40 protein-coding genes, 1 rRNA gene and 10 pseudogenes are annotated in these 54,035 nt (G+C 48.4%); 21 read left to right on the forward strand and 30 right to left on the reverse strand.

The features are described from left to right. Window positions 1–79: ribosomal RNA gene (rrf, locus tag AAZT04_RS25025) — 5S ribosomal RNA — on the forward strand; the annotation flags it as partial. A gap of 199 nt (window positions 80–278) precedes the next feature. Here rrf and actP read toward each other — a convergent pair. The 3 genes from actP to acs all read right to left on the reverse strand — a co-directional run bounded on the left by actP (window position 279) and on the right by acs (window position 4,290). After that, the gene (actP, locus tag AAZT04_RS25030; protein WP_434682200.1) at window positions 279–1,931 is read right to left on the reverse strand and encodes a cation/acetate symporter ActP; all 1,653 of its coding nucleotides are present in this window, start codon (window positions 1,929–1,931) and stop codon (window positions 279–281) included. Next, complete coding sequence (locus tag AAZT04_RS25035; protein WP_020824859.1) at window positions 1,928–2,239, reverse strand: DUF485 domain-containing protein; 312 nt, start codon at window positions 2,237–2,239, stop codon at window positions 1,928–1,930. Before AAZT04_RS25035 ends, actP begins: the two co-directional genes overlap by 4 nt. 92 nt (window positions 2,240–2,331) lie before the next feature. Next, the gene (gene acs, locus AAZT04_RS25040; RefSeq protein ID WP_020824860.1) at window positions 2,332–4,290 is read right to left on the reverse strand and encodes an acetate--CoA ligase; all 1,959 of its coding nucleotides are present in this window, start codon (window positions 4,288–4,290) and stop codon (window positions 2,332–2,334) included. A gap of 833 nt (window positions 4,291–5,123) precedes the next feature. Between acs and gltP the strand changes: the two genes are divergently transcribed. Beyond that, window positions 5,124–6,440: a glutamate/aspartate:proton symporter GltP gene (gene gltP, locus AAZT04_RS25045; RefSeq protein WP_041414125.1), complete on the forward strand. Its 1,317-nt coding sequence runs from the start codon at window positions 5,124–5,126 to the stop codon at window positions 6,438–6,440. A 70-nt stretch (window positions 6,441–6,510) separates the two neighbouring features. Here gltP and actS read toward each other — a convergent pair whose 3' ends face one another. Further along, entirely contained in the window at window positions 6,511–7,260 is a 750-nt protein-coding gene (gene actS / locus AAZT04_RS25050) for an amidase activator ActS (protein ID WP_041414127.1), read from the reverse strand. A gap of 219 nt (window positions 7,261–7,479) precedes the next feature. Between actS and AAZT04_RS25055 the strand changes: the two are divergent. The 6 genes and pseudogenes from AAZT04_RS25055 to AAZT04_RS25080 all read left to right on the forward strand — a co-directional run bounded on the left by AAZT04_RS25055 (window position 7,480) and on the right by AAZT04_RS25080 (window position 12,437). Next, window positions 7,480–8,090 (forward strand): annotated as a pseudogene (locus AAZT04_RS25055) (DUF2238 domain-containing protein). 79 nt (window positions 8,091–8,169) lie between these two features. Next, complete coding sequence (locus AAZT04_RS25060) at window positions 8,170–8,916, forward strand: sulfite exporter TauE/SafE family protein (RefSeq protein ID WP_129941259.1); 747 nt, start codon at window positions 8,170–8,172, stop codon at window positions 8,914–8,916. Window positions 8,917–9,449: 533 nt separating this feature from the next. Beyond that, window positions 9,450–10,019, forward strand: a complete 570-nt coding sequence (locus AAZT04_RS25065) for a fimbrial protein (RefSeq protein WP_261104404.1) — start codon at window positions 9,450–9,452, stop codon at window positions 10,017–10,019. Between the two features lie 11 nt (window positions 10,020–10,030). Then, window positions 10,031–10,558, forward strand: a complete 528-nt coding sequence (locus tag AAZT04_RS25070) for a fimbrial protein (RefSeq protein ID WP_165366454.1) — start codon at window positions 10,031–10,033, stop codon at window positions 10,556–10,558. Between the two features lie 69 nt (window positions 10,559–10,627). Beyond that, window positions 10,628–11,644, forward strand: a complete 1,017-nt coding sequence (locus AAZT04_RS25075; protein WP_261104403.1) for a fimbrial protein — start codon at window positions 10,628–10,630, stop codon at window positions 11,642–11,644. A gap of 238 nt (window positions 11,645–11,882) precedes the next feature. Next, entirely contained in the window at window positions 11,883–12,437 is a 555-nt protein-coding gene (locus AAZT04_RS25080) for a fimbrial protein (RefSeq protein ID WP_434682240.1), read from the forward strand. Window positions 12,438–12,567: 130 nt separating this feature from the next. Here AAZT04_RS25080 and torD read toward each other — a convergent pair whose 3' ends face one another. Genes torD through torC form a run of 3 tightly spaced genes read right to left on the reverse strand, consistent with a single transcriptional unit; the run spans window position 12,568 to window position 16,932 of the window. Then, on the reverse strand, window positions 12,568–13,209 hold the full coding sequence (gene torD, locus AAZT04_RS25085) for a molecular chaperone TorD (protein WP_434682210.1): 642 nt from the start codon (window positions 13,207–13,209) through the stop codon (window positions 12,568–12,570). Window positions 13,210–13,221: 12 nt separating this feature from the next. Next, window positions 13,222–15,756 (reverse strand): trimethylamine-N-oxide reductase TorA, encoded by a 2,535-nt coding sequence (gene torA, locus AAZT04_RS25090; RefSeq protein WP_434682212.1) that lies wholly within the window; start codon window positions 15,754–15,756, stop codon window positions 13,222–13,224. A gap of 12 nt (window positions 15,757–15,768) precedes the next feature. Then, window positions 15,769–16,932, reverse strand: coding sequence for a pentaheme c-type cytochrome TorC (torC, locus tag AAZT04_RS25095; RefSeq protein ID WP_020824872.1), 1,164 nt, complete (start codon window positions 16,930–16,932; stop codon window positions 15,769–15,771). A 134-nt stretch (window positions 16,933–17,066) separates the two neighbouring features. Here torC and torR point away from each other — a divergent pair, with 134 nt between their 5' ends. Beyond that, window positions 17,067–17,762 carry a two-component system response regulator TorR gene (gene torR / locus AAZT04_RS25100; protein WP_041414129.1) on the forward strand — a complete coding sequence of 232 codons (696 nt, stop codon included), beginning with the start codon at window positions 17,067–17,069 and terminating at the stop codon, window positions 17,760–17,762. Here the strand turns inward: torR and torT are convergent. Next, window positions 17,673–18,791, reverse strand: a complete 1,119-nt coding sequence (gene torT / locus AAZT04_RS25105) for a TMAO reductase system periplasmic protein TorT (RefSeq protein ID WP_434682214.1) — start codon at window positions 18,789–18,791, stop codon at window positions 17,673–17,675. The two genes, torR and torT, sit on opposite strands and share 90 nt — an antisense overlap. An 81-nt stretch (window positions 18,792–18,872) precedes the next feature. Here torT and torS point away from each other — a divergent pair, with 81 nt between their 5' ends. Further along, entirely contained in the window at window positions 18,873–21,614 is a 2,742-nt protein-coding gene (torS, locus tag AAZT04_RS25110; RefSeq protein WP_434682216.1) for a TMAO reductase system sensor histidine kinase/response regulator TorS, read from the forward strand. Between the two features lie 683 nt (window positions 21,615–22,297). Here torS and AAZT04_RS25115 read toward each other — a convergent pair. From AAZT04_RS25115 to AAZT04_RS25130, 4 genes and pseudogenes are all read right to left on the reverse strand, one after another. Further along, window positions 22,298–23,009: pseudogene (locus AAZT04_RS25115) on the reverse strand (DUF4942 domain-containing protein). An 89-nt stretch (window positions 23,010–23,098) separates the two neighbouring features. Further along, window positions 23,099–23,305 (reverse strand): DUF5983 family protein, encoded by a 207-nt coding sequence (locus AAZT04_RS25120; protein WP_242498865.1) that lies wholly within the window; start codon window positions 23,303–23,305, stop codon window positions 23,099–23,101. A gap of 3 nt (window positions 23,306–23,308) precedes the next feature. Beyond that, window positions 23,309–23,648: pseudogene (locus tag AAZT04_RS25125) on the reverse strand (JAB domain-containing protein); the annotation flags it as partial. Between the two features lie 31 nt (window positions 23,649–23,679). Beyond that, the gene (locus AAZT04_RS25130; RefSeq protein WP_129983740.1) at window positions 23,680–24,153 is read right to left on the reverse strand and encodes an antirestriction protein; all 474 of its coding nucleotides are present in this window, start codon (window positions 24,151–24,153) and stop codon (window positions 23,680–23,682) included. A 69-nt stretch (window positions 24,154–24,222) separates the two neighbouring features. Here AAZT04_RS25130 and AAZT04_RS25135 point away from each other — a divergent pair. Continuing rightward, window positions 24,223–24,828: pseudogene (locus AAZT04_RS25135) on the forward strand (transposase); the annotation flags it as partial. A 43-nt stretch (window positions 24,829–24,871) separates the two neighbouring features. Here AAZT04_RS25135 and AAZT04_RS25140 read toward each other — a convergent pair. From AAZT04_RS25140 to AAZT04_RS25155, 4 genes are all read right to left on the reverse strand, one after another. Next, window positions 24,872–30,238, reverse strand: a complete 5,367-nt coding sequence (locus AAZT04_RS25140; protein ID WP_434682219.1) for a putative adhesin — start codon at window positions 30,236–30,238, stop codon at window positions 24,872–24,874. 1,153 nt (window positions 30,239–31,391) lie between these two features. After that, the gene (gene radC / locus AAZT04_RS25145; RefSeq protein WP_129983743.1) at window positions 31,392–31,874 is read right to left on the reverse strand and encodes a RadC family protein; all 483 of its coding nucleotides are present in this window, start codon (window positions 31,872–31,874) and stop codon (window positions 31,392–31,394) included. 1,067 nt (window positions 31,875–32,941) lie between these two features. Then, the gene (locus AAZT04_RS25150; protein ID WP_129983745.1) at window positions 32,942–33,166 is read right to left on the reverse strand and encodes a lipopolysaccharide core heptose(II) kinase RfaY; all 225 of its coding nucleotides are present in this window, start codon (window positions 33,164–33,166) and stop codon (window positions 32,942–32,944) included. A gap of 99 nt (window positions 33,167–33,265) precedes the next feature. Beyond that, window positions 33,266–33,868: an AarF/UbiB family protein gene (locus tag AAZT04_RS25155; RefSeq protein ID WP_129983746.1), complete on the reverse strand. Its 603-nt coding sequence runs from the start codon at window positions 33,866–33,868 to the stop codon at window positions 33,266–33,268. A 505-nt stretch (window positions 33,869–34,373) separates the two neighbouring features. Between AAZT04_RS25155 and AAZT04_RS25160 the strand changes: the two are divergent. Together AAZT04_RS25160 and AAZT04_RS25165 are read left to right on the forward strand one after the other, a co-directional pair. Further along, window positions 34,374–35,215 (forward strand): annotated as a pseudogene (locus AAZT04_RS25160) (IS3 family transposase). Between the two features lie 130 nt (window positions 35,216–35,345). Further along, window positions 35,346–35,693 carry a PH domain-containing protein gene (locus tag AAZT04_RS25165; RefSeq protein ID WP_242498856.1) on the forward strand — a complete coding sequence of 116 codons (348 nt, stop codon included), beginning with the start codon at window positions 35,346–35,348 and terminating at the stop codon, window positions 35,691–35,693. Between the two features lie 381 nt (window positions 35,694–36,074). Here AAZT04_RS25165 and AAZT04_RS25170 read toward each other — a convergent pair whose 3' ends face one another. From AAZT04_RS25170 to AAZT04_RS25180, 3 genes are all read right to left on the reverse strand, one after another. Beyond that, window positions 36,075–36,695, reverse strand: a complete 621-nt coding sequence (locus AAZT04_RS25170; RefSeq protein WP_129983750.1) for a hypothetical protein — start codon at window positions 36,693–36,695, stop codon at window positions 36,075–36,077. Between the two features lie 27 nt (window positions 36,696–36,722). Next, a complete protein-coding gene (locus tag AAZT04_RS25175) occupies window positions 36,723–37,277 on the reverse strand; it encodes a hypothetical protein (RefSeq protein WP_434682222.1) in 555 nt (184 codons plus the stop codon). A 244-nt stretch (window positions 37,278–37,521) separates the two neighbouring features. Then, window positions 37,522–38,445 (reverse strand): GTPase family protein, encoded by a 924-nt coding sequence (locus AAZT04_RS25180; protein ID WP_434682224.1) that lies wholly within the window; start codon window positions 38,443–38,445, stop codon window positions 37,522–37,524. A 452-nt stretch (window positions 38,446–38,897) separates the two neighbouring features. Here AAZT04_RS25180 and AAZT04_RS25185 point away from each other — a divergent pair, with 452 nt between their 5' ends. Together AAZT04_RS25185 and AAZT04_RS25190 are read left to right on the forward strand one after the other, a co-directional pair. Beyond that, a complete protein-coding gene (locus AAZT04_RS25185) occupies window positions 38,898–39,530 on the forward strand; it encodes an inovirus Gp2 family protein (protein ID WP_434682226.1) in 633 nt (210 codons plus the stop codon). A gap of 115 nt (window positions 39,531–39,645) precedes the next feature. Continuing rightward, window positions 39,646–39,861, forward strand: a complete 216-nt coding sequence (locus AAZT04_RS25190; protein WP_434682228.1) for a helix-turn-helix transcriptional regulator — start codon at window positions 39,646–39,648, stop codon at window positions 39,859–39,861. Window positions 39,862–40,445: 584 nt separating this feature from the next. Here the strand turns inward: AAZT04_RS25190 and AAZT04_RS25195 are convergent. Beyond that, window positions 40,446–42,071, reverse strand: a complete 1,626-nt coding sequence (locus AAZT04_RS25195) for a YfjI family protein (RefSeq protein WP_165367043.1) — start codon at window positions 42,069–42,071, stop codon at window positions 40,446–40,448. Window positions 42,072–42,791: 720 nt separating this feature from the next. Between AAZT04_RS25195 and AAZT04_RS25200 the strand changes: the two are divergent. The 3 genes and pseudogenes from AAZT04_RS25200 to AAZT04_RS25210 form a co-directional block, all read left to right on the forward strand. Next, window positions 42,792–43,259: pseudogene (locus AAZT04_RS25200) on the forward strand (Rpn family recombination-promoting nuclease/putative transposase); the annotation flags it as partial. 27 nt (window positions 43,260–43,286) lie between these two features. Next, window positions 43,287–43,580 carry a hypothetical protein gene (locus tag AAZT04_RS25205; RefSeq protein ID WP_434682231.1) on the forward strand — a complete coding sequence of 98 codons (294 nt, stop codon included), beginning with the start codon at window positions 43,287–43,289 and terminating at the stop codon, window positions 43,578–43,580. After that, a complete protein-coding gene (locus AAZT04_RS25210) occupies window positions 43,546–44,250 on the forward strand; it encodes an IS6 family transposase (protein ID WP_434682233.1) in 705 nt (234 codons plus the stop codon). Before AAZT04_RS25205 ends, AAZT04_RS25210 begins: the two co-directional genes overlap by 35 nt. Before the next feature lie 85 nt (window positions 44,251–44,335). Here the strand turns inward: AAZT04_RS25210 and vapC are convergent, their stop codons facing one another. From vapC to AAZT04_RS25230, 4 genes and pseudogenes are all read right to left on the reverse strand, one after another. Continuing rightward, complete coding sequence (vapC, locus tag AAZT04_RS25215) at window positions 44,336–44,734, reverse strand: type II toxin-antitoxin system tRNA(fMet)-specific endonuclease VapC (protein WP_129983758.1); 399 nt, start codon at window positions 44,732–44,734, stop codon at window positions 44,336–44,338. Further along, window positions 44,734–44,961: a type II toxin-antitoxin system VapB family antitoxin gene (gene vapB, locus AAZT04_RS25220; RefSeq protein ID WP_165367044.1), complete on the reverse strand. Its 228-nt coding sequence runs from the start codon at window positions 44,959–44,961 to the stop codon at window positions 44,734–44,736. The genes vapC and vapB overlap by 1 nt, the downstream gene beginning before the upstream one ends. Window positions 44,962–45,220: 259 nt before the next feature. Next, entirely contained in the window at window positions 45,221–45,571 is a 351-nt protein-coding gene (locus AAZT04_RS25225) for a hypothetical protein (protein WP_129983762.1), read from the reverse strand. A 108-nt stretch (window positions 45,572–45,679) separates the two neighbouring features. Continuing rightward, window positions 45,680–45,793, reverse strand: a pseudogene (locus AAZT04_RS25230) (IS200/IS605 family transposase); the annotation flags it as partial. A 220-nt stretch (window positions 45,794–46,013) separates the two neighbouring features. On the opposite strand from AAZT04_RS25230, the pseudogene AAZT04_RS25235 reads away from it, so the two are divergent. After that, window positions 46,014–46,151 (forward strand): annotated as a pseudogene (locus AAZT04_RS25235) (DDE-type integrase/transposase/recombinase); the annotation flags it as partial. A gap of 61 nt (window positions 46,152–46,212) precedes the next feature. Here the strand turns inward: AAZT04_RS25235 and AAZT04_RS25240 are convergent. Beyond that, on the reverse strand, window positions 46,213–46,611 hold the full coding sequence (locus AAZT04_RS25240; protein WP_129983764.1) for a hypothetical protein: 399 nt from the start codon (window positions 46,609–46,611) through the stop codon (window positions 46,213–46,215). A 450-nt stretch (window positions 46,612–47,061) separates the two neighbouring features. On the opposite strand from AAZT04_RS25240, the pseudogene AAZT04_RS25245 reads away from it, so the two are divergent. Further along, window positions 47,062–47,626 (forward strand): annotated as a pseudogene (locus AAZT04_RS25245) (IS6 family transposase); the annotation flags it as partial. 195 nt (window positions 47,627–47,821) lie between these two features. Here AAZT04_RS25245 and AAZT04_RS25250 read toward each other — a convergent pair. The 3 genes from AAZT04_RS25250 to AAZT04_RS25260 form a co-directional block, all read right to left on the reverse strand. After that, window positions 47,822–49,852: a glycosyl hydrolase family 18 protein gene (locus tag AAZT04_RS25250; RefSeq protein ID WP_129983766.1), complete on the reverse strand. Its 2,031-nt coding sequence runs from the start codon at window positions 49,850–49,852 to the stop codon at window positions 47,822–47,824. A gap of 463 nt (window positions 49,853–50,315) precedes the next feature. Next, a complete protein-coding gene (locus tag AAZT04_RS25255) occupies window positions 50,316–50,609 on the reverse strand; it encodes a hypothetical protein (protein WP_129983768.1) in 294 nt (97 codons plus the stop codon). 106 nt (window positions 50,610–50,715) lie between these two features. Beyond that, window positions 50,716–51,108 (reverse strand): DDE-type integrase/transposase/recombinase, encoded by a 393-nt coding sequence (locus AAZT04_RS25260; RefSeq protein ID WP_129983770.1) that lies wholly within the window; start codon window positions 51,106–51,108, stop codon window positions 50,716–50,718. A 163-nt stretch (window positions 51,109–51,271) separates the two neighbouring features. Between AAZT04_RS25260 and AAZT04_RS25265 the strand changes: the two genes are divergently transcribed. Next, window positions 51,272–52,392, forward strand: a protein-coding gene (locus AAZT04_RS25265; RefSeq protein ID WP_425313996.1) for an IS3 family transposase whose coding sequence is annotated in 2 segments (ribosomal slippage) — window positions 51,272–51,521 and window positions 51,521–52,392 — 1,122 coding nt in all. Because the reading frame shifts where the segments join, the coding sequence is not laid out codon by codon here. A gap of 27 nt (window positions 52,393–52,419) precedes the next feature. Here the strand turns inward: AAZT04_RS25265 and AAZT04_RS25270 are convergent. After that, window positions 52,420–52,878 (reverse strand): annotated as a pseudogene (locus AAZT04_RS25270) (IS3 family transposase); the annotation flags it as partial. 80 nt (window positions 52,879–52,958) lie between these two features. Continuing rightward, a partial coding sequence (locus AAZT04_RS25275; RefSeq protein ID WP_434682238.1) for a reverse transcriptase domain-containing protein occupies window positions 52,959–54,035 on the reverse strand: 1,077 nt, incomplete at its 5' end.

The raw sequence follows: 54,035 nt of genomic DNA on the forward strand, positions 1-54,035 counted from the left end.
TGCCGAACTCAGAAGTGAAACGCCGTAGCGCCGATGGTAGTGTGGGGTCTCCCCATGCGAGAGTAGGACACTGCCAGGCATCAATTAAGCCAAGAGGCCATCCGCAAGGATGGCCTTTTTGCTATGTGCGAAAGAAAAAAGGCGCAGCCAGGCTGGGTCTTGTATTCCTCGTCGTCAAATCCCTTTTCCAGCAACACCGTTAATCATCTTTATCCAAGAGAAAAGGCCCCGAAGGGCCTTTGATTAGGGTGTGTTTGCTTTTTTCACTTATTATTCGTTTAGTGCGAACTGCCCTGGGAGATCCCCAGCCCAGTTTGTGAACGTACAAATTGAGAACGGAAGCGCTCACGCTCTTGTTGCCCTGCCAAAGAGCTGTCGGTAATCGAGAATAGCCAGGTGCCAACGAACGCGACAATCATCGAGAACAGCGCCGGATATTCATACGGATAGATAGGTTTCTCGTGCCCCAAAATCTGCACCCAAATCGTCGGGCCGAGGATCATCAGGATCACCGCAGTGAGCAGACCTAACCATCCGCCGATCATGGCACCACGGGTTGTCAGACGTGACCAATACATCGAAAGAATAATAATCGGGAAGTTACAGCTGGCAGCGATAGAGAAAGCCAAGCCGACCATAAAGGCGATATTCTGTTTCTCAAACAAAATCCCCAGAGCTATCGCCACGATACCCAGGATCACCACGGTAATCTTGGAGACCCGCAGTTCGTCACGCTCAGTCGCTTTGCCGTTTTTAATCACGCTGGCGTACAAATCGTGAGATACCGCTGAAGCACCCGCCAACGTCAGGCCTGCGACTACGGCCAAAATGGTGGCAAAGGCGACAGCAGAGATAAAGCCGAGGAAGAAGTTGCCGCCCACGGCGTTGGCTAAATGCACCGCTGCCATATTGGTACCGCCCAGCAGCGCCCCGGTGGCATCTTTGAACGCCGGGTTAGGGCTGACCAACAAGATGGCCCCGAAGCCGATAATAAAGGTCAGGATATAGAAGTAACCGATAAAACCGGTGGCGTAGAACACGCTCTTGCGGGCCTCTTTAGCGTCGCTCACGGTAAAGAAACGCATCAGAATATGTGGCAGACCAGCGGTACCGAACATCAGTGCCAACCCCAGGGAGAGCGCAGAAATAGGGTCGGAGACCAAACCGCCTGGGCTCATGATGGCGAGGCCTTTTGGATGCACCTTCACGGCTTCGGCAAACAGGGTGTTGAAGTCGAAATTGACCGATTTCATCACCATCAACGCCATAAAGCTGGCGCCGGCCAGTAACAGCACCGCCTTGATAATCTGCACCCAGGTGGTGGCCAACATCCCGCCGAACAAGACGTACAGCACCATCAGAATACCGACCAGAATGACCGCCACGTGGTAATTGAGGCCGAACAGCAGCTGAATCAGCTTGCCGGCACCGACCATTTGGGCTATCAGATACAGTGCGACCACCACCAGAGAGCCACAGGCGGAGAGCGTACGGATTGGCTTTTGTTTTAACCGGTAGGAAGCCACGTCGGCAAAGGTGTAACGGCCCAGGTTACGCAGGCGTTCTGCAATCAGGAACAAAATGATCGGCCAACCGATCAGGAAACCGATGGAGTAAATCAGTCCGTCATAGCCGGAGGTATACACCAGGGCAGAAATACCCAGGAAAGAGGCCGCTGACATAAAATCGCCGGCAATCGCCAGACCGTTCTGCAGACCGGTAATTTTCCCGCCGGCGGTGTAATAGTCCTGACGTGAGCGAGTGCGTTTTGAGGCCCAATAGGTGATATACAGCGTGGCGCCGACAAACAGGATGAACATGACGATGGCCTGAATGTTCAACGGTTGGCGCTTCACTTCACCGCCAATGGCATCGGCAAAGGCCAGGCCCGGTAGCATCATCAGAGCGGCGGCGGACAGTAAACGCTTCATTTCTTCACCTCACGCAGGATTTCTGCAGTCAGGCGATCGAATTCGCCGTTGGCGCGGAATACGTAGATCCCGGTGAGCACAAAAGAGATCACGATCAGGCCAACGCCTACCGGGATCCCGCGGGTAATAGTAGATCCTGCGGCGATCGGGGTGCCCAACCACTGAGGATCGAAGGCGATCAATAAAATAAAGCCAACGTAGAGCGCCAGTGTAATCAGCGACAGCAGCCAGGCAAATCGGCTGCGTTTTCGCACCAGCTCGATAAAGCGCGGGTTTTCCTCAATCCCTTGATAAATGGTGTCATTCATCAGAGTGTCTCCAGTAGGTATTGAACGAATACGCCGCGCTTGAAGCCGATCATTGGGTTATCTTCCCGCCTATCGGCCAGAGGCGGCGTAAATTATGACGGCACTTTCATTGATTGTTTTTCTTCCAACAGCTTGTCGACTACGGCCGGATCCGCCAGCGTTGAGGTATCCCCCAGGTTGCTGGTATCGCCGGCGGCAATTTTGCGCAAGATACGACGCATGATCTTGCCGGAGCGCGTTTTGGGCAGGGAATCTGTCCAGTGCAGCACGTCCGGGGTAGCGATCGGCCCTATTTCTTTACGTACCCAGTTGCGGACTTCGGTATAAAGCTCAGGCGAAGGTTCCTCGCCGTGATTGAGCGTGATATAGGCGTAAATTGCCTGGCCTTTAATGTTATGCGGAATGCCGACTACCGCCGCTTCGGCGATTTTCGGGTGAGAGACCAGGGCGGATTCGATTTCGGCGGTGCCCAGACGGTGGCCGGACACGTTCAGTACGTCGTCGACGCGGCCAGTGATCCAGTAGTATCCGTCTTCGTCACGGCGAGCGCCGTCACCGCTGAAATACATGCCTTTAAAGGTGGAGAAGTAGGTTTGCTCGAAGCGATCGTGATCGCCGAACAGGGTTCGCGCCTGGCCAGGCCAGGAGTCGGTGATCACCAGATTGCCTTCGCAGGCACCTTCTTGCGGCGTGCCGACATTATCGACCAGCGCCGGCTGTACGCCGAAGAACGGACGCGTTGCCGAGCCAGCTTTCAGCTCGGTGGCGCCTGGTAGTGGGGTGATCATAAAGCCGCCGGTTTCGGTCTGCCACCAGGTGTCTACGATGGGGCATTTGCCGTTGCCGATTTTATTGTAATACCACTCCCAGGCTTCAGGATTGATTGGCTCACCCACCGATCCCATGATACGCAGCGAGTCGCGTTTGGTGCCTTCGATCGCTTTGTCGCCTTCAGCCATCAGGGCACGAATGGCGGTGGGCGCGGTGTACAGAATATTGACCTGATGCTTGTCGATCACCTGTGACAGACGGTTAACGCCAGGGTAGTTAGGCACACCTTCAAACATCAGGGTAATGGCGCCACAGGCCAGTGGGCCGTACAGCAGATAGCTGTGGCCGGTGACCCAGCCGACGTCCGCGGTACACCAGTACACGTCGCCATCGTGGTAATCGAACACGTACTTAAAGGTCAGGGCGGCATAAACCAGGTAGCCGCCAGTGGTGTGCAGCACACCCTTGGGTTTACCGGTTGACCCTGAGGTATAAAGGATAAACAGCGGATCTTCCGCATTCATCTCTTCCGGCGGGCAGTCGGCTGAGACGCCTTCGGTCAGCTCATGCCACCACAGATCGCGGCCTTCCTGCCAATAGCCCGGTTTGCCGGTGCGCTGGAACACCACAACGTTGGCGACGCTTTTCACACCAGGATTCTTCAGCGCATCATCGACGTTTTTCTTCAAGGGTACGGCACGTCCGGCACGCAGGCCTTCGTCAGCGGTAATAACCAGTTTTGAGTTGGAATCGATAATGCGTCCGGCGACCGCTTCCGGTGAGAAACCGCCAAAGATGACCGAATGCACGGCCCCGATGCGGGCGCAGGCCAGCATGGCCACCGCGGCTTCCGGTACCATCGGCATATAGATAGCCACGACGTCGCCTTTTTTAACGCCCAGCTTTTTCAGCACGTTGGCGAACTGGCAGACATCGTGGTGCAGTTGTTTGTAGGTCACTTTTTTTGACTGGGTGGGATCGTCACCTTCCCAGATGATGGCGGTTTGGTCACCACGTTCGGCCAGGTGGCGATCGAGGCAGTTGGCCGCCAGGTTCAGGGTACCGTCTTCAAACCAGCGAATGCTGATATGGCCTGGATCAAACGAGGTGTTTTTTACCCGGCTATAAGGCTTTATCCAGTCGAGAATTTTCCCCTGCTCGCCCCAGAACGTTTCTGGGTCTTGCACAGATTGTTGATAATATTGTTGATATTGTGTCGGACTGATCAGGGCGTGTTCTGCAATTGCAGAAGGAATAGCGTGTTTATGCACTTGGCTCATAGCTTTTCTCCTTGAAGTTGTTAATGATATGTCAACTGAAGGTTAAGTATAGTTTGCTCCGATTCTTTGTTTCTTTTTTGCGCGGCAGATCACGCAACGAAGATATTGATTTGTAATAGTTCTGCCCTATTTGTGTGAGGCATCTATCTGCTTGGCAGGAAAAAACGGTCAAATACCAAGTTTTCACCAGAAAACGCTATCTAAAGAACCAAAAAGAATAACCAATCCGCACATATGTCCGCCTTTTATCACTATTAGATAATGTAAAACACGGTGGTTAAAAATCTCATTTAAATCTTTTCGGAACATCGCTGGCCTTTAATATTCTATGTCGATATTAATAGCGGAGCTGTCAGTCGACCTTACTAATAAGAGAAATACATAGGAAATATCCCAATAAATAGATGGGTTAATGCATTCATCGATGCCTTTTTATTTTCATTTCTAAAACTTTATTTTAACAAAATAAAAACATCGACATCGGACTAAATATGCAAGATTAACGAAAATAAACGCACTTTTACGCGGTTTGAAAAGCAAAGTCTCTGGCTCTTAAGTCGTGCTCAGCGCATAAAATTATGCTTTTAATAACAATAAATTATGCGTGATTAAATTAAATATTGAATTCATTGCTGATTATATTTTACACAAAGCGTAGGTAAAACAAGGCTTGCAGAGCATGCCGTTCAGATGGTACAGATTTAAATAGCGTCGCACTAAGGGCAGGTGAACGCTGCTTTGTCATCAACATAAGCCTGTATTAAATGATTAAGTATTCTTTTCGGTGTATGGCCTTAAATATGCAGAAAAGAGTCTTTGAGGACTTTTTGGGTATGAAAAGTGTAAAAATCAGTCTTGCGTGGCAGATTCTTATTGCGTTAGCGCTGGGTATTATCGTTGGAGCGGTGCTTCATAATCAGACAGAATCAAGAGAGTGGTTAGTCAGTAATATTCTTAGTCCGGCGGGAGATATATTCATTCGCCTGATTAAGATGATTGTCGTGCCGATCGTTATATCTACACTGGTTGTCGGTATCGCCGGGGTAGGGGATGCGAAGAAGTTGGGTCAGCTCGGATTGAAAACCATTATTTACTTCGAAGTGATCACCACTATCGCCATCGTGGTGGGGCTGACGCTAGCTAATGTTTTTCAACCCGGTCACGGCATCGACATGTCGACGCTGACCGCGGTAGATATCTCGCAGTATGAAAAAACCACGGAGCAAGTACAAACGGGCTCGCATAGCCTGGTTGCCACTATCCTGTCGCTGATCCCGTCGAACATCTTCGCTTCGATGGCGAAGGGCGACATGCTGCCGATTATCTTCTTCTCGGTACTCTTTGGTCTTGGCCTGTCGTCATTGCCGAAAGAAACCAAAGAGCCTTTGTTGAAGGTGTTTAAAGCCGTTTCCGAAAGCATGTTCAAAGTCACTCATATGATCATGCGCTATGCACCGATCGGGGTATTTGGTCTGATTTCAGTGACGGTCGCCAACTTCGGCTTCGCCTCGTTGTTGCCTTTGGCCAAATTGGTGGCGCTGGTTTACTTCGCGATCGCCTTTTTCGCTTTGGTGGTGCTGGGTGCCGTTGCCCGCATCTGCAATCTGCGTATCTGGACGTTGATTCGTATTTTGAAGGATGAACTGATCCTGGCCTTCTCCACAGCCAGTTCAGAAACGGTACTGCCGCGCATCATTGAAAAAATGGAAGCCTACGGCGCACCGAAGGCGATCACCAGTTTTGTGGTGCCGACGGGTTATTCTTTTAATCTGGACGGCTCGACGCTGTATCAGAGCATCGCCGCCATCTTTATTGCGCAGCTGTACGGTATTGAGCTGTCCCTGGGGCAGGAGATTGTCCTGGTGGTGACGCTGATGCTGACCTCTAAGGGCATTGCCGGCGTGCCGGGCGTTTCCTTTGTGGTGCTGTTGGCGACGCTGGGCAGCGTCGGGATCCCGTTGGAAGGTCTGGCGTTTATCGCCGGGGTTGACCGTATTCTGGATATGGCGCGTACCGCGCTGAACGTGGTGGGTAATGCGTTAGCGGTACTGGTGGTTGCGAAATGGGAGCACCAGTTCGACAGCAAAAAGGCGCGGGCTTACGAACAAGCGTTCTTGTCCGGCAAGGTAAAGCAGGTCAACGAGTCTTAACGGCTATTGCGCTTGCTTATGAAAAAACCCGCCTTGTGCGGGTTTTTTTCGTTCATTTTCCACAGAGGAATTAACAGGAAGGTGCGGAACCTTGCGGTGGCAAGAAACGCAGCGGATCCAGAGCGGTAGCGCGATAGCGTATTTGGAAGTGCAGCATGACCTTATCGGTACCTGTGCTGCCCATGGTGGCGATTTTCTGCCCGGCTTTCACTTCTTGCGCGTTGCGCACCAGCAGGGTGTTGTTATGAGCGTAGGCGCTGATGTACTCGTCATTGTGTTTGATCATAATCAGGTTGCCGTAGCCCCGCAGCTGGTTCCCCACGTACACCACTCGCCCTTTGGCTGCGGCAAATACCGGCTGCCCGCGGTTACCGGCGATATCAATGCCTTTATTGCCACCGTCGGCGGTAGAGTACTTGCTGACGATATTGCCCTGCGTTGGCCAACGCCAGCATTTGATGCTGCTGCGGATCGGTGGCGCAACGGCTGCAAGTTGGCCTGTCGATTTCGTTTTACGCGTTTTACCTTTCTGCGCCGTCGTATTATTCAACGCCAGCTTTTGGCCAATCTCGAGATTGTAAGGTTTGGGGATCTTGTTGCGTCGCGCCAGCTCGCTGACTTCGCTATTAGTGATCCAGGCAATATAGAACAAAGTATCACCGCGTTTAACGGTATAGGTGCTGCCGCTATAGCTGCCTCTGGCCAGGCTATCGTAATCGCGGTCATAGGTGTTGGACTTTTTCCCTGAACCACAGCCCATCAACCCAAGACAGACTATGCACACGGCAATCAGCCGCCATACAGCGAATGTGCTTCCCATACTCAAATGTCGTCCTTAAACGTCGTCGCTCTTATTAGTTATGCAGCCAGGCCGAGCCTGTGCGGCGGCATAGTGATCTTCATATAGTAACATCAACGGCTATGTGGTCAAAAACGCTGCTTGGCAACACCAAGGCGCGTCGCAGAACAGTGTCTGCCTTTCAGCTTTTTTTATGAGATATAATAAACCAATAATTTTCACAGCCTTGGTAACTTCGCCATGCTCATCTTCTCCGCCCGATATTTATTACCAACAGCCGCGTTATTGCTGATTTACAGCGGTGTTAACCCTTATGATCGAGTGACCTGGCTGATGGAAGTCATGCCGGTTGTGGTAGCGCTGATAGTATTGTGGCTGACCCGGCGTCGTTATCCGCTCACTCCATTGTTGTATCAGCTGATTTTTCTCCACGCGTTAATTTTGATTTTTGGTGGCATGTATAGCTATGCGCGCGTGCCTGCCGGGTTTTATGTGCAGGAATGGCTGGGGTTGGGGCGTAACCCGTACGACAAGCTCGGGCACTTTTTCCAGGGGCTGGTTCCAGCGCTGGTGGCGCGGGAAATTCTGCTGCGTGGGGGCTATGTCCAGGCCGGAAAATGTTGGGTTTCGTAGTGTGCTGCATTGCGCTGGCCATCAGTGCTGTTTATGAACTGATCGAATGGTGGGCCGCATTGGCGTTGGGACAAGGCGCCGATGAGTTTCTGGGAACACAGGGCGACCCATGGGATACCCAGTCTGACATGTTCTGTGCCCTGTTGGGGGCGGCATGTGGACTGTTGCTGTTCGGCCGTCGACAGGATCGGCAACTTGCTGGTTTAAGCGCGAAATAGCGTTCCTCCGTTTATCAACTAAAGTATTAGGTTTTAGCCTGCAGCTCGCTTCAGGGTAATGGAGTAGGCGGAAATAGATATGCAAGAAACCTTAACGCTCTCAAGCTATCTGGTACTGGCCGCCACCTTGCTGGTGGCCTATGTCATTTTCGGCATTGCCGGTTTTGGCTCGGCGTTGGTCGCCAGTCCGGTGATGGCGCTTTATATTCCGGTAGCGAAAATTGTTCCTTTGCTGGCGCTGCTGGACATGTGCGCGGCCATTGTTAACGTCAGCCGTGATGGTCGCAATGCACAATGGGCAGAATTAAAACGGCTGATCCCGTTGATGATTATCGGCAGCCTTGTGGGCGCGGCGATCCTGCTGAAAACCCGGCCGGATATTCTCTTGTTGGCGTTGGGTATTTTTGTGGTGCTCTATGCTCTCTATTCGCTCAGCGGTTTAAAACCCGATCGGCAATTTTCGCCCAAGGCTTCGGTGCCTTTTGGCCTGGTGGGCGGGATTTTCAGCGCATTATTCGGCAGCGGCGGCTTTATCTATGCCATCTATCTCAGCGGTCGTATTGAGAAGAAAGAGGCTTTCCGGATGACTCAAACCACACTTATCGGCATGAGTACGCTGACGCGGGTGGTTATTTTCACCTTTGCCGGTGTTTATCTGGACATTGATTTATTGCTACTGGCATTGGTGCTGCTGCCGGGGATGTTGGTGGGGATTACCCTGGGGCGTCATTTCACTTTGAAAATGTCACGTGAGCAATTCATGAAGCTAATCAATGTGATTTTGTTAGCCTCGGGTACCGTGCTGATGGTTAAGTACTTCAGTTGACATGCTGCCGGGGCGAGTGGCGACCGATCCCGCCTGCCATGTGGGCATTTTGCTCTGATTTTAGAGGATTAATTCAAATTTATAGGCTTTGTGTTCCAGGTTAGCGCTATCCTCGCTTAACTTAGCGTTTTCCTCTTGTTTAGGTTAACTCTGCGATGCAAGGCGTCGCAATATTAATTTATTTCTTTTATTGCAGGTTTATTCGTGTGAATTGACGCCATTATGAATAATTTTCTTTTTTCGCGGTTATCTGTGATGTAATATTTTCTGGTGATTTTGAGTAGGGGTAGGGTTTTTATTTAAGTGAATGGGTGTGTGCGACTTTTTATTTTTTTTTCGATAAATCACCTTTCTAATGATTCTTTAACAGGTGTGTTCTTTCTTTTTTCATGATTTCTCACCCTGTCTTTCGTTAAATACCTATTTAAAATATACGAAACAATTCAATTATTGAATTTATGAGGGCGATTATTTTTTTGCCCTTTATCGGGTTGCGAGCGCGATGGTTCACTGATGACTAAGGATGGAGCTTCATGAATAAACAGGCAATGTGGGAGAGGGTATGGTCGGCTGAATGCCTGTCCAAATGTACCCGAGCCTTGCACCTGACCTTGGGGGGAGCGCTGCTGGTAGCCGGCGGTCTGTTTTTCTCCCCGCCGACGTTGGCCAAAATGGATGCGACCGACGTCAAAATCAATATCACCGGAACCGTGGTCGCCAATGGCCGCTGTAATTTCGCGGGTGGCAGCCCGATAACTGTGGAATACGGCGATGTATTTATCAGCGAAATTGTCGGCGACAAATATCGCCAACCATTGAATTACAACATCTCTTGTTCCGGAGATGCCGGTGGTAAAACTATCCAATTGCAACTGGACGGCTCCGGTGCGGATTTTGACGGCACCTTGTTAAGTACCAATGCGAAAGGCTTGGGTATCAAACTGCTACGGGACAACAACCCTATGGTGCCGGGACGTTGGTATGACCTTAACCCCTCTTCACCACCAAAGCTGGAAGGGGTTCTGGTGAAGCAAAGTGGTGCCGAATTTAATAACGGCCAGGAGTTCAGTGCCTCTGCCACCCTCAAGGTAGCTTACAACTAAGGATGCCTGGGATGACAACCAAACGATTACCGATTAGCGGCAAAATGTCCGCACTTTCTATGGCGGTGGTACTCCTCTTGAACAGCGCGATTATGACCGCGGCGAAGGCGGCCCAAACAGGCGACAGTAAACGAGTGAACTTTCACGGCACATTAAAGAAGAAGCCTTGCCATATCGCCAACGATCAGAACATTGACGTGTACTTCGAAAAAGTAGGGGTCAAGCGGGTGGATGGCCAACGCTATATGCAGCCGGTGCCCTATACCCTGAGCTGCGATGAGGTTGACCCATCCTGGATGTTAATGCTGTCAGTGCGGGGGATACCCACGGGGTTTGAGGACACCGCGCTGCAGACCAATGCGAATGGGCTGGGGATCCGTATCTTACAGGACGGCAAACCGATGCAGATTAATAAACCGATTGCCATTAGCTACGGCAGCCCGCCGATGCTGCAGGCAGTACCGGTACAGCAGAGTGGGGTGAAGTTGTCGGAGCAGAATTTCAGCGCTACGGCCACCCTGATGGCGGAGTACCAGTGAAAGATGGTTTTGAAAGCATCACACTGGCTGGCAAGGGATTCTTAAAGTGTAGCAGGCAGGTAATCAATTATGATCACAGCACAGGCAGAGAAAAGCATTGTCCATGGTATGCAACCCGCTTTCCGGTGCGGGCGGAAATTATCTCCATTTGTAGGTTTTTTGGTTTGCATTTTGTGGAGTGGTAGCACGAGTGCATTTACCTGTTTTGGACCTGCTGGGCAATTAGGGTGGTCTGGTGGGGTTTCGAATATCAACGTGATAGTCGGGCCTAAACTTCATGAAGGGAAAAATACGATTGTTAATTTGGATGGGCAAGTTGCATGTCAAAATGATGTGCGCGATCCAAATTGGATCGATTATTTATGGGTAGACCCGGGCAAAGTCTCGTTAAACCCGGCCATTTTTAATGATCTAGCTGGTGGGATTACAGTATATGGTCGGGATTACGCCTTACCGACACCTGAGATAAAAATTTTTGAGCAAATAGGATGGTTAGGCGCAGGTGTAACAAGGAAAGCAGTACCTGTTTCAATGTACTTCAACTTAAAAAGCGTTGGTTCGCAGTTGTATATCAAAAAAGGTGATTATCTTGGAGAGATAGGCTTGATTCAAGGACAAAATCAAAACTCAAATAGAGTACGTTATATCTGGCGCCTTTATGCATTGAATCAGATAGAAATTAACACCTCAAGCTGCTCTGTGAGCACCGGCGATCCCATCAATATCAGCTTTGGTGAGGTGGAACGTATGGATTTGAAAGCGTCTGGGACTGGGAATAACACAATAAAGAGATCTTTCGGTATTTCATGTACCGGCTCCGTTCCCGTGAACTTTAATATACGGATGAATTCTTCTCCGGCTACGTGGAACGGCGATGCGGTTCAGACCAGCAATAGCAATGTAGGTGTAGTCGTCCTTTGGGGAACGAATGTTATGACTAATGGCAGCACCCAGAGTTTAAGAGTCAATGGCAGTGCGACTACTACACTGAGTTTTACCCCGGTACGTCCAGCAAGTATATTACCAGAAAAAATATCGACAGGTGCTTTCACTGCTTCAGCTACCTTGATTTTATCCCAACAATAATTTATATCATTGCGATATACCATCGTTTTAATTTTTAAATACCAAATAATTCCTATAAAAAAGGCCCTCAAGGGTCTTTTTTATAGGAACATCTGCCTACATATTCTTATGAATATAAAGCCCCGGCGGGCTGGCTGGTCATTGTGATTGTATGAAAAGTACGGATATCGGAAGCAATATGGTAGACGGTATCCACCCGTGGATAGAAACAGTTTCTATGGCTACTGGGACATTTCGTATGCCAGCCGTCACGGTGCCTGACCTGGGATACGGATATTGTGTGAGCGCGTGGGTCCGTCGCTCAGCAGGAACTGGAGATGCGCTCTCTTGGGGAGATAACTATTACTCTAACACTGATTACGCACTCTGTTCCGGAGATGCTCCCCCGCCTCCTAATCTTTGTTATGTTAATAGCGGAAACCCGGTTGAGGTAGCATTTGGCAATGTGGAGCGGATGGATATAGGCACTTCGCCTGGGGGCGCTTATGACAGACAAAAAGCCTTAACCGTAAATTGTATGGGGACAGGCACTCATGGCATCAACGTCAGGCTTAATATGTCGCCGACTAACTGGTCGTCGTCGCAGATTGCTACAAGCAACGGTGCTCTGGGCGTGAGTGTATCGGCAGATGGCAAGACACTGAGTAATAATGACAGTTTTAACCTGTCGGTTAACGGTAGCACCACTTCAACGCTGACATTCTCACTGCTGCGCGATCCCAACAAAACGGCGACCGAGATTGCCACCGGTGCATTTAATGCGTCAGCATCGCTGATTGTGACGGAACCTTAGAAAGATTTAGGGTGGATATGATAAGGCGCTAACTGCGCCCGATTAAGAAAAGCAGCATCTGTGAAACGTCTTTCTGGCCGATGACGGCGGTGGCGCGGTTGGCCCTCAATGATGAGGGCCGGGTCGTGATTTACTGCATAGGCGTGCTGGCATCAAGGCGCATTAGTGCGAGCAGTAAGCCGCTGAGCGCGGCATAGAAACCAAAGTTATCGTTACTGCTGCAGCGTTGAGTAAACTCCGGCAGCCAACTCATGCAATGCACTAATGCTTCGCTACGCAGCTCTAGTAGCTCCCTGCGTTCATCCCCAGCTTCTGTTAACGCGAAATTAAGGTGACTTAACAGTTCAACAACCAGAGCTAAATGGTCTTCCGGTTCGCCAAAGGAATTCGCCACCGCCATGCCCGATTGTGCCAACAGCGCTTTCATTTGCGCGCTGGGTTCCTGCTTAAAACGCGAAGGTTCCAACTGATAACAAGAGGAATAGGGTAACGCAGCGGATTTCTCCGTCATTAAGAACAGCCCGGCAAAGTCGGCGGCCAGTTCCAACCGGGCATCGGGCCGCTGCTGCAGAGTTTGGACTGCCTGTTTGAACTGGACTACCGGTGTCGTAAGCGCCGGGATGAGTTCAAGTACCGCCAACCAAGCAACCAGCTCAGGGCTGGTCAGTTCTGCAATCTGCACGTCGCTCAGCTCGCGGGCGAAACTGCCGGATAGCCAGGCATAGAGGCATGCGTAATGCGGGCTTTCCAACCCTGGAACCTGATCTTGCATAGAGCCTTCTCCTTACTGCGGCATGTTTGCTGGCGTCATCGATACATAGTCGCATCGAGCGACCATTTCGAACGGGCCATCAAACGCGGTAACGGGTTCGATTTTGCCATTAAAGCGTTCAATCTCAACGAGGGCCGTATGGGCGCTGGTCGCCTGAGCCAGTTCGGATGAGCCGATGTCCAACGTCAACACGTTTGGATTACCGTATTTGCACAGTGTGCCTGCCACGCCACCGCGTTCAGGATCGTACCAGGCACCTTCATGGATGCGGATCACGCCCGGCGAATAGCGATCTGAAACTACAGCGCCGGCTAAAACCTGGCCACGTGCGTTAAATACTCGTACAACATCGCCATTATTGATGCCGCGAGCAATAGCGTCCTGTGGGCTGATAAATACCGGCTCCTTGCCCGCGACGCTGTACTGCGCACGCAAGGTTTCAGATTCACACAGCTGTGAGTGCAGTCGGAAATCGGGATGCACCGACTGCAAATGCAGTGGATAGCTCGCTGAAAGCGGTCCGCCGTGTGAGCGTTCTGCTTTTTCAAACCACATTGGGTAACCTTTGCAGTTCTTATAATTCATATCGGCAATGCTCTTTGAGTAAATCTCGATCAGACCGCTTGGGGTACCTAAAGGCTCCAGGTCCGGATCTTGACGAAACGCCTGGTGACGCACGAACATTTCGGGATGATGGAACTCGACGTAGCCGTCACCATCCCAAAATTCATCGAATGCAGGCAAAGCCACGCCGCGTCCTTTGCCCTGGCGTGCGCCGTCCTGGTAGATACGTTTGATCCACCCCATTTCATCCAGGCCTTCGGTGAAATCACGTTCGCGATCGAACAGTTTGCAAAGTTCGCGCAGGATATCGAAGTCATTGCGTGCCTCAAACTGCGGCGGCACCAGTTGTTTCATCGCGATAATGCCGCGATTGGAGTGGTTGCCAAACTGATCGAGATCGTTGCGTTCGAATTGCGTGGTGGCTGGCAGAACGATATCGGCAAAACGACAGGTTGAGGTCCACTGATTATCAATAGAAATCACGGTCTCCAGTTTCTGCCAGCCGGCAATCATCCGGTTAACCTGCTGATGGCGATGGAACGGATTGGTGCCTGCAAACACGCACATTTTCAGCATTGGCAGCTTGACGCGTTTGCCATTCCAATCGATCTCCTTGCCCGGCTCCAGCATGGCATCGATAAAGCGCGCGATCGGAATGGTACTGCTGTAACCTTTGAAATCCCCTTTGGCATAGCGTGCCGGTGTGTTGGTGGATCCCGAGAAACCGCTCAGGATCACTCCTTTGCGGCTTGGTGTGCCTGCGCCGTTGTAGTGCCAACCAAAACCGAATCCGCCGCCAGGTAAGCCGATTTGGCCAAGCATCGCCGCCACCACTACCGTCATCCATGCCCATTGTTCACCGTGTTGCATGCGTTGCACACACCAGCCTGCAATGATTTGCGTACGGTTGGCTGCCATTTGGCGAGCCAGTGCCCGGATGATTTCGGCATCAATACCACACAGCGCCGACGCCCATTTGGCATCTTTGGGCTGGCTGTCCGTTTGGCCCAACAAGTAAGGGAGGAACTGATCGAAGCCAACGCAATAGGTTTTGAGGAAGTGGGTATCGTGCAGATTCTCGCTGTACAGCGTGTGCGCCAGCGCTAATTGCAAGGGCACATCCGTTTGCGGGTTTATTGCTATATGCTGCACATGTTCGCGACCTAAAAACTCATGGGTAGATGACACCACAGGGTCAATGCTGACGACGTTGATTTCACCTTTGGCCACCTTGGCCTTTAGTTCGGCGTAATATTCATAGACATCATGATCTGGGCACCACCAGTTGGCCTGCTGATTTTTGACCAGATCCGATCCCCAGAGCACCAGCGTTTTGCTGTTTTTCAGCACCAACGGCCAGGAGGTTTGCTGTTCATATACTTCCATTGATCCCACGACCCGCGGCAAAATCACCTGAGCGGCACCGGTTGAATAGTCACCGCCGGTACCGACAGAATCCCCGTGCAGGGCCAGCGCCCGAGCCAGCATGCCCGCGGCATTGTGGAACATGCCGGTCGATTGCCAACCGGTGCCGGATAGCAGAGCAGACGGGCCGTAGGTGTTCTGCACCCGCTCAAGCTCTTGATAGAACAGGTTCAGTGCTTCATCCCAACTTACCCGCACAAAACGGTTGTCGCCGCGCTGGGTGGTATCACTCAAATGGCGTTTGCGCAGCCAGTCAATTCGTACCATCGGGTAACGGATGCGTGCTGTGCCATGAACGTGATCGGGTAAGCCCGCAATCATTTTCGAGGGATATTTATCCATTTCAAAGGGCTTGGCGGCGATAAACCGCCCGTCCATCACGGTGGCACGGATAGCCCCCCAGTGGGAGCCGGTCAGTATGCCTTCTTGCAGGCCACCCTGGGCCAGTGCGTTTTTGGGCACTAACAACGAAGGACCAATCATGCCAATGGCCGTTAATCCGCCAAGCTGAGCCAGAAAGCGACGGCGGGACAAGCTGATATTCTGTGATGATTTCATGTGCATTCTCCCTTAGTGTTTCTGGTCTGCGCCGCCGGTATCGGAAGCATTCATCTGCAAATACTTCAGCAAGGTGCGTTCTTCGCGCTTATCAAGGCTGGTAAAGCCCACCATGCCGTTCAGCGTTCCGATCCAACCGTTGGCATCAAAGTGCGCAATGTCAGGGGCACCGTGACACTGGTTACAGGTGCCGGTGTACAGTGCGCTGGTGTAGGCCCAGATAGGCTTGATATCGTTGACCAGATCGCCTTTTTGTACCCATGCGGTAGTTTGCAATTTGCTCCACTCCGCACCGGTGGCGGCTACCGTGGTTTTTTCAAGCGTTTGGGCGTGTTTTTGCACTTCATCACGAATGGACGACACAAAAATGCGTTTGCCAGGCAGCAGCGACAGTACGCGTTGGCGCCCCTCGGTTTCTGTCCAACCCACGATTTGCACTTCGAGCCAATCGCCGTCACGTTTTAAGACCTTAACTTCTGAGGCCGGCAGCAGTGAGCCAGCCGGTTCTTTATCGCCTTTGGCCGCGTAGATAGGTTTCATGTCCAACGTATACAGCGTGTTGCCGTCGCTGTTTTCGTCGGCGCGCAGGCGCATATCTTCAAACTGTTTGCGGAAACCGCTACTCATGTCCGGCAGTTGGTGAGCAATCCCCTTGTGACAATCAACGCAAGACTGATTGTCTTTCGCTGCGATGCTCATCTGTTTGGCCGCTTCCGGGTGCTGCTTGCTGTGCTCCATGGCTTCGTAGTTATGGCAGGAACGGCAGCCGACGGAGTTGTTGTCTTTCATGCGCTTCCATTCGCGCTTGGCCAGCTCGGCACGTTTCGCTTCGAATTTTTCCGGGGTATCGATCGAATGAGCAATAAAGTTTTGATAGAGATCGTTGGCTGCTTCCAATTTGCGCCACAGCATGCCCGGAACATCCGGTGGGATATGGCAGTCACGGCATTCTGCGCGTACGCCGGACGCATTTTTAAAGTGAACGGACTGTTTATATTCTTGATATACCGGCTGCATCGCATGACAACTGACGCAAAATTCCGTATTGCTGGTCAGCTTAATGCCAGCGTGCGGCACGATGATGATGGCCAATCCGAGAATACAACCGATCCCTAACAGTGCCAGCACTGACCACTTGGCACTGGGCCGTGTCAGTTTTCGCCAAAGTTTGCTCATAAATAAACCTTCTCGTTATTATGGGTACTCCTTTAGTAGGATATTGAGTAAATATGAACGGGGTCACGGGTCTGGATGAATGGAATAAGTCAGAATATGAATGGATATGAACAGACTGGGGCGGGAGTGAAATCATGAGCCATCACATTGTTATCGTTGAGGACGATCCGGTTACGCAAGCGCGCTTACGTGATTATTTTGTTCATGAGGGCTATCAGGTTTCTGTGGCTGAAAGTGGCGCGGGGCTGAAGGAAATTATGCTGCTTCAGCCGGTGGATTTGGTGCTGCTGGATATCAACCTGCCCAATGAAAATGGTTTGTTGTTGACACGAGCCCTGCGTGAACGTTCAAACGTCGGCATTATTCTCGTTACTGGGCGTTGCGATCAGATTGATCGGATTGTAGGGCTGGAGATGGGAGCGGATGACTATGTGACCAAACCACTGGAGTTGCGTGAGCTGGTGGTGCGGGTTAAAAACCTCCTGTGGCGCATCGATCTTGCCAAAATGCCTGCCAGGCAGGGGCAGCAGGAGAACTGCTATCTGTTCGCCGGGTATTGCCTTAATCCTTCCCGGCATACGCTGGAGTGTGAGGGGGAGCAAATTCGCCTGACTCGGGCTGAATATGAAATGCTGTTGGCCTTTATCACCAACCCGGGCACGGTATTGAGCCGTGAGCGGCTGTTACGGATGTTGTCATCCCAGCGGGTGGAACAGCCGGATCTCCGTACCGTGGATGTCCTAATTCGCAGATTGAGAAACAAACTGAGTCACGAACTCTTTGTCACTCGGCACGGGGAGGGTTACTTCCTGGCGGCCGAGGTCAGCTGACGGAAACAGGTACACCGGACGAAAACCCAGGGGAGAAAGGGACAACTTTACCTTCTCTGGGGTGATATTCGCCGGCGTCAGCAGCAGGATTTGCGGGCTGATATTATTTTCCACGCTTTGTTGCTGCAAAACTCTGATGGCTTGATCGATAGCCAGCTCACCCTGAAGCACCATCTGGTCACTGACCGCCATGATTATTCTGTTTCGTTTAAGTCCCCGATACACCTGATGTGACAGATAAAAAGAGACAATCCCCAAGGGATGAGGGCGATTGCGCGCCTCCCCCATGGCCACTTGCGCGGCGATGGCGTTCCCCGCGACCAGATTGATTTCAGGGTGTTTTTCCAACATGTCCTGCAACAAATTACGTTGGATCTCTACGTCATTATCGCCATAAACCACATCGACGATCTGTATCGAACTGCCTTCAACTGCGGTGCGAAACCCGTCGATCATTTCCTGGCTACCGCCTGCATCTTTTGGCCCAGGCATTAGCAGCACATTGAGTGAAGGGTGAGGGGGATGATCGATCAGGTATCGGCCGGGTTGGTAACCCATTTGAAACCAGGGTACGCCCACCCGGGAGCGGGTAGTCGCAAAGTTCAGCTCATTCACTACGGCAATCACCGGCGTGTCGCCAACGGAAGCCGCCAGATCGGGGAATTGAGCCAGGCTGCTGCCAAGCAAAATCGCATCGGCCTGCCATTGGCGACAGAGCGTTAATTGCTCGCGCTGGGCTTCAAGCTGCGAATACCCGCCGGCTTCAAATATCTTCAGCGTCACATTGGTGCGTTGGGCTTCCTGCACCATGCCATAGTTGATGGAGAGCCAGTAAGCGTCTTTCAGACTGGGATAGAGGGCGCACAGTTTCCAACGACGTTCCGCCTGCAATACTGGCGTGGCGGCAGCTGGCTCAGATTGACGCTCGTTTAGCCAGCGCACCAGAGGGGCCGGTGAGACCGCCAATGCCGAACAGGTTATCGTGCCGCAGAAAAACGATACAAGAAAACGGAAAATCGCGTTGCGCATAATAGCCTCATAATTAATAAGCCTTTATGCTAGAGGTTTCGTCACTGATAAAACAACTTTAATTTCATCATCAGGATACCTATGGGGCACCCTTCGTTAACACGGCGACTTTGGTTGGCTTTTTTGCTGATGGCAGGGTTAGCGTTGATCAGTTCGTTGATAGGCTGGTTGGGCTTTCGCTTTATTGGCGAAGTCGAACAAAACAATACCCGGTCAGTGATCCCAACGATGAATATAGCTCGTCAACTCAGCGAGGCCAGTGCTTACGAATTGTTTTCCGCTCAAAGCCTGACGAATGCCGATACGCATGCAGATTGGATCGAGCAAGGGAAAATGCTCACGGTACAAAGTTTGCGTATCAGTCGGCTCTTGGAACGTTTACGCAGTCAAGGATTTGATACGGCGGCGATAGAACAACAGGAGTCCGACATTACACACAGTTTAGGCCTGCAGGGCGAATTGGTGGGCCGGCGCCTGGCATTGCGCAAGCAGCAACGCGATCTTTCCCGTGAAATTATGGATGCGGCGGCCCGCATTGCCGAGTTGGCCAAAGGGCAGTTAAATAATGCTGCAACTGCCGCAGGCGTCACGCAGGCAGGGATTTACGATTTGATTGAGCAGCATCGCAATCATGCCGCGGAGCAGGCATTGGATCGCCTGATTGATATCGATTTTGAATACCAAAATCAAATGGCGGAGCTGCGGCTCAATGCAATACAAATTGAGCATCTGATTTTGCTGTTGGAGAAGCAACTTGCCGAGCGTGCGCCAGCCGAATTAATCTCCCGTATCGGCAGCTACGTTCGCATTCTCCAGCGCAGGCAAGAGCGCGTCGAAGATCCCCTCACCAGCGAGAAGATAGCGCGTGAATTGCAGACTCTGACACGTTATCAACAGCTTGCGACACTGTATCAGCGGGAAAGGGATATCCGCGCGCAGCTTCAGGCACTGTCACAAAACAACCTGGATATGTTTACTCGTTTCAGTGCTGAAATCAGTCGTCAGGTCGGTGATATTGAACGGCGCAATAGTCAGGCGTTAGAGACCCTTCGACAGGCTCGAGAAACGGGTAAGTTCTGGCTGATTATCTTGAGTTTGTTTTCGTTGGTGGCACTGTCGCTAATCTTGTGGCGCGTGGTTTGGCATTCGGTGACGTTGCCATTGGCGAAGCAAACCGCAGCTTTGCAAAGGTTATTGGAGGGCGATCTCAACTCTCCCTTCCCCGCAACATCCGGCGTGCGTGAATTAAATACCATGGGGCAGTTGATGGAGGCTTTCCGCGCAAATGCCGACGCCTTGCAAAATCAGCGGCAATATCTTGCGGCACAAGTTGAATTACGTACGGCCGAATTGGAAGCAATGGTGGTAGAGCACCATCAGGCTCGTGCTGAGGCGGAAAAGGCCAACCGGGCTAAGTCGGCCTTTTTGGCCGCAATGAGCCATGAAATTCGAACCCCATTGCACGGTATTCTGGGCACGGCTCAGCTGTTGTCGGAACAGCCGCTGTCGCTAAAGAACCTTTCCTACGTACAGGCGATCAATGACTCCGGTGAGAGTCTATTGGCGATCCTCAACGATATTCTGGATTATTCAGCGCTAGAGGCGGGTAAGGGCAGCGTGACGCTCAACGACGAGGCATTCGACCCACGTCAGTTACTGGCGAGTATCATGAGGTTAATCTCCGGGCGGGTACGTCATCGTGAGATTACATTGGCTCTCACTTGTGCTGATGAACTGCCGCAATGGCTGAAGGGTGATCCGCGGCGTATTCGCCAAATTGTGATGAATTTGCTGGCTAACGCCCTGCGTTTCACCGATCAAGGCCGGGTGGATATTCGCTGCCATATTGATGGGCCGCGCTGGCAAATTGACGTTGCAGATACGGGGTGTGGCATTGCCGGTGAAGCACTGGCACAGATTTTCAAACCCTTTGTACAGCTGACGGCCAAGCGCGGTGGCACCGGGCTGGGATTGGCGATCAGCCGGGGGCTGGCGGAGGCACTGCAAGGCAGCTTAAGCGTCAACAGCACGCTGGGAAGCGGCAGTTGCTTTTCACTGAATCTGCCGCTGGTTGTTGCAGCCACGCCAATACAGCATCGGGCAGAAGAACGAACGGATCTTTCGGGTTACCGTCTGCTGCTGGTGGAAGATAACCTGGTCACCCAGCGTATTACTGCCGAAATGTTGCTGTCTTGCCATGCCATGGTTGAGGTGGTTGGCGATGGCCAAAGCGCATTGAACCTATTGGCAGTTGATGGCGCATTCAGCGGTGTACTGGTGGATTTGGATCTGCCGGATATGGACGGTGTGACGCTCTCTGGGCTGATTGCTGCGTTGCAGCCACAGTTACCCCTTATTGGTTTCAGCGCCCATGTTGCCGACGAAACGTTAAGGCTCCGCGTCGGCGAAATATTCTGCGGATTGATACAAAAGCCTATCGCCTGTGCAGCATTAAGCCGACTTATTGAACACTATTTAACCGCGGAAAAATGCCCGATACGGCTCGCTCCCAGTTTGGATTTCGTTCAGCTAACGCAGGATATGGCGGTGTTCGGTAAAGAGAAAATCAGCGAGTGGCGAGACTTGTTCACAGAACATGCCTTGTCGTGGGTGACTGAGCTTGAACAGGCCAGCGAAGCGGGCGATGAGCGCAAGGTTGCGCATTTGGCACATAAACTAAAAAGCAGCTGTGCCAGTTTGGGCCTGCAGCGTGCGGTTGAGGCCTGTTCCGAGCTGGAGCAGACACCGGATAAGCAGATTCCGTTACGCCAAACAATAATGGATGAGTTGCATCAGCTTTCGGCCTGGATCGATGCGCAATAAGGTCGTGCGATCGAACTTGTCCGATGAAGAGTCCTGTCTCAGAAAGCAAAAAAACCGCCATAGGCGGGTTCTTCTAAATATGGTGCCCGGACTCGGACAACCGGCGCTTGCGCCGGATTGAACAACGCTTTAGCGTTGGCCCGTAGGGTGAGGCCTTTGGCCGAATAATCGAACTTGTTCGATGAAGAGTCTCACTCCAGAAAAGCAAAAAACCAGCCATTGGCTGGGTTCTCTAAATATGGTGCCCGGACTCGGACAACCGGCGCTTGCGCCGGATTGAACAACGCTTTAGCGTTGGCCCGTAGGGTGAGGCCTTTGGCCGAATAATCGAACGTGTTCGATGACGAGTCCCACTCCAGAAAAGCAAAAACCCAGCCATTGGCTGGGTTCTCTAAATATGGTGCCGGACTCGGAATCGACTTTATTCAATAACATATTGATATTTAATAAATCTCTATGGTTTGGTTATTTTTATACCCTCATTTGTACCCTCGGTCCCTTTGAGTGGAAATACGGAACCACATCGACGGCGGTTGAGTATGATTTGGGATTGTGAAGTGGCGTTTCTAGTACATTCACGACACATTTGACGATCCCCCGAAAAATACACCAGAAACGCCAGAGCAACGTTGTACATGGGGCTTTTCGCTTATGCAAGTGTGTCGGTAAAATAGAGATGGCGTTCAGGTGCGTGAGGGGAGCGCAGAAGGAAAATACTTGGCAACGATATCATTCATCTTTTCTATCAGGTCAGGACGTTTGAACGTAATATGCGCGCTTCCCTTCTGAAAGTATTTAACAGTAAACATTTCATCTTCATAGCGGGCGCAGTGCCTGTTCCCATGGATATGGTCGCCAAGACGGCGGGCAATATCATCACGATTGTCGGGGATCGGTTTCCCATCCAGCAACATCAGCATACGTTCCAGGTCGACAAGCTGATTGCGTCGCCATCCCCAGGTGAAACTGAAGCCCCAGCGGCTGTAGCTGACCAGATTGTTGACGATTATCTTTGTGCCAAAATGGCTCCCTCTCAAGGTTTTTATACCATTCGTCACGGGCCTGAGCGTCCATCAGCGCCAGCATGCCCGATTTCAGCATCAGGTCTCGCAAGATGCTACGGTCTATGTTACGCGTGATGGCTTTCATGGCGGTTTCTGCTTTCTCCGTAAACCAGCAGTCATAGCGATGCCCCGGACGCATGGCCCATTCCGGTGCTGTTCCACCACCGATGGTGGACGTGAGTGCTGAGACGTCATCAATCAGCTGAATAAGAGCTTCGATTTGTACCAGTGCGGTGTTACGTCCGTTGACGATGCGCTCAATGCTGGTGGAAAAAATCACCTCGGTAGGGCCGGTTAATACTTCAGGTTCTGTCTGCCTGTTTTTCTCCATAATAAAAACGCCCACCGGTTTACGGGCGGGCCTTCTATGTGGGTGTTGAGCCATGTTGTTCGAGGAAAGGGGGGGAATGCTGCAGGTGTTCACCAATCAAAGATGGCGGATCCCGGTAATACATCACCTGCCGTATCCAAATGAAGGAAGGAGATGCGATGATGTTGCATCAGCGCGACAATCAATCGGCGACTGACCTTCGACATCCCCAACCGTTTCAATCGTAATACCGGATATTGCCAGGCATTCAAGCGTAACAAATAACAGGCACTCGAGAAATGGATCCACTCTCTCACGTCACTGGGTTCGGCATGTCCCGAGGGGGCAATGCGCTAACACGAGCGCTGCGGCGTTGTGCTTCAGTGCCGATTTGACGATTTCACGGGGATGGACCTCGGTGTTGCTGATGCTGCCGGTGAACAGGATGTCGTGGGCCAGCAGACGGTGCTGGTTGTCGAGAAAAAGTGCCCTGAACTCTGCACGCTCCAGCCCGGCCGTGCGCAGGCGTAACCAGTCGCGCGTGGTATTGGCGGAGGTGAATGAAACACCCGGTTGCCGCAAATGCTGTTCCAGCAAGAACAATGTGCGTTGGGTGGGTAACGGGAGTGCATCGAGAGCCAGTGATAAGGTGATATTCATCATGGTGATGTTGTTTCCGTAGTATAGGGGCTTAGTCGATGATGCGCATAATGGCGTTGGACTCAGGATGGCTGAGGGCGTAATCCCGCAGACGGTAATAGTGCTCCGTCATCGCATCAGACACCGTGCGGCAGGCATGGTGGCTGTAGGTGATGAGGCAGGCGATGATGCCCGCGGCCTCATGGCCCACAATGGCACCATTTCCGTTGAGCGCGTTAAAGAGTGTGTACTCGCCTTCGGTGGAAGGAATAATGAAGGCTCCACCGTTGCTGAGGGTGTAAAAGTCCCAATAATCGCCGTGATACTCCTTACACAGAAGGTCGAGCCAGGAGAATATCGGTGACTCAATACGAAGCCAGTGCGGGATATTGCCAAAATGCTGTAGCCAGAAATGGATACGTTGTTCATCCGGTACGAGGGTGGCCGTCAGTGCCGGAGCGGTGTTGTCAGCGACAGGTTGTGGCAGTAACGGGGGATTGTTGTTAAGGTCAATAATGTCAGTCATTGTATTTTTCCTTTATGCGTGAATGCGTTGAGTGGAGATAACGGGCTAAAGATTGATTTTGGTCGTGCGGTGCGGATGGTTAGTCGCGTCATCAATAAATCCGTGTTTCTGGTGCTGGGGATCAATATCGAAGGTCAGAAAGAATTGCTGGGTATGTGGCGGGCATAAAATGGCGCGCCAAGTTCTGGCTGAATGGGCTGACAGAGCTAAAAAAAATCGCGGTCTGAACGACGTTCTCATTGCCTGCGTTGACGGACTGAAAGGCTTGCCTGACGCCATCAATGCAGTGTATCCGCAGGCGCGGATGCGCAATAGCTTGCGGTTCGTCTCCTGGAAGGACGACAAGGCCGTCACCAGTGACCTGAAACCCTCTCAGGCTCCAACAGAATAAGCTGGCTTACAGGTGCTGGAAGCGTTCTCCAATGCCTGGGACTGCCGCTACCCACAGATAAGTCGCAGCTGGCAGTCAAACTGGACCAATGTGGCCACGATCTTCGCCTATCCGGCACGCCATCAAGAAAACGCAAGGGGTTCCCGACGAGTGGCTCAGTAAAAAAGGTGGTGTGGTTGGCATTCCAGGCGGCGTCGCAGAAACGAACAATGCCACGGGGGGACTGGCGTATGGCAGTGAGCCGTTTTATTATCGAGTTCGGTGACCGCCTGGACGGTCACTTCAGGGAAAAGGCATTTACACAGAATGCTGTACAGGCTCGTCAGATCAAACCTTCCAATCATTACCTTCCGAGTGAAATGTCACTATATCCCCCGGCTTTATTACTCTATGCACCTTTCTCCCTTTCCCATAAATGTTTGTTATGTTTGGGCTTTCGTTAAAAACAGATATGAATTGAGTTGAAAATGAAGGTCTTGGCAACCAAATTTCTGGTGTCCAAGAACCATCTTTAAGGTGAATAGCTACATTGTCATTATTTTCTAATAGTGCACTCTCAAGAGCTTTTCTGGTTATCTGCTTCCCATTGCTGACTTTTACATTCGGTGACTCAAGCTTTCCCTGCAGCACAATGGGCTTACTTATGGCCTCTTTTCCTCGAAGGATGTCACTATCTCTCCCCCTGGGAATAACTCTGGCTCGAAGAACATTGCTTCTTCCATCAAAAACATGCGGGTGATAAAAACGTAGCCTCTGATTAGCATTTTCGTCTTTTATCCATTTGCCATCATGACTTTTCCATTCCCATAATATAACTGAAGCGTCGCCCCCCCAGCCATGGGATAAGAAGTTATAATCAATATCCACTTTATTAGTTATCCCTTCATATAGATGAGGTGCAATTAGAACTTCCCCTGTGATTTCAGGGGCCTTTCCAAAAATACGGATGGGTTCACTAATCAATTCACGCCCATTTGAATTTTGATTGCGTCCTCGAATGATGGCTTTGAAACGAACACGATGACCAATGTCATCAGCGCTCGGGAAATAAGTTGAATTACTGTTGAGGAAATTAGTGTCACTCTGGATACGTAACCACTCGCCATTAGACGCCTCTCTCTCCCATGCAATGGTCAAGCAGTCTTTCCATTTATTCTTAAGTATTTTATTTTCTACTGATGAGTGTTCACTGACATCGCTACTGCTGATAGTATTGAAATCTGTTGCATTTAATGGTCTGCCAACGTGACCGGTGCCAACGATAGATACCGGCCCACGAACTTCAGGGTGGGAATCTATATGCGGATCATGCTCTGGTGTGTATGCTTGTTCACTTTCTTTTGTATTATGATTTTTAGTGGGTTTAGCAACTGTTCTTGGCTCCAGGTTAAATAACAAGGCTACCGGCTTTCTGGTTTCTTTAAATTCATGATTTACGTCATCTCGTCGTAATGTGACCATCTCTAACACACCATAGTTTTTCACGCCTCTCACTCTTTCTATGTTTCTTTTCAAGGTTTCAGGGTAGCGATAGCGTGGGATTTCACTCTCAAGCTTAGAAAAAATATTTCTACAATGTGCAAAGATTATTACTTTATACCTTTCACCATTTGCATTAACCAGCGTGCCATCTCTATCCATGTCTATTAATACTTGTGTGCTCGCATGTTTATACCCCTCTGGTTCGTACTTGAGATCTAGTTTGGTGTTAACAACCATTATATCAGTTAAAGGCACACTGGAGTCCTGCGCTTTCACTCTATTACGATCAACTATCGCCGCTAAATACCCAGGGGATTCACCTTCATATTGATAATGTCGATAATTAAACACCTCATCATTTGATGATTCTGTTCCATGGGTGTTTGTTCTATCTTTGGGTTTGTAATTTTCAGGGAACTTTCCGTTGGGCTGTGGGTAAAAGTGAACATCCGGATCTCTCCCCGGAACAAGAGTGACATACGCCTGATAGTGCGACGGATTGTTGACAATAAAATCAAAGCCTGGATCTATTAAGAAAGTATCATCCGGTGTCATAAATTTAATTACCATATCTGCAGGTAACGCCACGGGGGGTAAAGGTGATGCTCCAAACCGGTCAGATGGACAATACCCACCATGACATCCTACAACTAAAGTGCTGGCACCCGCACTTTCCCCTTCTGTTGATTTTGAAAGAATGTGAACATAGTGTCCATCCCCAAGGGTTCTATAGCCAATAGGGTCTTTACTTTTTCTTGAATGCAATGGAATTTCTGTAAATGTTGTAGATTCCGGGTAAAAATAATTTTTATGAAAAGAATTACCTCTCCCTCTTGTCTGTGGGACCCATTCGGGATTATTCTGATAACCAGTTGCATGCCACCCATCCTTATTGTTAAACTCAATAACATATGCGCCCTTTATATTTACCGCAGGGACTGAACGAGTGAAATCCATTTCGTGATTACCTTCTGACTCTGACTTCTTGTTCGGTTTCGAACCATCCATATCAACTTTATTAGGTGGAGTTTCTATTTCATATATATAGGCGGTAGTTACTTTTTCTCCTGTTCTTCCTCGAAGGTTCTCTATTGTAATGTCTTTTTTACTCGTGAATGCAATGAGTTTTTCATCTCCATTAAATTTAAATCGATAATGTAAGTTTAAATGCTCATTCAGGGAATGTAATCCGTTATTAAAAATAAATTCAGGCCTGGCTGTGTTGCCTTGATATAATGAGTTGTGATAATTGTCTGGGAACATACCGAGCGCTTTTGAAGCCTCAACTTTAGCATCTGAAAAAGTAAATGTTGGAACATGAGGGTTAGTTTTAGATGCGCCACTTAAGCCTCCCCCTCCTGGAGGTGCAGGAAGTCTTGGTGGTTTTTTATTAGTGCCGTGTTTTTTACTAATCCCTCTCACCCCGTTCCATGGTATCATTGCCGTAACCCCGCCCAAGGCAAAGCTAGGTAACATACTGCTATAAATAGCCTCCCTTTCTTCTTTGCTCGATACTGTGATAGCCTCTGTAAAGAGCATCCCTGTATCAAACGTTGCTTCTACTATGCCTGAAATTAAGGTGCGTAGTAACGGCGTACCTCTCAAGGGTAATGTTATTGCGCGAGCGATTCCACCGCCAACTGCTGACAGCAATATATCACGTGCCAATTTTAATTGTGCTTCAAAGTGTTTAAGTGAGCGCTCACCGTAAGTTGATATCTGTTGCCGCATGTTCATTACATGCTGTTTTTTTTCTGTGTTTATCAAGGCGCGTGCAATGTCACTGCAATCCCCTCTAAATTCTTCAAGTTTGTAATCAAAGCCGAGCATTTCATTGTTATCAAGTAAATTACCTATGTTATCCATCTGTAATCCAACAGGAAGGTGCATGTACACCCATTCTTTCCACTCTCTATTCCTATAAAATTTGTCATGTGTGAGCTTGTTGTAATCCATGCCATAATTTTTGGGAACTATCCACGCTGGTTGAGGGGCGTCGGCAAGAGAAATAAACAGCTTTTTGTCATCAGACAAGGCTAGGCTAATGAAATCCCGCGTAAACCCTTCATTTTCCCGCCAAGGGAAGGTTACAACATCAGGCACGACGCTAATAACACTAATTCCATCGACACTTTCACCAGAAATTATAGATTGAATCTTTTCCTTGTCTTTCAATGATAATTCATTGTTGAGCTTTTCATTATTTAGTATTGACTTGAGAGTCTTTTTAATCTGATGTTCTTTACTGGCGTGTATATCTGAATGGTTTTCATCGTATAGTGTATCTAGATCGTCTGAGTACTGACTTAATGATAATCCGGCATGTTCGATTTTTCTAATTTTTAGTGGTAATTCCCTCCCTTTTTTAAAGGTTATTTCTATGCCGTCATCTAAAATGATTTTACCTCCACCATTTTCAACCTTAAAGATTTTACCATTTTCTAATTCTATGGTGGGAGTACGCTCTAGTGAGAAAAGCATGGACTGATAAGGTCCATCATAAAGTCTGGTTTCTTTCTTGCTCAAATTAATTGAGCTCCTCCCCTCTAAATGAATAATTATTTCATTTCCGGAGGAAATGCTTCTGCCTTCACTTATTTTTATTGTGTTGCCATGAGTTAAAGTAATTAGAGTGCCGTTTTTAAAGTTAACCTCTACTTCATCCGGGGATGAAATTTTAGTAATTGTTAAGTAAGATTGAGTGGGACTGAAAGGAATGTATATTAAAGCATCAGATATTTCCTTGTGAATCGCCATTTCCTGCCATTTTCCCGTATGAATCTGGCTTAAAGGTGTCAGGAACTCTTTTACAGATGTCACATATGGATTACAACCAACAAAACATTCTGCGTCAACAGACACAACTTGATTCGGGTCTAAGTCACTTAACCCAAGGCGAGAGAGTGATTGAAAGGTACTGTTGTTAATATAATTCGATACAGCTATTGGCCTCATCACTACTTTATCGTGAAGGTGAAAATAACTGCTCCATGAAGTGGTTGATTCCTCATCGCTTTGTCTTATAAAGCGATTAACATCCTCTATATATGATTGAAATCTAGGGTGAAATAAACTTGGCCTTAATGTAAATCCATCACTCATGGCTTTTTCAATTGAGTCATCATTGTCTTGTGAGTAATATTTGTAGACATTATTAATTTGTATGGAGTCAGCCTCATTAAATTCATACTTCTCATCTAAAATGGCTAAGAAACTCTCTGGTTCGAGGCAAAATAAAAATGAAGAATTTGCCGTCGCGATGAGATACTCCCGTTTTGACTCGGCAGTAGATACTTGGTCATCATCAGCATCTAACCACTGCTGTGCTAGTGATTTATCATTTTTTTTCGATGTTTGATGCTGATAAATCTCTTGGCTATATTTTTGCATTTCATAAAGAAAACTATGCATATGTTCGGGGTAGGAGGGTATTTCTTTAAGTGTGCGTGCATTGATTAAAATTGAAATGAAATTATGGTAGTACACGCCTGAAATATTGGCAACCTCATTCTTTATATCATCCAAAAACGCCTCATCCTTTACGTATTTATCCAGTAGGTAATTTTTGAACGCTGCTGGGTTGTATTTTAAAAAGCTATCGTGCAAGTCATTGGTTGAAGAAATATGTTTTCCCAAATATTTAGTCGTGGGTTGCGTAGCACTTTTTTGAGGTAGTGCCCTAATCACTCGCAAAGTTTTTTGGTTCGTATCTACTGGGGCTCCCATGGTTGGGGCGTGTCTTTTTTGATGCCTTGGTCCAAAACTGCCTGCTGCATTGATGATGCTATGTGGTTTATTAAAGTTATCCGGCGTGTCAATATCCATGATTGGAGTGTAAGGCATTTGTTTGAGAGCGCTACTCCTATTGCTAAAAAACCACATGGCCATCCCTCCTGTTGCTGCAATCAGAAGGAGAAAAAGAAAAAGACTTTTTTTATACTTAAATCGATTATGTTCAGCGATTGGGACGGATCTGTAAGAGCATGAGCCAAGAGTAATGGCAAAATCTTGGGGGGAGTATTCAGTACCGTTATTAGTAGTATCAGCTAAAAGGCGTCTATTGAATTTAAGAGGACGACTATTCGTGAAGGAGTTATCGTGGTTCAACATTTCTCTACTTTCATCAATATCGACACCCTCTTCCTCTTGTGTGTTTTTTTTCTTTTTATCTAACAGTTTATTATCTAACAGTTTTCTATCTTTATGCATCATTCATCTCCTTGAATATGGTGGTTTTATCGCATTAAGTCAGGTGCGGGTCATGTGCGGTTCTTATGTATGGTATTATCTGATATATGTTCACTGTTCTGAATGACCTTGCAGCGTCTGGCAGAGAGGGTTTGGGTAGCATAGCCAATCCGATTTCAATCATTTATAAATTAAAAAGAAAAATCTTATTCTTTATTCCCGTTGGTTCTCTGACTCATCTTGAACAGCGTTGATATATTTTACTCGCGCGCCTATAAAGGTGTGATGAATTAGTGTGTTAAGATAATACAGCGCGATGACTCTCTCCTTTAAGCTAGCTGTCGTCGAACGGGTCGAAATACGGGAAATGAATTATTGTCAGGCCACTGAGCGCTATGTCATTGAGGGCAACGCAACTGTCATGAACTGGCTGCGTAAATACGGCCCGCTCGACTGGCGCACTTCCCCTCCACCAGAAAGTGCGAGGGGGTAACATGCCCAAAGCTCTCCCGATTTCTGAACAATGAGTTAAATAACTCGAGTGGCAACTGGTTGAATCTACAGTCAAAACCTGGTTTTTCGACGCGGTCGTCAACGTGATGTATATCGAGTTTTGCGCCACACTGACAAAAAGCAGTCAGCCGCCTTATCACGTAAACACAAGCGCTACGACTCACAGTAACGCGGAGCTGTCGGTAAAATGGGTACCCGCCGAGAGATGTGGTATTAGTCCCTGCAACGTGGGGCAAGCGGAGAGTGCCAGGCCCAATGTCTCAGGGGCGCGTAAGCTATATCACCTGCTGCTGCAACAAGTTGAATCGACGTTGCATGTGGGAAATGACGCGTTGTTCAGTATCCTGTGCTACGCGTGGTTACTGATTATGTCTAAGTGAGCGCATCACAAGACGAGACGCACTGCTATTATCGTTTTTACCGCCATGCCAACCTGCTGAAGGCGGGAGAAAATGCTCCGTCAAGGAACGCGTGTGAGGGCGGAAGACATCGTGCTGACAAGGACGATGCTTAGGGCATCGAGGGAAATCCACAACACGCGCCGGTCACCTCTGTCGCTGAAATACAAAGCACCCGATGAGATTCATCGGGTGTTATCAGGTTGAAAAATGTCAACCTATATTAGTGCTAGTCAGGCCGCCAGTACGGTCGTACGTTCAATGGATCATAATAGCCCGTGTTCGGCAAACGAGTACACGCTTAGGCCGCCGACAATACAGTGGTCTAGCACCCTGATGTCAACCAGTGCCAGTGCGTCTTGTACACGGTAGGTGATTTGCCTGTCGGCCTCGCTGGGTTCAGCATGTCCAGAGGGATGGCAGTGAGCCAAAATAGTGGCCGCGGCGTTATGCTTCAGTGCCGATTTCACGATTTCACGGGGATGTACTTGGGTACTGGTGAGGCTGCCGCTGAACAGAATCTCATGGGCCAGCAGGCGATGTTGATTGTCAAGATAAAGCACCATAAACGCCTCACGCTCCAGTCGTGCCATCTGTAGGCATAGCCAGCTGCGAACAGCATCGGGCGAGGTGAATGACGCCCCTGGTTTGCGTAAATGCTGCTCCAGCAAGAACAAGGCACGCTGGATGGTGCGTTGTGTGGGGAGTGGTAACCCGATGAGTGCGGGGGAAAGGGGTATATTAATCATGGCAATCTCCTTGTTTCTTGCTAAATAATGTTGCCGGGCAGGTTTATGTATTGAGGACGTAAGCGAGGTCTTGACCTGCACAGCCGCTGTTTTCGCGTTTGGGGTGTAAAAGAACAATCTGCTATTGGTTTTTAAGGTAATAACTAGGGTGGTAATAATGTGGGTTGGAATAAAATGGGCCTGTGTGGCATGTTAAAGTTGCATAAACAAATAGGCGGGCCTGATATATCTCGGGTGACAAGGGTAACGAGACGAAGGAAATGGATTGTGCATTGAAATCCTGTATGCCTGTCGCTATATTTACACTTTGCTTTCATAGGGAATTGAGACGTATGGCCGTTTTTAAGTTCTATAATGTCCAATTGCTTCCTGTAGAAAAAGGGGGTAAGAATGTGGGCGCTGAAGGTTATTGCTGACTGTTTGAGTCATTGGGTGTATTGATTGACGAATGTAAATCGAAGCGTTTACGTTTAAGTTCAATTGCGGTAAAAATTCGGGGGGCATGTATTTTTCTCCTTTTTCCGTGACGGTCTGTGAATATGATAGAGAGGATAATCAAAAGCTGGTTTACGGTTCACATTGCATATCCTTTAATTGTTTTTACGCTGGCCTTAGGATGGGCGGCGTTGAACAAGTTTGCCGAGAATGCTTTTACAAACATTGCCAATATGTTTTTGTTTTTTATGGTCTAGCGATGACATTTGAGTTGATATCTTTTCTTTTGAATTCGTCATTATTGATACAAAAGATTTCACTTAAGGAATATGAACGAAGGGAGAGGAAAATCGATTTTTATCTCTCTTCCCGTCATAACAGCAAATTCGCCTAGCAGTTTATGGGTAAGGTATTGAACAACAGCGAAACTGTGGCAGATCCCACATTTTATCATGACTACGACCGGCGAGCACCTGGCGACGTAGCAGAAAGTGACAAAGGTGGTGCTGAAAAGCGCTGGCGAGGAAATTTGACGTAACAGTCATTCCGATGGTGTCAACCCTAAGGCCTTCGAAAAGACATCATCGTGAGGAAAAACATGCGGGCATTCCGGAGTTGCACCCCATGAACATTCAAATGCTGTTATTAATGTAGAGTTGACTCCCAAAATCAATTATTCTGACGTTGACTTCGGAATCAACCAATATATTTCCAGCGTGAGGGCCTCCATGAGTAACACCCATGTCACGCAATCGTTTAAACTCATTGTCTATTTTTATTTTCATTACTGCGTCCTGGGTTTTGTCTAGCTTAAGCGTATCGGCTGAAACGCCAGGAATCTTCTTCATCCATAGCATCTCTCCATGAACTATTGCTGTTCATGGTCTGTAATCTCTGCTGAATTTCCATTTTCATAGTAAGGTATTATAGTGAAACGATGTCTATGGATCACACACTTAAGGTGACTGCGTCTCTGTAGGACGCAGAGTTGATTCCCCAAAGTCAATTGTCCAAACATTTCCGTCAGAATCAACTAAGAAATTTCCCCAATTGGGATCGCCATGATTGATGCCCATGTTGTTTAACCGCGTTAGCTCATTATTTATTTTCTGTTTTATGTCTTCGATCTGACTGTCGTTGAGTTTGGATGCGAGTAAATCAGCCCTGTCACCGGGAATCTTCCTCATCAACAGCACCTCTTCACTAGCCCTTGCCGTGTTTGGCCCATAGACTTTTTGAAATATCGCCGCCTCGTTCTGTATTTTACTCTTGTCAACATCCTCAACATGTATGCCAACTTCTGGCATTTTGATAACCCATTGATCATTGACGTCGTAAACAGTTCCATACCTTCCCGATGAAATGGTTTTTTCTCTTTTTTTTGATTCAGACAGATTCAGAAACTCTAACATATCAACATAAGGTAAAGGCGCTGGAGAAAGGTGCCTTGAGCTCATAGCCATACTTTCAGCTGAGTCTTCAACTGCTGGCTGCAGGCATTTGGTTAACTTTGATCCTCCACCAGGGAGTCTTCCTTTACCCAGTCCCTTCAGCGCCACCCGGTCCTACAGTTTCACCATCTCCGCAGAGTACCCGTCACGCGCACCCAACATCGCAGACGCTCCCCTGGTTTGACCGGCATTCGATTCCTGATAAAACGACCTGGACTCGCTTTCAACAGCGGAGTCATCATGGGTATTTCTTGCTAAAGCGGACTTTTTTGACCTTGACTTAAAGGTATACATTCGCTATCTCCTCGATAATATTTACTTTCATTTTAGTCAATGCTAAAACAGGTAATGACTTCAATCGATAAAATTTTCTGATATTCTATTAGTATTTCAGGTTTCCAGTGGCTACTGGGTACTGACTCCAGTAAGTTGATCTGGCCCAGTGTGCGGTGCGTGCCAAGGTAGTTGTCGCCTCAGTTGATTCATGCGGCCAGCTTTTCCCGTTCCGGATTCAGCCACACTTCGTCCTGCCGACTCCAGTTTCGCGTTGTGATCTGGTCCAGAGATCGTGGACATGCTGTTAAGCGAGTATAATTGCTAACAGAGGTGCACTATGGCTCAATCTACAGACCATAAAACCGCCAGAAATCATTACCCTGATGAATTCCGTGAGCTGGCACTGGCACTGCGGATCGGCGTTGCCAAAGCCGCTAGGGAGCTGAGTTTGCATGAGTCTCAGCTCTACGCCTGGCGTAAAAAACAGCAGCAAGCATTGACATACTCCGAGCAGGAACAACAGCAACTCCATGAATTGCGTGCAGAGGGCTGGGGTTACAACCGTAAAACGATAGCCGCCAGCCTGCGGCGACAGGGACTGAAGGCGGCCAAGAAGTTCAAGGTCACGACAGATTCGAGTCACAAACGTCCTGTGGCCCCCAACCTGTTGAAGCAAGACTTTACCGTCACGGTCCCAAACCAGAAATAGGGGGGGACATCACCTATTTGTGGACAGTCGCAGACTGGGTGTACCTGGCTGTGATGATAGACCTTTTTTCCCGTGCCGTAGTGGGCTGGGCAATGTCAGCACGGATGAAATCAGGTCTGGAATGTGATGCGTTGCAGATGGCGCTGGGCAGACGGGATAATCCGTCTGGTGTGGTGGTCCACTCGGATCGTGGCGAACAGTATTGCTCAGATGACTACCAGAATATAATTAAAATTAGTCAGTTAAAATGCAGCATGAGCAGCACGGGCAATTGCTACGATAACGCGTGTGCAGAAAGTGTCTTCTACAGTCTGAAGGTCGAATTGATACACGGAGAACGGTTTACCGACCGTGAAACGCTGAATTCGGAAGTGTATAACTACATTGAAGTGGATTACAATCAGAAGCGTCGACATAGCACACTGGGCTATGTCAGCCCGATGGTATTCGAACGACAAGTCCTCTCTTAAGGGCGTGTCCACCGAGTCTGGGCCAGATCAGGGTGAAGAGGTTATTGTGAGGGCACATGTATCATTGCTCTCCTTCCTTGCCACCATAATTATATCTCTGTTTATTCTCTTCATTTCCCTGGGCGCGTTTATGGTCTCAGCCGCCGCAAAAGAAGGAGAGGCACATCCAAATAGCTTCGGGTGGATACTCCTACTGCTGGGCCTGTTTATGCTGCTCAATGTGGTGATTAAAATTATTACGACAGAACTTGCACTGACCAATAAGCGCATCATTGCAAAGTTTGGCTTTATCCGTCGTTCTACCGTTGAGCTACGTCTCGAAAAAGTGGAAAGCATCGGAGTTGATCAAAGCATCTTAGGGTATGGAACAATTGTTGTGAAAGGCACTGGTGGAACGGCAACACCAATCCCATCAATCAGTAAACCTCTAGAATTCCGTCGTGTGGTCAACAACCACTTAGAAGACGAAAACAACTAAGACGGCATACATGTTAGTACTGATGTAAAAATGACCCCGATGCTGCGAGTGCTCGAATTTTTGGACGCCTTCATGGCTTGATCGTTCCGGCAAGGGGATAGTCAAGTGCAGCAGGTGAGTCGTGTCATCTGATGTTTGCGTTGGAGCAAACGCCGTAACCAGATGCTCATGGGGTCGCCAACCTATCCTCTTCGATTGTCCCTGAGCCATTAGCGTTGTATTCAACGTTGTCAATTGTGCCATCCCATACCCCCATCGCTGTGCTCAGGCAGAGTCATGCAGAGGCCAGGTTTACCAACGGCAGTGGCGATAAAAACAAAATGGCCTTCCACTTATCCGGAAGGCCTGCCGTTAATGGGCATGTTGCAGCGTGACAAGAGATTACAAATGGTCCGCGAGCCGTTTGAGCGAGGAGATCTGGCTACTGCCTGATGAGATATTGCAGGATGTTGCCTTGGCATAGCTCAATGCCTTCTTCAGCGCGGGGGCCAGAAATTGTGCCGGATATTGGAAGCTGTATGCTAGCGGGACATGATCGAAACTGCTGTCATTGTGATAGAAGTGGAAGACATAGCTTCCTGTTCGATGCGTCTGCATGGCCGCGATGACTTGTGACCAATTGGCCGTCAGCAGACTATCCATCAGCGTATCAGGATGGTCGATACTGATATTCATTTGGTGAGCCCCTGCCGGGTAATATTGTAAAGTCATTCCTGTTGCCCCCTCGGCCTTATCGCCATAGGTATCTTTCAGATAATACAGGATGTTCAGTCGAGCCTCATCCGCGTTGCAGGTAAGCCTGAATTTCTCCGTGACCTTCCCCCTTCTCCCCGTGATGATAAATTCATCAACACCCTCCATAATGCGCTCATGCTCAACTTGCACGCTATCCGCCATTACATTTTGGTAATCTACCGATTTAGGATCGTAAGCCGCTGCACAAACGGCCTGGCTCAACAGAGCGTTGAATAACAGGGTAAACATTATTATCATTTTTTTCATGTTCATCATCTCCTTGATAAAATTTATTTATTCCGAATCTGTGAGCGTGACATAAATATTGCCGCCGGAACGTACTTCTATGGTCAGCGGCTCTTTTAAGCCTGTATTCAGTAAAGCCTGAGCCTGATAAAAACGCCCAGCTATTGTCTCTTGGACATCCATGATACGGATACAGTGTTCTTGTATACCCTGACGCTGCAGGATTTTAGTCACCACCGGGCAGGCACTTTGTGCTAGCCGCCCGGTATCTGATTGTGTTTTAAAATGATTGCCGGCAACGGCTGACAACACGGTGCAAATCAGCCATACCTGCAACAAGCGCCAGGGTTTCCCCTGACGCTCGTCACGTTGACGCAGGTAGACCATCGGCAGGAGGAACCACCCCAATGAAGGGGGCGTTATTTCCTGTTTCATCAGGCTCAGTCGGTCGAGCAGCACCCAGACCAGGGAGCACAGCATATAAAGGCCAAGTGCCACCTTCGGTGGGAGGAAAAGAGCAGAAAGACCCCAGATAAACGGAAGGCCAAGGGATAGACACCAGGCGTAGGTGTCTTGCTTGAGAAAGGGGTAAGGTTTCAACATAGTGGAATAGTCCTTTATTGATAATTCATGAGAAAACATGGGAGACAGTGACCTCCCTCACGGGGATCGTATCGGGATGTAAAGAGGAGAGATAATCGTTAGTGAAGATCAATAAGTCGAAACCGATCGTTTAAACCTATCGTCAATGTCGATCGTTAATTTGATATCAATAGTTAAAAGCTATAGTAAATCTATGTTCGATCGGCGAAACAGATCGAACGCATGACAGGTTTTTAGACATGCATTAAAAGAAGCGATGCCACAGCGATTTGGCCAGAAAGAGCAGTCGACAACGGATCCGTGTTAACCAGGTTCTGAATGTGTGGGACTCCAGCAGGGCCTCCACACTTTCGTCAAAGATATCCCCCACCACACGGGCAAAGCCCTCCTTTGCTGTGTCGGTCACCTTTTCGCTCCGATACGCCGGCTCCAGTTGTCGGGTTACCCCACTGCTGGCTTTATCCGGTAATGCGGTGATCAGGGCCTCAACCCACCGAGTGATATTGAACCCCTCCGGTGCGGAAACGGCTAAAACAGGGTGGACCGGTGTAAATACCGCATTCACCTGAGCCACTTTCTCTTGCAGGTGCTGCTGCTGGCGTAATGAGGGCTGATGCGCAACGGTATCCCATTCCCGGCAGGGGTCGATTTTATCGGCCTGGTTAAGTACAAAAAGAAACTGAGTCGGATCTGCACCTTGCGACATCAGTTGTCGGTAGCAGCGGATATCGTCATTCCAGGCACGGTCGTCGGCTTTTAGCACCCAAACAATCAGGTCCAGTTTATTCAGCCAGCGCTGGTAGAGGCGTGCATAAACCCGGTCGAGCACCGGTGTTTCACCGATCCCCGGAAAATCCACGATAAGTAGGGTATGGGTGGCCAGGCTGAAGGGATAAGGCTGCACTTGTCGCGTGCATCCCCGAACGGCACTGATCCGGGCAGGCGGTGGCGTAAACAGGGCATTGCAAAGACTGGACTTTCCCGCCCCACACTTGCCCATCATGCCAATCGTAGGCTCATAGTGAATGGATTGCCGTAGTCGACCCAGGAAAGCCTCGGAGAGATACGTGGGGAGCAGGTAGAGCTGTTGTTTCAGGATGTGTAAGGAATGTTCAGGATTGTCTGGCACGAAGGTCTCCATAAGATAAGCATGCACAGCAGCAACCATTACTGCGGTCTTCACTCAGGTAATATCGGCCCCATGTTTTTTGGAGATGAATACTCAGTCAAACCTTGTTTGTTTAACACATTAAATTTTAATCAATTAGTCAGGTTAGCGATTACGAATCCCTCTGCTATTTTATGTGAATAAAGTAATGACTTTATATCTATTCAATAACTAACTTGAGAGTGAATCCCCCATGTCTTTTAATAAAATACTGATTGTTTTTGGCATTCTTTTCTTTTATTGCATTTTTATCATATAACATCGTCAGACTGTCGGGTTGGTATTATTACTATATAGAAGAGAATATATACGGAGAGTAATAACAATCTAATCATCAATGTTGAATGATGTCTACTTAGGTAAAAAAACCAACGCAGTATACCACTTATCATGATTTTTATTATTTACTGAAGAGTCCAATTCTATTGCCCCCCATTTAAAAGGAAAATACTATGGAGATAAACCACTCGAGCCTGGGCCCCCTGAACTCGAAGTATGTGACACGCATTCAAGCTACGTTACGTAAGGCCCTGAATGAGTACCCAAGAACGCTGGTACTAAGAATTGACCTCAGACTACCGGATAACAATCTTACTCATGAATACGCTCTGGACTCCGCGCTTATCACCCGCTTTATCGTCTCTCTGAAAGCGCAGATTGACGCTGATTTATTGCGAAAGAAAAATAACGGGAAAAGAACCTTTCCCTGCCGGGTTCGTTATGTCTGGGCTCGAGAGTTTGGTGAGAGTGGAAAAAAACACTACCATCTGGCTTTATTCTTGAACAAAGATGCGTATGCCTACCTGGGTAATTACATCCCCACCGACAAAGGGTATCCTCATAACCTGGGTGTCATGATTATGGAAGCCTGGGTACGGGCATTAAATTTACACGATGAAGACGATTATCAACAATACTATCCGCTGGTTCACTTCCCTAAGCCAAGCTATGCCCATCTGAATAAGACCAGCACCAGTTTCACGAGTGACCATGCCGAAGTCATTAATCGGGTGTGTTATCTGGCCAAGGAATACAGTAAAGACAGTTCAGATAAACAACGTAATTTTGGCTGCAGTCAGTATTGAATGAGTAATTAATTACAGCGGAATGTAATGTTATGGCGGAGTGCTAAATAATATCAATATCGATAATATGCGCACTCCTGTCTTTTACTCAACTTAAAGACAGAGGAATATCGTCATGACAAACACCAATAACACAACTAACCTGATGAATGATAAACTGGTGGATATGGTTTTTATCACTGAATTTACGGGATTAAGCAACAAGTGGTTCTATAAACTTATTCAGGAAGGGGCGTTTCCTAAACCTATAAAGCTGGGTAGAAGCTCCCGATGGCTGCAGAGTGAAGTAGAGAAGTGGATGCGGAAACGAATTATTGACTCTCGGAGTTAATTAAGACAACACAGGTAAAACGATAATGCATCCCTCCCATCGATATCACTTAAAACGCGTCAGACCCCCCCCGCCGCATAAATAAACCGTAAGGTATATAACAACATCCCTTTAAGTCAAATCAGCACAAGGACCATTACAACACAGTTAAATGGATTATTGATTATGATAAGTCATGTTCCGGAAAGGGGAATTTAATCCGTACGCATGAAATGGATATGGGTACTGAATTTCAACAGAAATGACGAGGAATTCCATGATTGTCCAGGGTGAGTATCAATGCAATACTATGATAACAACCTGTATCATTATCAGGAAGACGGGTTCAGTGAGTTACCCGCCCTTCGGTAGATTAAAAATTAATCAAATTGTGATATTTTCGCGTTATACACTTTAAAGTACCCTGCTACTGTTGCTACAGTAGCAAGTGTAGCGGGATGTTTTAGTGGCTTAACTTGTTTTAAATGGCTCAGACTGTGCCGGTTGAGTATTTTATGTACGACAGAGAAAGGTTCTCACAGACCAGTTACTGGCATGTTCCCATGAATCGCGCTAGCAATTTATTAACAATACAAGATATTTTATTAGTATAACAATCTGGATTGATTAAAGTAACCGGCGTCATATTTTCCCCGAACGTTTTGTTGTGTGGCAATGATAGGGTTCCATCCATTTGCATAAAACGCTTGAGGAATATACCAGCCTGAAGACGGTGGTCGAGCCGGCATGGCGATAAAAACGGCGGAATTGAGGTTGGCACGAATAAGACATACCAGACCCATCCCGATGAGTTGTTCAAGGACAGGTTTTAATTTTTCTATTCGACGCAAACGGTTGGGACCGAACCTTTCCACGTAATTTATTTGAATAGGAGAAGCGTTCCCTTGAAGGAACTTATTCTTTAACCATGCAAAAAGCGCATAGACATCCTGTTCAAAATGGTATCGTTCTGACATCGGGTAAAATAATAAACTGGCCTGATGGAGATGCCAGTTTATTATTTTTAAGGCACCCTCAAGAGTCTCTGCAGAAATCTGCGTGTTCTCATTATCCTGAATAAAAGTGAGTATAGCGGCAAGTCTGAGCGTATTGGCCCCCGCCTTGGAGGCGATATCTCTGATATGTGCCCACTCCTGACCTTCTACCATTTTTCTTTCTGTCTCGGCACGTTGCTGTCGCTGCAACGCGACAGCCTCATCACATAACGCTAGCGCCCTCTTTTCTGTGGGGGTGTTATAAAAGTCAGCTCGCTGTTTTTCAAGAAGTTGTATGATCCTATCATGCAATGTTTTTAATGCCCGGGAAGAATCCCTGTGGTCCCCATTCCCGTGGCGGCGGCTGATTGTACTTATTGGGTTTGCAAAGAGTACGCGAGAAAGAAAACCGCTCCCTTTGGCAATATCGCCGTTCTTTTCCAGGTAATCGTTAAAAACATTGGGTTGAACCATTAACGACAGCGTCAGGCAGGCTTTAATGTCATGCGTTTCACCATCGGGACGGCGATAAGAATACGTTCCACCGTCCCAGGTTTTATTAAGTAAGCCCAGATTGTTTTTTGTATAGCCTTTAAAAAAGATGATGGCCTCATCTGATAACAGGCCGGCTACGGGATATTCGCTGAGTCCCTGAATGAGGGTTTTGGGTGTTGCGTCCTCATAAAGCATATTTAGACAGTGGGGTTTAATGGGTTCAATGAGGTTATGTGCCTCAAGCTGTTCTTCTGCGTCTTCCTGATCATCAAAGTCCTTTTCAATGGCTTTTTGAAGTCGCTTAGTAAAAACCCTTTCTCGAATTTTCCATAGTTTATGCTTACGCTTATAGTCGGCAAAGTGCTCTTGGTACTCTTGCTTCATGGTCTCTGAAAAGGTGTAGAAAGGCTCCATCACCTTTTTATTGATGGTGCTTTTCCCCTCACCGGATTCGGCGAGGGTTAATAAGAAAAGTGAACAGGGCTCAGCGGTTGTCATGTGGGACTGAATGACCTCCACATGAGATTGGCACGCCAGCGACGCTGCCGTGAGCACCGCATTACCTATCAATTCTATGGGGATTTGCGTATCAGTGTGCAATGCACGAATAACATCCTGTAAGAGTGGCGGAAATGCCTCGACGGGATAGGATAATATTGGCGATTGAGTTGGCGCTCTGTGCTGGGTATTTGGGAGGGCTTGTGCTCCAAGACTACGGGCGTAATTAATTTCATCCAACATGTTCATGTGCTCGTTTGCTCTTTGTATGAAAACCAGGCCATTATTTGCCAGACAGCATAAATCAAAATACCTGCTCTATGCGAGAGGGGCGACACCGAGATCAGACAGCGGCCCATCGTTAGCAAGGAGATACGAATGTTACATCGATCTTCAGCACGCTGAAATATGTGTCGGTGTGGCAGAAAAGGTTTTTGCAACGCGAGAAGATGTGTGGACTGAAAGCGCTTTCGTCGGCTGGCAACGAAGAGCAGCACCACCGCGGTTAACTCACGGATGCTGATGCGTTGGTATTGGTTGTTGGATGAAAACGCCATGTCAGCAGGATGTCATGCCGCTCGTGATAAATTCGGGGGCCGACAAATCAGAAAACGACGGGGGGAAGCGAGGGGCATTAACGGAGGTCAGTGAGCAAAAATGGCGTTTCGGATTATTGAGAGCGCCAATAAAGACGTGACCTGTTCTGTCATCGCCGATTCGGTCATTCTGTTTCCTGGTTTATACGGGGTAAGCAAATAGTGATGGGGGTAGATACCGATATTATGTCCAGTCGACTTTGCAACCCTCATGGGCCTTTAATGGGAGAAAAATAAAATATACGCGTATCGCTACGCACGGACCTCCGATAAGAAGCGCTCTAGAGAATACGTGCAACGAGAAGCCACCGAATCACTCGAGCGTGAAGTAAACGTTGGGGATAGATTCGGGTCCTTCAACGCTGAGCATCGTCATGCCGGCCATAAATCGCTGCCACCGGTCATTCCGGTACTTTTCTATACCGGCAAACGCAGCCCATACCCTTACTCGACCAACTGGCTGCAGGAGTTTGATGATCCGACGCTGGCCGGGAAACTGTACACAGGCGATTTTCCGCTGGCCGGCTATCTCTCTTCGCCACAGGTGATTTCGCTGATACACTATATTATCCAGGCCGGTGAATCGGCGAATGCAGAGGCATTTGTCCGCGAACTGGCTCTGCGGGTTCCGCAACATGAGGAGGAACTGATGACCATCGCACAACAGCTTGAACAAAAAGGTATCCAGTTGGGTGAACAGCGCGGGATTGAAAAAGGTGAGCGTGAAGCCTCACTGAAAATTGCCCGTGCCATGTTGGCCAATGGCCTCGATCGCGATTCGGTGATGAAAATGACCGGTCTGACTGCTGACGACCTGGTTCAGATCCGCCACTAATCCCAACGTCGACGGGCAGGATAGCCATTGTCAGATAAAACCGCATCCGTTCCCCCGGAAAACACCAACTCAGTGCTCAGCCATCTGGCGTTCTGTGCCCTGGCGGCGCTGGGGCTGGCGCGCCAGGACGGTATCGCCGGCACGCCTTACACTGAAAATTTGTTCCTGTTCCGACTTACCTACGCCTCCGAAACCCTGAAAGGTCAGGGCTGGGACAATTATGGGCACTGTTGCAAAAATTTGGAGGTGATAAACTCATCGTCACCTTTTGCTGACGGAGCAGCACATGAACCCATTCAAAGGCCCGCATTTTCAGCGTGACATCATCCTGTGGGCGGTACGCTGGTACTGCAAATACGGCATCAGCTACCGTGAGCTGCAGGAGATGCTGGCTGAGCGTGGTGTCAATGTCGATCACTCCGCGATTTACCACTGGGTTCAGCGTTATGCCCCTGAAATAGAAAAGCGACTGTGCTGGTACTGGCGTAACCCTTCAGCTCTTTGCCCGTGGCACATTGATGAAAAGTACGTGAAGGTCAATGGCCGCTGGGCTTATCTTTACCGGGCCGTCGACAGCAGGGGCCGCACTGTCGATTTTTACCTCTCCCGGCGCCGTAACAGCAAAGCCGCATACCGGTTTCTGGGTAAACTCCTCAACAACGTGAAGAAGTGGCAGATCCCGCGCTTTATCAACACGGATAAAGCGCCCACCTATGGCCGTGCGCTTACGTTACTCAAACGTGAAGGTCGATGCCCGCCAGGTGTTGAACACCGACAGATTAAGTACCGGAATAACGTCATTGAATGCGATCATGGCAAGCTGAAAAGGATAATCGGCGCCACGTTGGGATTTAAATCCATGAAGACGGCCTACGCCACAATTAAAGGTATTGGGGTGATGCGTGCACTGCGCAAAGGCCAGGCCTCACCATTTTATTATGGCGATCCGCTGGGCGAGATGCGCCTAGTGAGCAGAGTCTTTGAAATGTAAGGCCTTTCAATAATACAAAAGGCTACCTCATCGCGAACGTTGCAACAGTGCCGTCAATTTCATGATAAATATTGGTTTGGAAGGATTAACACCAGTCTTCGATGCGCAACCCGTCAACATGTGCAAACTCCCGTGTGTTGTTGGTCACCACGATCAGCCCCTGGCTGCGGGCATGTCCGGCGATCATCAAATCGAAGGGGCCAATAGGGAGTCCTTGCCGGCTCAATTCGGCCCGGATCTGACCGCTGTGCGTCGCGGCAGCCGCATCGTAGTTCAAGACCTCAAGACGCGCGATAAACCCTTCGAGCACCGCCAGATTGCGCTCCGGCGCCTGGCTCGTTTCCGCGCCGTCAATCAGCTCCATCAACGTGACCGAACTGATGCACAGGCGAGACGTATTCAGGTTGAAACGTGCCCTGATATGCTCGGGCTTGTTCTTGAAGGTGAAAAGACACGTGTTGGTGTCCAGCAGGTATTTCAACATCAAAGCGTCTCCAGCTCTTGCATGGGGGGCAGCTCGCGCGATGACATAAAATCGGCGCTGACATCGTCCCCGTCGAACCAACTGTCCCAACTTTCGCCAACCGGCGTGATAATGCGGGTACGGCCGATGGCGATGACCTTCACTAGTTTAACGTTTTCGGGCAGGGCAACACCTGGCGGCAACCGAACCGCCTGGCAGCGGTTGCTGAGAAAAACCGTTGTTTCCATCACGCACCTCCATTGTGGAATATACCCGACGTATACCCGTTGCGATGATTGTTGTGTGCCGGGTGGGCTGTGTCAAAAAGATATGTCCTGCGTGAGCAGGGAGCGGGCCACAGGGGAGAATTGCACATGGCCGGTTGGCCCTGCCGGTAAAGCCGGTGACGGCTTTTCGGATAAGGGACATGGTCAGGCAATCTCACAAAAAAAACAGTATATTACCTGACGCCGCCTTAATGCGACAGAGCCCCGAATCCGCCCTCTGTTAATGGGCCCTTTCCCCTTTTTTTCCATATATTAAAGCATCGATTAACGCAGTTAATACATCAATCTGCTTGTCTCTGAATTTCTTATTTTGCTCATTCTCAATTTTTCTTGCCATCTCTAACTGCTTTTTGTCCGTTGTTGAAAAAGGATAAGGTTTAATTAATTTCATGCACTTATCTACAAGTTTGGTTGCGATAATATTCGGACGTTCATTGTAGGATTTAAGCTTTTCAACGGATTTAATATTTACGTCTTGTGAAACGCAATCTTCATAATCATTAGCAAGAGAGTCAAATGATACTGCAATAAATAAAAGTGAAATAAAAACTGCAGTTGTTGATTTTTTCATATTAATCCTTTGATTCTTTATGGAAAGTAAGTAGCCCCGGCAGAGCCAGAGGCTTTAGGGTGAGCGCCTCGAAGGCGCGGGCAAACCATGAGCAGCCCAAGGCGGCTGTTATACGTTCAGTTTCATCTGATCGTATCGTTCGTCTTCTCGTTCTTGGTTGCGTATGTAAGCCCTGACCATTGTCTCATCCAGACCTACCGTTGAAACAAAATATCCACGTGCTCAGAAACCCGGTTCGTGTCAAGGTCGTTGTCGTCTCAGCTGATTCATGCAACCAGGGTTTCCCGCTCCGGATTTAACTACGTTTCATTCTGCCGACTCCAGTTACGCGTCTTCCCTGATCAGCGATGCGGATTCAGCATCTTTGCTGCTTCATACACCGATTTCTTTGTCGCCAGTAACGTCACATCTTCACCGCGATGCCGCTGACCCGGCGTGACGTAGCAACCTTGTGGAACAGGACCATCGAAATATCAAACGGCGAACCCGCCCCATGCTGGGATTCAAATCGTTTCGCCGAGCACAGACCTTGCTGGCCGGCATCGAACGGATATACATGATACGCAAAGGGCAATATTAACATCCGCAACGTGATGGATTGTCAGCGGCTGAACAGTTTTATTGTTGGCTGCCTGTCCCTACTAACGCGACACAACCTTATTTTTTGCGATACTTCGATATGCAAAACGCGCAGCACATCCGCTACAATCTAAAAATAGGCTCTTTTCTCCACGAACAACCATCAACGGTGCAGCGCCAATTTCATGCATACACTTCGGACAATAATACCCACATGGTGCGTGGGTGTCTTGCATGTCTTTCCAGCGATAAACAAACGTTCCTGCAGGTAATTGACAGCTTTCAAAGTGCTCTATTAGGTGCTGACGCTGTTTTAGCTTAACAATGTCACCTTCTAGTTGATCTATTCGAACCGATGCGTTCTTTTTACTAGATTCAAGTGCTAACTGATAGCACTTGAGTGAGAAAAGGTCATCTTTCAATTCACTTAATGAATTGAGTAACTCGCTCAATTCATTCATGGATGATGGCGACGCTTTGATCTGTCTTGCTGCAACCAAGACGTTGGATATACGATTTATTAGTTGATTTACCATTTTTTAAAATAAATGTAAGGTGGTCGATATTAAATATCATTAATCGCGAGCGCTTTCGCTAGAAAATGATTGGGGTAAATTTTTAACCCGCCATAGTACTGCATTAAGGAGATGTAACAACTCTTCCTCCTCTGCGCAGATAAATTAACGGAATGAAACTGACTCATTATTGAAGTTGTCAATAATTCCGAGCTCCACCATCATCTCTTCGAAATTACGCAGGCACATGATTATTTGCATTTAATGCTAGCAGTTTCACGAGGGGTAAATATAAAAAATAACAGAATAATCTCATTGGCCATCTGTGATGGCTAGCAATCGAAATTCCTTGCGCTCGCAACAAGCGCAACTTTTGGCTCATATTAAGTTGACTTGCTCCCCGTTTACCATTCTATGCTCCATCGTTGAGTTATCCGTCTGGCGCCGCTGTTGGATAAGGCGTTTCGCCGGCGTAAACGGCTCGTGGGACGCCGTTGGCGAATGGGAGAAACCTACATCAAAATCAAAGGTCAGTGGAAATACCTGTACCGGGCCGTTGACTTCTCCGGTCAGACTATAGATTTTTTGCTGACCGTGAAACGGGATGCGGTGGCAGCCCTGCGCTTTTCCGCAAGGCGATTCGCCAACACGGTGAACCAGGAGAGGTCGTGACTATTATAAAAGTGGCGCCAATACAGCTGCTCTGGCCGCCCTCAATGCCGGTAAACCGGATGAAGAGACGATGACCATCAGACAGAGTAAATACCTGAACAATCTTGTGGAACAAGACCATCGAAATATCAAACGCCGTATACGTCAGATGCTGGGATCCAAATCATTTCGCCGAGAACAGACCTTGCTGACCGGCATCGAGCTGTTCCACATGATACGTAAAGGGCAATATCAACATCCGCAAGGTGGTGGATTGCCACTCGCAGAGCAATTCTATTTGTTGGCTGCCGAAATAACCGACAGCTCAACGTTTGCTGACTTGCCGCTGTTAATGCGATACAACCGGACTGATTAACGTGACAACACTTGCATGCAAATGCCTGCATCCGGTGAGATACCAAATGCAGGCATTATTAATCATTTGATGTCAACGTTATAAAGCCAGCTCACTCGCGGTGGGGGGCACTGGATGACATCAGATGTATCAAGGGATAGATACCCAGGCATCATCTATGCCGGGTTTACCCCCTTCAACCCACCATTGTGCTCGATAGTTTTTTCCTTGCCAGGAGACACATTCACCTTTTCCTTCACCAAACTTGGCATCGCCGTAATATATTTTTTCGGGCTGCCATACTGGGTAACCTTCGGGATTTTTCACTTCCGGTTTCACTTCTGGCTTTATTGCCGATGGTGATTGCACGGATGGAAAGACGGTAATGGTATATGCCATATTTTCTGAGACAGCACTTTTAGTATCAGTGACTACCAGAGAAAAAATAAATTTTTGTGGGCTTGAGACTTTTGGAGCAGTAAATTCCAGAGTTTCAGCGTGTTTATCCTTAACCGTTATCTCTTCAGGAATGCTCCAGCGATAAACTAACTTATCACCCTTGGTTTTATTGCAACTGCATTCGGAAAGTTGCAGGACAGAACCACTCTGCACACTCAATTCAATCTTAACATTTATATCATCACATATTGGGGCCTGAGGATCTTTTTTATCTGTTGTTTTATTACCCGTGTTTTCTATTTTATACAGTTTTTCGCGATCTGCTTTTTTTGAATGCTTTTCAGACAATTCGTTACCTAACCCATCATTAATTGCATTAATCATGCAGCCATTATGATCCTGCTCTATTGTCCAAACAATTAATCCACCTAAACCACAGTCTTTCGCATATTTGGCTTTGTTGTATCCTGTTCTTGGCGTGTCGCCACTATAGTATAAGTGAGTGGTCGGATTATAGTAATAATCGGCATCACAACTTTTATCAGTATAAAGCTGAAATCCATTGATACCTTCCATATCCGGGCCAGCCATATTCTCAATAAGATCATACGCTTCAACAACGTTTTTTTCATAACTACCAAACACATCCCTTTTAGTCCATTTAATACCGTCAATCTCCTGCAAACGCTCATCGCTATTTTCAATGTCAGTGGCAGAGGATGGGTCACCACCTCTCATGATTTTACCTTTTTTCCCCCTGAAATAATTAGCAACGCCGATATTAATTTTTTCCAGTGGAATACCATAATTTTGAAGAAGAGTGACTGCCTCATGAACACTGTGTTCAGTATCTGAACTACTGTTCAAATTAGTCTGATGACCTAAGTTATTTTCAAAAGAACCCCAGAAATCATAGGTCATCAAATTTACGTCAACCTTAGGAAGGCTAACAAGTTGATTGTAGTTATCTTTACCTATAGCTTCAATATGCTTTCTTGAGGCTCCAGCCGCAAAGCTTATCTCTATGTTTTTCAATCCATGAGAGTCCAGCTTATGGCGAAGCTCACTGATTAAAGCAAGCAGATTAGCGCCATCATAGGGACGGTGTAAATCTGCATTTTCGCCTCCATGCCCCGGATATTCCCAATCAATATCAATAAAATCAAAACCCCATTTTTTGATAAAATTGACTACAGATTGATTAAACGTATTTCGATGATTGCGATCGTTAGCCATGCGATAAAATGGTTCAGTGAGAGTCCACCCACCAACACTAAAGCCTATTTTTAGCTGAGGATTTTTCGTTTTTAATGCCAATGCTTGGCCTACCAGGCCTCTTACATTGCCTGGGTTTAATTTAGCATACACTTCAGGAGACATAGGGCCATAGAGTACGTCATCCCATCCCATAGTAACTTGTCGTTGACTGACGGCACTCTGAAAGTCACCCCAGGGATCTAAAGGTGTTATTTCAAACTCTTTAAAACCAAACTGTTTAGCGCTCTCTTCGACAACTTCAGATTTTTCTTTGCCTTTATCACCTACAATGCCCAAAAATGCATAGACAATTTTAGTGTATGCAGTTGCATCTATAGCTTCTAAATTAAATTTTCGTTCATATTGTGCCCAATCAGCCACATAGCCGATGATTTTTTGTGGTGCGTGCCTTTTTTTTACTTCTTCAGCCGCCAGAACGGCGGTTTGCATTTCTTTATCAGGTCCACCTACATATATAACTTTTTGTTTAGTTAAACCATTTGTTGAAGATTTATAATCAAACATTATCGATATTCCTTTTACAGTAACTAGGTTTATTAAGTCTGCCAATGTTAAAAATGATATGGGCGATGTTGAATAAATAGAGATGATGCTGCAACTCTATGACAATGGGTCACTCCCCGAAACTAAAATAAATCGGTTACAGTAAGGGGGGGATGAATGCCAGAGTGGTAAGCATTTTCTACCAAAACAGCATGGTTCCCTATTCTTCAACAAGCCAATAATACACGTTGGTATCAGAATTAACTTAATACTGATTCAATTTAAAATATATAGTTCAGATTCAGATCATGAACTGTAGCACGCAGGTTCTATCGCATTAGCGCAGGCCAGTCAGCAAAAGTTGAGTTGCCGATTTTTTAGGCAGTCAACAAATAGAATTGCTCTGCGAGTGGCAATTCATCACTTTGCGAATGTTGATACTGCCATTTGCGTATAATTTGTTCATGATAAATGTACAAAACCATCACCGTTTAATTTTATCTAAAATAATCGATGATACTGTTGAGAGCACGCCAGAACCGACTATGGCACCCACTAATCCCGGCCAACTTGAGAGAGAGAGAGAGGCCGCTTCTGTACTTTCAACTATGCTGCCTGCTGCAGCAGCTCCTGCGCCACCACCAACCACACCGCAAATAACATTAGTAATTAGTTTTGTCATTCTATCTGTATCCAGTTGTTTTACAAATGGCAGATAGCCGGACAACCAACCAATGACACCACCAATGACAAGATTAACAATAGTATTTGTATCCATAACATCACTCTCTTCGTTTGTTGAAAAATAAAGGTTATGTCGAAAATATTTTACAAAATTGAAGTGTGCCTTACCCTTGATGCAATTAGGCTGCTAATAAATAAAACTAATCCCAAGCTGGGATATTGCCTGCGTTTCCCATCTGTCCTTTTTTAAGCATCCGATGCAATTCAATTCCCGTAATCGTCGTTTCCGCGGAGTCAAACGATTTAAACCCGAGAACAGACTTCGTTATGCGTTTTATGCCCCGATGGCCTTGCTCAATCAGATTATTCAGATATTTTACCCACCTCACGCCAATCAAAAAAGACCAAAGTCCATAGAGAAATAACAGGTTATTGATGCGCCTCAGCGCCGTGGTATTTGCGCCTGATTTATCAATATTGACCTTCTCCGGAAATCCACAGGAGCCGATAGCCTGTTTGAAAAGCCTCAGTACAGCAGTGCGGTCACGGGTTTTAGACAACATAAAATCAATCGTGGCACCATCACTGTCCACGGCCGATACACATGTGTCCAATGCTACTAGTATTGAATCCTAGCAATTTCACGAATACTCAGTAGACAAAGTAACAGAATAATCTTATTGGTTGACCTGCTCCCCGTTGATTAATACACCGCGATGTTAGTAATGTCTTCATAAGCCACATGAGGACACCCTCATGAAGAAGCGTTTTTCCGACGAACAGATCATCAGTATTCTCCGCGAGGCTGAAGCCGGGGTTTCTGCCCGTGAGCTCTGCCGCAAGCACGCCATTTCCGACGGCACCTTTTATACCTGGCGCAAGAAGTATGGCGGCATGGAAGTACCCGAGGTTAAGCGCCTGAAGTTGCTTGAGGAAGAGAACGCCAGACTCAAGAGGCTGCTTGCCGAAGCCATGCTGGATAAGGAGGCACTTCAGGTGGCACTGGGGCGAAAGTACTGACGACAGACCAGAAGCGGGAAGCTGTTGAGTTTATGCGTGATGCGACCGGTCTGTCGCAACGTCGTGCCTGCAAGCTTACAGGTTTGTCCCTGTCGACCTGCCGCTATGAGGCTCAGCGTCCGGCGGCTGATGCGCATTTATCAGGGCGCATCACTGAGCTGGCATTGGAGCGCAGGCGTTTTGGCTACCGCCGCATCTGGCAGTTACTGCGCCGTGAAGGCCTTCATGTTAATCATAAGCACGTGTACCGCCTTTATCATCTGAGCGGGCTGGGCGTAAAACGCAGGCGACGTCGTAAAGGGCTGGCAACAGAACGTCTGCCTCTGCTCCGCCCGGCGGCGCCCAACGTGACCTGGTCGATGGCTTTTGTCATGGACGCACTGGCCACCGGTCGCAGGATCAAGTGCCTGACCTGTGTGGACGACTTCACGAAGGAGTGTCTGACAATTACCATCGCATTCGGCATTTCAGGCGTTCAGGTCACGCGAATTCTGGACAGCATTGCACTGTTCCGGGGCTATCCGGCGACGATAAGAACTGACCAGGGGCCGGAGTTCACTTGCCGCGCACTGGAGCAATGGGCTTTTGAGCATGGTGTTGAGTTGCGCTTAATCCAGCCGGGCAAGCCAACGCAGAACGGATTTATTGAGAGCTTTAACGGACGATTTCGCGATGAATGTCTGAATGAGCACTGGTTCAGCGATATCGTTCATGCAAGGAAAATCATTAATAACTGGCGGCAGGATTATAACGAGTGTCGTCCACATTCAGCACTGAATTATCAGACGCCATCAGAGTTTGCAGCACGGTGGCGGAATGGAAAATGTGAAGATAAACAAACCGACATTATGGACTGACCCCACGACAGTAGACATTTTCTGTCCTCACGACGAGGCCTGTTCAAAGACCTCCGGACTGACGCCGCCGAGATGACTGTGGCGCCGGGCCCGGTTGTAGAACACTTCAATGTAATCGAAGATATCCGCCCGGGCCAGCTCCCGGGTTTTATAGATGCGTTTTCTGATCCGTTCTTTTTTCAGTGAACTGAAGAACGATTCGGCCACCGCATTATCCCAGCAGTTGCCACGCCGGCTCATACTTGGGGCCAGGTTATTGGCCCGGCAGAAGCGCTGCCAGTCGTCACTGCCGTACTGGCTGCCCTGGTCTGAGTGCACGATAACCTCGCCGTCGGGTTTACGTCGCCAGACCGCCATCATCAGCGCATCCAGCGCCAGTTCGCGTGAGAGAGTGGGTTTCATCGACCAGCCGACCACGTTACGGGCGAAGAGATCGATAACCACCGCCAGATACAACCAGCCCTGCCAGGTGCGGAGTAGAGTAAGAGGCAGGGCGTAGTCGGACTATTTCCCTGCCTCTCCTCCCCGAACCGGACGTGCACCTTTCAGCGCATCCGGCTCTCCATTTAAACGCTGGCGAACGCCATTGCCACTTCAGTGTAGCGCGATGTGTATGTGTTTCTCGCTTCCGTCCTCAGATAGGGGTTACTTTCAGGAAGACGCCAGCGGAACAGCTTCTTGCCTTGCCCTACCAGCCGGTACAGGATTTCACCGCTGAGCTTACCGTGGTTGGTTTTACCAAATAAAACCCACGTTTTGCTCTGCCCCGGTTTCGGTGATTTGCACCACCACCTCATCAGGGATGCAATACCTGTACGGTATTTACGGGCCAGCCAGTGAGCCAGTTTCCAGAACACCACACGGTCGATATAACTGAAGACTTTGGCCTTAAAATCAACGAACTGATAGAACGCGGCCCAGCCTTTCAGTTTTCGGTTGAGTTGTTCAGCCATATCGACTTTGCTTTCACTGTAGTTGCCTGATAACAGTGCTGTCAGCGATGCGGCGAAGTTTCTGGCTTTGTCCTTCGGGATAGTCGATACCACCCGCATATTGCCGTAACGACTGCGTTTGCGGATGATCCGGTGACCCAGAAAGATAAAACCGTCATTGACATGGGTGATCCTGGTCTTGTCCATGTTCAGCCTGAGTTTCAGACTGTCTTCAAGCACGCCCCGACACTCCTCCCTGATGGCTTCCGCCTGTGCTTTGGTGCCTTTGACAATAAGCACAAAGTCATCGGCATACCGGCAGTACGCCACCGCAGGTTTCCATTGCCAGTTTTCTCTGACCGCAGTGCTTCGGCCTCGCTGGATACTGTTATTCCAGTACCAACGGTCCTTTCTGGCTTTCCCGCTCAGATAGCGTTCATGCAGATACTGATCGAACTCATTCAGCATGCTGTTCGACAGCAACGGCGATATTACGCCCCCCTGCGGCACGCCTTCACTGGCCGCCCGAAAGAGACCGACATCGATATGTCCCGCCTTGATGGTTTTCCATAGCAGAGTCATGAAACGTGCGTCGCTGATCCTCCGGCGTACGGCCTTCATCAGCAGTCGATGATGTACGGTGTCGAAGTAACTGGACAGGTCGCCTTCAATCACCCAGCGTCCCCGTGTTTCCCCACAGTCGGTGAGCTG

It is taken from the genome of Serratia sp. Je.1.23.a, assembly GCF_051129805.1.
Classification (GTDB): Bacteria; Pseudomonadota; Gammaproteobacteria; order Enterobacterales; family Enterobacteriaceae; genus Serratia; species Serratia liquefaciens.

Coding starts and splice junctions, on each gene's coding strand:
- AAZT04_RS25060 (WP_129941259.1), top strand. CDS start 8,170: ATGCAAGAAACCTTAACGCTCTCAAGCTATCTGGTACTGGCCGCCACC.
- torR (WP_041414129.1), top strand. CDS start 17,067: ATGAGCCATCACATTGTTATCGTTGAGGACGATCCGGTTACGCAAGCG.
- AAZT04_RS25195 (WP_165367043.1), bottom strand. CDS start 42,071: ATGTTGGATGAAATTAATTACGCCCGTAGTCTTGGAGCACAAGCCCTC.
- AAZT04_RS25165 (WP_242498856.1), top strand. CDS start 35,346: ATGGTCTCAGCCGCCGCAAAAGAAGGAGAGGCACATCCAAATAGCTTC.
- AAZT04_RS25180 (WP_434682224.1), bottom strand. CDS start 38,445: ATGGTTGCTGCTGTGCATGCTTATCTTATGGAGACCTTCGTGCCAGAC.
- vapC (WP_129983758.1), bottom strand. CDS start 44,734: ATGTTGAAATACCTGCTGGACACCAACACGTGTCTTTTCACCTTCAAG.
- AAZT04_RS25185 (WP_434682226.1), top strand. CDS start 38,898: ATGGAGATAAACCACTCGAGCCTGGGCCCCCTGAACTCGAAGTATGTG.
- AAZT04_RS25170 (WP_129983750.1), bottom strand. CDS start 36,695: ATGAAAAAAATGATAATAATGTTTACCCTGTTATTCAACGCTCTGTTG.
- AAZT04_RS25080 (WP_434682240.1), top strand. CDS start 11,883: ATGCCAGCCGTCACGGTGCCTGACCTGGGATACGGATATTGTGTGAGC.
- torA (WP_434682212.1), bottom strand. CDS start 15,756: ATGAAATCATCACAGAATATCAGCTTGTCCCGCCGTCGCTTTCTGGCT.
- radC (WP_129983743.1), bottom strand. CDS start 31,874: ATGATTAATATACCCCTTTCCCCCGCACTCATCGGGTTACCACTCCCC.
- torD (WP_434682210.1), bottom strand. CDS start 13,209: ATGCAAGATCAGGTTCCAGGGTTGGAAAGCCCGCATTACGCATGCCTC.
- vapB (WP_165367044.1), bottom strand. CDS start 44,961: ATGGAAACAACGGTTTTTCTCAGCAACCGCTGCCAGGCGGTTCGGTTG.
- AAZT04_RS25255 (WP_129983768.1), bottom strand. CDS start 50,609: ATGGATACAAATACTATTGTTAATCTTGTCATTGGTGGTGTCATTGGT.
- AAZT04_RS25175 (WP_434682222.1), bottom strand. CDS start 37,277: ATGTTGAAACCTTACCCCTTTCTCAAGCAAGACACCTACGCCTGGTGT.
- torC (WP_020824872.1), bottom strand. CDS start 16,932: ATGAGCAAACTTTGGCGAAAACTGACACGGCCCAGTGCCAAGTGGTCA.
- AAZT04_RS25140 (WP_434682219.1), bottom strand. CDS start 30,238: ATGATGCATAAAGATAGAAAACTGTTAGATAATAAACTGTTAGATAAA.
- AAZT04_RS25190 (WP_434682228.1), top strand. CDS start 39,646: ATGACAAACACCAATAACACAACTAACCTGATGAATGATAAACTGGTG.
- torS (WP_434682216.1), top strand. CDS start 18,873: ATGGGGCACCCTTCGTTAACACGGCGACTTTGGTTGGCTTTTTTGCTG.
- AAZT04_RS25150 (WP_129983745.1), bottom strand. CDS start 33,166: ATGCTATGGATGAAGAAGATTCCTGGCGTTTCAGCCGATACGCTTAAG.
- AAZT04_RS25065 (WP_261104404.1), top strand. CDS start 9,450: ATGAATAAACAGGCAATGTGGGAGAGGGTATGGTCGGCTGAATGCCTG.
- acs (WP_020824860.1), bottom strand. CDS start 4,290: ATGAGCCAAGTGCATAAACACGCTATTCCTTCTGCAATTGCAGAACAC.
- AAZT04_RS25240 (WP_129983764.1), bottom strand. CDS start 46,611: ATGAATGAATTGAGCGAGTTACTCAATTCATTAAGTGAATTGAAAGAT.
- AAZT04_RS25250 (WP_129983766.1), bottom strand. CDS start 49,852: ATGTTTGATTATAAATCTTCAACAAATGGTTTAACTAAACAAAAAGTT.
- torT (WP_434682214.1), bottom strand. CDS start 18,791: ATGCGCAACGCGATTTTCCGTTTTCTTGTATCGTTTTTCTGCGGCACG.
- AAZT04_RS25035 (WP_020824859.1), bottom strand. CDS start 2,239: ATGAATGACACCATTTATCAAGGGATTGAGGAAAACCCGCGCTTTATC.
- AAZT04_RS25070 (WP_165366454.1), top strand. CDS start 10,031: ATGACAACCAAACGATTACCGATTAGCGGCAAAATGTCCGCACTTTCT.
- actP (WP_434682200.1), bottom strand. CDS start 1,931: ATGAAGCGTTTACTGTCCGCCGCCGCTCTGATGATGCTACCGGGCCTG.
- actS (WP_041414127.1), bottom strand. CDS start 7,260: ATGGGAAGCACATTCGCTGTATGGCGGCTGATTGCCGTGTGCATAGTC.
- AAZT04_RS25130 (WP_129983740.1), bottom strand. CDS start 24,153: ATGACTGACATTATTGACCTTAACAACAATCCCCCGTTACTGCCACAA.
- AAZT04_RS25225 (WP_129983762.1), bottom strand. CDS start 45,571: ATGAAAAAATCAACAACTGCAGTTTTTATTTCACTTTTATTTATTGCA.
- AAZT04_RS25075 (WP_261104403.1), top strand. CDS start 10,628: ATGATCACAGCACAGGCAGAGAAAAGCATTGTCCATGGTATGCAACCC.
- gltP (WP_041414125.1), top strand. CDS start 5,124: ATGAAAAGTGTAAAAATCAGTCTTGCGTGGCAGATTCTTATTGCGTTA.
- AAZT04_RS25210 (WP_434682233.1), top strand. CDS start 43,546: ATGAACCCATTCAAAGGCCCGCATTTTCAGCGTGACATCATCCTGTGG.